Below are 46,354 nucleotides of genomic sequence, written 5' to 3' on the forward strand. Positions count from 1 at the left end.
ACCACGCCGGAGACCTGCTGCTGGAGCAGCAGCGTGACGTAGTCGGCCTCGGAGACCCCGCCCTTGGTCTGGGTGCACAGCACGGGCGTCAGGCCCAGTTGCGCGAGCGCGCCGCCGATCACCTCGGCGAAGGCCGGGAAGATCGGGTTCTGCAGTTCGGGGAGCACCAGGCCGACGAGCCGGGCCCGTTCGCCGCGCAGCTGGGTCGGCCGTTCGTAGCCGAGGACGTCCAGGGCGGAGAGCACCGCCTGCCGGGTGGCCTCGGAGACTCCGGGCTTGTCGTTGAGGACCCGGCTGACCGTGGCCTCGCTGACCCCGACCTTCTTCGCCACTTCAGCAAGTCGTCGCGTCATACGCGCAAGAATAGCGCAAGAAACGCAAACCGTTTGCGCTGCCGGTCGATCGCGCCTCAGCGATCCCGACGGGCGGCCCACAGGCCGCGGACATGTCCCAGATGCCGGGTCATGACCTCGCGCACGGCGGCCTCGTCGCGGGCGACGAGCGCGTCGAGGAGTTCGAGGTGCTCCTCGGCGGACGCCAGCAGCCGGCCCGCCTCGACGAGGGCGGTCAGCCCGTAGAGGCGGGAGCGCCCGCGCAGGCCGCGTACCACCTCGACCAGATGCGTGTTGCCCGCGAGGGCGAGCAGGCCCAGGTGGAAGCGGGTGTCGGCCTCGACGTACGCGATGAGGTCACCGGCGACGGCGGCGTGCACGATCTCCCGGGCGGCCGGGCGCAGCGCCTCCAGGGAGACCGTGTCGGCGGTCGCGGCCAGCCCCACGACGGTGGGGATCTCGATGAGCGCGCGGATGTGGTTGTACTCGTCGAGCTGCTTCTCGGAGACCGCCGTCACCCTGAAGCCCTTGTTGGGGACGGTGTCGACCAGTCCTTCCTTGGCGAGGTCGAGCATCGCCTCGCGCACCGGGGTCGCCGAGACGCCGAACCGGGCGGCGAGCGCCGGGGCGGAGTGGACCTCCCCGGGGCGCAGTTCACCCGCGATCAGCGCGGCCCGCAGGGCGTCGGCGACCCGCTCCCGGTAGCTGCTGCGCCGGCCGCCCAGGGAGGGCAGCGCGGGAGCGGCGGCGGTGGACGGGGCGCCGGTGCGCTGGGCGGTCATGCGGGCTCTCCTGGCGGGTGCGGTGCGGGCGTGCGGCGGGTGGTCGGTCGGGGCCTCGGCCCGGGGCCGGTGGAGGTGCCGTCCGGCCGGGGTGGCGGGCCGGTCGGGGTGGCGGGCCGTGCCGGGGTGGCGGGCCGTGCCGGTGCAATGTCACGCGCCACCGGGGTCCATTATCCCGGTGCATCCCGGTGGCGCGTGACGCCCGCGTCCTACAGGACGAACCCGGCCGGGAACGGATCGCTCGGGTCCAGCAGGTACTGCGCGGTGCCGGTGATCCACGCCCGGCCCGTGAAGCTGGGCAGCACGGCCGGGCGTCCGCCGACCTCGGTGGTGCCGAGGAGGCGGCCGGTGAAGCGGGTGCCGATGAAGGACTCGTTCACGAACTCGGTGTCCAGCGGGAGTTCGCCGCGCGCGTGGAGCTGCGCCATGCGCGCGCTGGTTCCGGTGCCGCAGGGCGAGCGGTCGAACCAGCCGGGGTGGATCGCCATCGCGTGCCGCGAGTGGCGGGCGGTGGCGCCGGGGGCGATCAGATGGACGTGGTGGCAGCCCCGGATGGACGGGTCCTCGGGATGGACGGGCTCCTCCTCGGCGTTGATCGCCGCCATCAGCGACAGCCCGGCCTTCAGGATGTCGTCCTTGCGGCCGCGGTCGAAGGGCAGCCCGAACCGCTCCAGCGGCAGGATGGCGTAGAAGTTGCCGCCGTACGCCAAGTCGTAGGTCACCGTGCGCCCGTCGGCGAGGGTGATCTCGCGGTCGAGGGCGACGGCGAAGGACGGCACGTTGCGCAGGGTGACGGCCTTCGCCGCGCCGTCCTCCACGGCCACCTCGGCCACGACCGGCCCCGCCGGGGTGTCGAGCCGGATCACGGTGACCGGCTCGACGACCTCGACCATGCCGGTCTCCACCAGCACGGTCGCCACCCCGATCGTGCCGTGCCCGCACATCGGCAGATAGCCGGAGACCTCGATGTAGACCACGCCCCAGTCGCAGTCGGGGCGAGTGGGCGGCTGGAGGACCGCGCCGCTCATCGCCGCGTGGCCGCGCGGCTCGTTCATCAGCAACTGCTTGATGTGGTCGTGGTGTTCACGGAAGTACAGGCGCCGCTCGTTCATGGTGGCGCCGGGGATCGTGCCGATGCCGCCGGTGACGACACGGGTGGGCATGCCCTCGGTGTGCGAGTCGACGGCGTGCAGGACGAGTTTGCTGCGCACTGGCCGGTCTCCTTCCGCGCTTACGCGAGCCCCGCGGCCACGGCCCGTTCGGTCGCGGCGCGGACGGCGGCCTCCTGCTCGGGCAGCAGCGGCACCCGCGGCGGCCGGCAACGTCCCCCGTGGCGGCCGACGATGTCCATGGAGAGCTTGATCGCCTGCACGAACTCGACCTGGGAGTCCCAGCGCAGCAGCGGGTGCAACTGCTCGTAGAGCTTCTTCGCGGTGCCCAGGTCGCCGGCCGCGGCGGCCCGGTACAGCTCCACCGACGCCCGAGGGAGGGCGTTCGGGTACCCGGCGACCCAGCCCTTCGCGCCGGCGACGGCCAGCTCCAGCAGGACGTCGTCCGCGCCGATCAACAGGTCCAGTTCCGGAGCGAGTTCGGCGATCCGGTAGGCGCGGCGGACATCGCCGGAGAACTCCTTGACGGCGTGGATCAAGCCCTCGCCGTGCAGCTTCGCCAGCAGTTCGGGCACCAGGTCGACCTTGGTGTCGATGGGGTTGTTGTACGCGACGACGGGGACCCCGGCCCCGGCCACCTCCTCGTAGTGGGCGAGGACGGAACGCTCGTCGGCGCGGTAGGCGTTGGGCGGCAGCAGCATCACGGACGCGCAGCCGGCGTCGCGGGCCTGCTCGGCCCAGCGCCGGGACTCCGCCGAGCCGTACGCGGCCACCCCGGGCATCACCCGCGCGCCGCCGACGGCCGCCACGGCCGTCTCCACGACCTTCGCCCGCTCGTCGGGGGTGAGCACCTGGTACTCGCCGAGGGAGCCGTTGGGTACGACGCCGTCGCAGCCGTTCTCGACGAGCCACGCGCAGTGCTCGGCGTACCGTCCGTGGTCGACGCGGAGGTCGTCGTCGAAGGGGAGCGCGGTGGCGACGAGGACGCCGCGCCAGGGCCTGATCTCGGTGTCGGTCATGGGAACTCCCTCTTCACAGGATGGTGCGCAGGAGATGGGTCGTGTGCTGCGTGAGATGTGGTGGGTGAGATGCGGTGGGTGAGATGCGGTGGGTGAGATGCGGTGCGCGTGAGTGGTGGCGTGGTGGGACGGGGCGCGGTGAGATGTGGCGCGGCGACCCGGTGAGATGTGACATTGCATCGTTCCGCGCGTCGTGCCCAGGACCGCTCGCCGCCGCCGGGGTGCCGGGTCCCGGCGGGCCGGTGGCGGACCGGCCCGGAGGCCGGCCGCTCAGCCGCCCGCGCCCGCGGCCCGGCCATCGCCCTCCCCCTGGTCTTCGGCCCGGCCACCGTCCCCGCCCGCGTCCTCCCCGGCGCGTGCCAGCACGCCGAGCGGTACGGGACGGGCGAAGGGTCTGCGGGACGGGGTGAACGCGCAGCCGGCGAGCCCCGCGACGGCGGGCGCGCACATCCGGCCCTGGCACCAGCCCATGCCGGCCCGGGTCAGCAGTTTCACGGTCCGGACGTCGCCGGCGCCCAACTCCCGGACGGACGCCCGGATCGCGCCCGCGGTGACCTCCTCGCAGCGGCAGACCACGGTGGCGTCGGTGACGCGTTCGCCCCAGCCGGGCGGCGGTGTGTACACGGCGTCGAGCACGGCGGAGAAGGCGCGCAGCCGGGCGCGGGTCCGCGCGGCTTCCGGCCACGCGTCCGGGCCGGGCGGGGCGCCGAGCAGCCGGGCGGCGGCCGAGCGGCCCGCGATGTGGCCCTCGGCGAGCGAGAGGGCCGCGCCGCCGACGCCGGTGCACTCCCCCGCGGCCCAGACGCCGGGCACGTCGGTGCGCTGCTCGTCGTCGGCGTGCACGGCCGGGCCCGCCAGCCGGCAGCCGAGGGCGTCGGCGAGATCGGTGTGCGGGAGCATGCCGTGGCCGACGGCCAGGGTCGCGCAGGCGATGCGGCGCGCGGTGCCGGGCCTGGTCCGGCCGCCCGCGTCGAGCGCGGCGACGGTGACGGCCTCCAGGCGCTCGGTGCCGTGCGCCTCGACGACGGTGTGCCGGGTGAGGACCCTGACACGGTGGCGGAGCAACTGCCCCGCGTACAGGGCCCCTTCGGCGAGTTTTCCGGGCTGGGCCGCGAGCGCGCGGGCCTGGCGCGGCAGCGCCCCGGGGTCGGCCGACTCGACCAGCGCGCGCACGTCGACCCCGGCCGCGGCGAGCCCGGTGGCCACGGGGAGCAGCAGCGGGCCGGTGCCCGCGACGACGGCGGTGTTCCCGGAGGTCACGAGTCCCGCCTTGAGCATGGCCTGGGCGCCGCCCGCCGTGACGACCCCGGGCAGGGTCCAGCCGGGGAACGGCAGCACCGTCTCGTGGCCGCCGGTCGCGAGGAGTACGGCGTCGGCGCGCACCTCGGCCGGGTCGCCGCGTCCGGGGCCGGTCAGGGCGTGCACGGTGAAGCCGCCGTCCGGCGCGCGCTCGGCGAACCAGACGTGGTGCTCCCTCGCGTGGCGGACGCGGCCCGCCGCGATGTGCCGGGCGAGCCCGTGCCGCAGGCGTGCGAAGGTGCGCCACTGGTGGTGCAGGGCCTGGGGCCGGCGGGCGCGCAGTGCGGCGGCGGGCTGCCGGTAGAACTGGCCGCCCGCCTCGGGCTCCGCGTCCAGCAGGGTGACGCGGACGCCGCGGGCGGCCGCGGCGAGGGCGGCGGCGAGTCCGGCGGGCCCGGCGCCGATCACGGCGAGGTGCGGGGCGTCGCGCCCGGGGCAGCGGTCAGTCATCGTGGCCCGTCCCCCGCTGGGTGCGGATGGCGTCGCCCGGGTGCAGCGGCGCCAGGCAAGCCCGCTGGTTGGGGCGGTCGTTGAGGGTGACCAGGCAGTCGAAGCAGACTCCGATGCCGCAGAAGACGCCGCGTGGGCGGTCCTCGCCCCGGGTGCCGCGCCAGGAGGTGATCCCGGCGCTCCACAGCGCGGCGGCGACGGTCTGTCCGGGGAGGGCCTCGATCTCCCGGCCGTCGAGGGTGACCGTGAACGCCGGACCCGGTCGGGCGTCGGCGAGTTCCAGCGGGGTCCTCATGCGCTCTCCTCGGTGAAGCGGTCCGGGCGGAAGGGCGCCAGGTCCAGGTCGGGCGGGTGCCCCGTCAGCACCTGGGCGATCAAGTGGCCGGTGGCGGTGGCGAGTCCGATGCCGGCCCCCTCGTGGCCGCAGGCGTGGTGGAGGCCGGGGACGCGCGGGTCGGGGCCGATCGCAGGCAGGTGGTCGGGCAGGTACGGGCGGAAGCCCAGGTAGGCGCGGAGGGCGTGGACGTCCGCGAGGAACGGGAACAGCCGGGTCGCGCCCGCCGCCAGGGCGCGCAGGGCGGGCAGCGAGTACGTCCGGTCGAAGCCGACGCGTTCGCGGCTGGCGCCGATCAGGACGGGGCCCGCGGCCGTGCCCTCGACGACCGGGGAGGTCTGCAGGGCGGCGGAGTCGCTGGCGACGTCTGCCACGTAGTCGGCGGCGTAGACCTTGTGGCGGACCCTGCGCGGCAGGGGCTCGGTGACGAGGACGAAGCCCCGGCGCGGGAGGACGGGGAGGTGGGTGCCGGCCAGTGCGGCCAGGTCGCCGCCCCAGGTGCCGGCCGCGTTGACGACGGCCGGCGCGAGGAGGTCGCCGCGGTCGGTGCGCACGCCGCGCACCGCGCCGCCCGGGGTGCGCAGGACGGCGGTGACGGTGTGCCCGGTGAGCAGCCGGGCGCCCGAACCGCGGATCAGGTGGGCGGCGGCGAGCGCGGGCATGACCTGGCTGTCCTGGGGGTAGTGGACGCCGCCCGGGAGTCCGGGCGCGAGATGGGGTTCGAGGTCGTACAGGGCGTGCGGGGCGAGCGGTTCGGCGAGGACCCCGGCGGCGCGCTGTCCTTGGGCGAACTCCTCCAGCGCGGTGAGTCCCCCGGTGGAGGACGCGACGACGACGCCGCCCTTGGCCTCGTACTCGACGGCCGTGCCGAACTCCTCGGCCAGCCCGGCCCACAGGCCGGTGGACAGCAGGGCGAGAGCGAGTTCGGGGCCGGGTTCCTTGTCGGAGACGAGGAGGTTGCCCTCGCCCGCGCCGGTGGTGCCGCCGGCCACCGGTCCGCGGTCGACGAGGATCACGTCCAGGCCCGCGCGGGACGCGTACAGGGCGCAGGCGGCGCCCACCATCCCGGCTCCGACCACCACGACGTCGCAGGTCAGTCCCTTGCTCACGACAGTACTATGTCACACACCACTCGGGGACGGAACGGTCCGACGCCATGGCGCACGAGAGAGCCGCCCACGCTCCACCGCGCACACGGGGCGGACGGCCCGAGCCCCGACCGCCCCGCGCACGGGGCGGACACCCCGGCCCACCCTTCGCCCCGCGCACGGCGACGGACGGCACGACGGCCGCTCGCGCGCGGTGTCCCCCGGTGTACGGGCACACCGCGCGCGAGCGGCCGTCGTGAGGAAGCGCGGGTCTCCCGCCGCGTCCTGACGGGGCGCCGTCGGCGACCTGAACGCCGACGGTGCCCCGTTCAGTCCTCGGAGGCGGGGACCACGCGCAGGTGTGAGGCGGGACGGCGGGGCCCGCCGGTCCTGGGCCGGTCGCGGCGTGCCTCGCGCGGCACCAGCGTCAGCCGGGTGTACCCCAGCTCCTGGAGGGATCTCGGTGTCTCGTCCACGATCCGGCACTCGGTGGGACCGCGGCGCGGGTCGGGGTGCAGCAGCGGGAGCACCGCGCCGTCCTGCGCCACAGCACGTTCGCCTACCGCGCGGATCCAGTGCGGCAGGCCCTGCCGGTAGGCCGCCTCCATGATCGGGTCCTGGGCGATCTCCCGGCGGATGGCCTGGAGCCCGCGGTCGTGGCCGCGGTGCTCCAGGGCGGTCGCGAACTGGGCCAGCATCGGCAGGCACCAGTTGGACTCGTGCTCACCGAGGACGGTGCCGGCGTCCGGGTGGAAGAGCACGAAGCGCAGGAAGTTGTCGCCGGGCATGGCCGTCGGATGCGGGCCCACGCCGCGGAAGAGCGACGCGAACGCGGCGTTCGACAGGACGACGTCCCAGCGGTGGTCAAGGACCACCGAGGGGAAGGGCACGGCCTCCACCAGCGCGGCGTAGTCCCGCAGATAGGCGCGGGCCTCGGGACTCTCGGGGACGGGCCGCGGTACGGACCGCTGCCCACCTGCCTGATATGCCATCGGGAGGTCACCCCTCTTGCCTATGCGGCCTTCTCGCGGCGCCTTGATCCTGGTGCCCCCGCCCGAGTCGTGTCAACTATCGTGGCATTCCACGACGGTTGACGGCTGAAATTGGCCACAGTTGTGGCGAGACCTGGATGTGCGTTCGAACTACCCGGTAATCTTCCCTGAGTTCACGGCAACCGCTTGTGAGAAGCCTGTGAGAGACGTAGGAGATCTGTCGGTGACGGATGGCTTCGAGGGTCCGGGCACCACGGTGACGGCTGCGCTGCCGGCCGTCGTCGCCCGCGTCACCGCGCTCGCCGACCGGCTCGGTGTACCGCACGCGGAGGTCTTCGAGCCCGGCAGGCTGTCCGTGGCCTCGGGCGTCCCGGAGTCCGTGGTGAAGGCGCTGCTGAGCGGTCGCCCCGCGGGTGAACCCGATGTGCAGGCCCGCTTCCTCCAGCGGCTGGACCTGCTGCGGCGCACCCGCCTCAAGCCCAACGGCCGCAAGTACACCCAGCAGGAGATCGCCGACGGCGCGGGGATGTCGCGCCAGCAGGCGGGCGCCCTCATCAACGGCGACCGGCGTCCCACGATGGAGCACTGCGACGCCGTCCAGCGCTTCTTCCGCGTGCACGCCGGATTCCTCACGGCCGAGGACCCCGAGGCGCTGGAGGGCGCCCTCCAGCGCGCGGAGCAGGATCTGCTGCAGCGCCTCGCGGAGCGCGAGGCCGCCCAGGCGGCGGAGGACCCGCTGGAGCGGCTGCTCCAGGACCACGGAGTGCGCGGTATCGCCTGGCGGGCCGCCCAACTGCCCACCGACCAGCACCGCGACAAGGTCGCGGAGTGGCTGGACATGCTCCTGGAGAGCGTCAGGCGGCCCGAGTCGTGAACCGGGGAGAACGGGAGACCAGTGGGCATCGGTAGGGAAATGCGCCGCCTGTGCGGCGAGTTGGTCGCGGAGCTGACGCTCGCCGCCCCCGCGGCGCCGGAGAAGCTGTACGGCGCCCTGTGCGACGCGATGAGCAGACGCCGCGGCCGTCCCGTCCACTTCCGTACGGCCGCCTTCCCGCCGGGTACCGCGAGCGGACTGTGGCTCGACATGGCCGACCAGGACCTGGTGGTCATCGAGGAACGCACCGCTCCCGACCACCAGCTGGTGATCCTCGGCCACGAGCTGTGGCACATGAAGGCCGGGCACTGCACCCACAGCATCGAGGGCGCCACGGTGGCCGCCCGGCTGCTGGACGACGAGGCGGACCTGCGCTCCGCGGTCCTGAAGGTCGCCGCGCGCGACCACTTCGACCGGGCCGAGGAGCGCGAGGCGGAGAGCTTCGGCCTGCTGCTGGCCAGCAAGTGCCGTACCTGGCTCGCGGTTTCCGCCGCGCGGGGGCAGCGCGACCACCTGGCCGGACGCATCGAGGCGTCCCTCGGGTACCTGGGGCCCCAGGGCTGATCCGGCACCGCGGCGCGGCGGCGGGACCCGATTGTCAGTGGGGGACGGCAAGCTGGTGGTGCGCCCTGCCTGCGGGGCGTGACGCGACGACGCCGAGCACCCGGGGAGAGCCGACCGATGCCCACCGCCGTACTGACCGACCGCGAGCGCACCGCCGTCCGGGCCTACCTGCGCCTGATGCACACCGTACGGGCCGCCTTCGACGCCCCCGCGGGACCGGACCGGCCGCCCGTGGTGCCGCCCGCCGTGCTCGCCGAGGCCGAACAGGCCCTGGCGGAAGCGGGGTTGACGGGAAACGAGGAGTCGTTCTTCCGGCTGCTGTCGAGCTGGTGCCCCGCGCGGCCGTGACGCGCGGGCGCCGGGCGCGGCAGGCCGCCCGCAGGACACGCCCGGCGGGGGCCCTCAGCCGTGCGGCACGCTCACCGCGGTCGCCACCAGCCCCCGGGCCACCGTCCAGCGCCCCTCGAAGACGTCGAGCCGGCGGCCGCCGACGAGCGGGCCGGGCACGAGGAGCCGGGCCCGCAGCGCGCCGCCGAGTCCGGGTCCGGGGTCGGCCCGCACGTCGATGTCGGCCTCGGAGAAGTCCAGCCACTTCCCGGTGAGGGGGAACCACGCCTTGTAGACGGACTCCTTGGCGCTGAACAGCAGCCGGTCCCAGTGGACGCCGGGGCGCGCGTCGGCCAGGGCACGCAGCCGCAGCGCCTCGGCGGGCAGCGAGACGGCGGCCAGGACGCCGTCCGGCAGGGGCTGGTGGGGTTCGGCGTCGATGCCGAGGGAGGCCAGCTCGGTGGCGCGGACGAGCGCGGCGGCGGCGTAGCCCTCGCAGTGGGTCATGCTGCCGGCCAGCCCCTCGGGCCAGCCGGGGGCGCCGCGTTCGCCGGGGAGCACGGGCCGGGGCGGCACGCCGAGCTTCTCCATGGCGCGGCGGGCACAGCCGCGGACCGCGGTGAACTCGCGGCGGCGCTTGTCGACCGCCCGCGCCACGACCGCCTCCTCCTCCGGGTAGAGGACCGTGTGCTCCGGTTCCCCGTCGCCGAAGGTCTCCACGGCGACGACCGGGTCCGGCAGCAGTTCCGCGATCACCTGGACCCGTCCTCCCGGGGCAGGATGCGGCGCAGTCGGCCGGGCGGGCCGGGGCGCTTGCGCCACTCCCTGGGGTAGCCCACGGAGACCTCCTCGAAGCGCACGCCCTCGTGCCAGGTGGTGCGGGGGATGTGGAGGTGGCCGTACACCATCGCCTCGACGCGGAAGCGGCGGTGCCAGTCCGCGGTCAGCCGGGTGCCGCACCACATGGCGAACTCGGGGTGCCACAGCACGTCGGTGGGGTGCCGGTCCAGCGGATAGTGGTTGACCAGGACGGTCGGCAGGTCCTCGGGCAGCGCGGCGAGCCGTCGCTCGGTGGCGGCGACCCGGGCCTCGCACCACGCCTCGCGGGACGGGTGGGGGTCGGGGTGCAGCAGGTACTCGTCGTTGCACACGATCCCGGTCCCGTGGGCGTACTCCAGGCCCTGCGCCTTGGTCGTGCAGCCGGCGGGCAGGAAGGAGTAGTCGTACAGCAGGAACAGCGGTGCGACGGCGACCGGGCCGCCGGGGCCGTCCCACACGGGGTAGGGGTCCTCGGGGGTGAGCACGCCCAGCTCACGGCACTTCTCGACCAGGTGTTCGTAACGGGCGGCGCCGCGCAGCGTCACGGGGTCCTTGGGGTGGGTCCACAGCTCGTGGTTGCCCGGTGCCCAGACGACCTTGCGGAAGCGGCCCGCGAGGGTCTTCAGGGCCCAGTCGATGTCGGCCACGGTCTCCGCGACGTCCCCGGCGACGAGCAGCCAGTCCTCGTCCGTGCCGGGGCGCATCCGCTCGACGAGGGCGCGGTTCTCCTCGTAGCCGATGTGCAGATCGCTGATGGCCAGCAGCTGTGCGGTACCACCGACCGTCGACGCCACGCCGTGCCCCTTTCCGCATCCGCGGACCCGGTCCGGTCGGATCCGATCACCGGAACGACACCACGAGAACACAGGTCGCGTTCACCGTACAAGGTGTCGCGTCGCCGCGGGCGGAGCCGGTCGGGAACGGTCCACCATTCCGTAACACCGACGTTGCACGGGGCACCCCTCGCACGCCGTATGATCGCCCCAACACCGCTGGGAAACCCCTTTCGCAAGGGGCGGTTCGGTGACCCTTCCTCCTCCCTGTCCGGGCTCGGGCGCGCTCCGCCCTGCCCGCGTACCCCGAAAGGACGGCCCTGCATGGTCTCTCGCGTACGCGTCTGGCTCAACCGCACGTACGCGGAGAACGTGTTCTTCATGGAACAGCTGCGGAGAAATCCCAGCGACCGGGCCGTCGAGATCCACGCCACGCACGCGGACCCCGACTCCCCCGTGCTGGCCGCCGCCGACACCGCCGAACCGGAGCCCGAGGGGCTCTCGCCCGCCGCGTACGTCGAGTACGCCCTCGCGCAGTGCCGGCGCCGCGGGATCGACGTGTTCGTGCCCCGGCTGCACCAGGCCGCGATCGTCGCCCACCGCGCGGAGTTCGAGGCCGTGGGGACGGCGCTGCTGGCACCCCCGCCGCAGGCCGTGGCGGTCTTCCAGGACAAGGTGATCGCCTACGAGGCCGTACAGGCGATCGGGGTGCCGGTGCCGCCGTGGCGGCGGGTGCGTGACGCGGACGAACTCATCGCCGCGGTCGAGGAGTTGGAGGCGGGCGGCCATCGGGCGTGCTTCAAACCGGCGTCCGGCGCGGGCGGTGTGGGTTTCCGGGTGATCACCCGTTCGCCCTACTCGCTGACGCATCTGAGCGGCTTCCCCACGCCGTACGTGCAGCTGGACCTGGTCGTGGACGCGCTGCGGCGGGCCGACGAGCCGGTGGACTGGATGGTGATGCCGCGGCTGGAGCAGCCGGAGGTGTCGGTGGACTGCCTGACCGGTCCCGACAACCGGGTGCGGCTGGCGATCGGGCGGGTCAAGAACGGCCGCAGGCGCGCGTTCACCCTCCAGGAGCAGTGGCTGGAGCCTGCCCGGCGGATCGCGGAGGGGTTCGGGCTGCACCATCTGTCCAACATCCAGTTCCGGATGTTCGGCGGGACGCCGGTGCTGATGGACGTGAACACCCGGCCGGCGGGCGGGCTGCACCAGCTGTCGCTGTGCGGGGTCAACGTGCCGTGGCTGGCCGTCCAGCTCGCGCTGGGCGAGGACCCGGGCGAGGTGGTCCCGCCGTTCCTGGGCCAGGACTACACGGTGGTCTCGGGGCCCCGCCCGCTGCGGCCCGCGTCCCTCGCGCAGGAACACCGGCAGGAGCACCCGCAGGAGACGCAGCCGCTGCTGCCGGCCGTACCGGTCCCCGCGCCCGTCCGGACGGTCGAGGCCGGGGCGGCGCAGGCCCTGCCGCTCTAGAAGCGTCCCCCCGGGGCTTCCCGTCATCGGTATGGACCAATCCGTGCGTCAGAACTTGACAGCGGAATTGGTCCATACCAATTTGGTCCGCGCGCCTCTCAGCACCTGTGCACTCCCGAACACCCCGCTTTTCCGGGGGAGATCACGTGCGCGACCAACCTCTCGGGCGTCTCGGACGCCGGTTCCTCGCCCTGCTCGGCACCACTGCTCTCGCGCACGGCGGGGCCGTCGCCCTGCCGGGCACCGCCCACGCGGCCGACATCCTCGCCACCCCCGGTTTCGAGTCGGGCGGACTCGCTCCGTGGTGCTGCGCGGGCGGCCTCGGCTCCGTCGTCTCCTCCTCCGTGCGGGCGGCGGCACCAAAGCCCTTGCGGGGGCGGCGAGTTCGAGTGGCAACGCCCGCTGCTCCCAGACCGTGGCGGTGCAGCCCGGCACCGCCTACGCCGGTCGGTCAACTGCGACCGGCCGTGCGCGGGCGGCGGCGTGACGAGCAACTGCTCGGGCATCGACCGGAGCACCCGGCAGTTCACGTCCATCATCGCCGGGTTCACCGGCTGATCCGGCCGCGGCATCCCTCGTACACCCTTCCGGGAGATTTTTTCCGGGAGGGTGTATCAAGGTGCCCGCCGCGCGCTCTAACGGAGGGAAGGGCACGGGGGAAGCACCCGGGGGTGGGGGAACAACGGGGGAACCACGGGGGAGCACGGGGGATTTCGGGCCGGTCGGCCGCCGTCGGGGGGACGGCGGCCGGCCGGCCCGAAGTGCGTCCGGGGCGGCGCTCAGGAGCGGCCCGCGCCCCGGTAGACGGCCAACTCCCCCGCCAGTTCGACGGCGAGGACCGTGGCGTGCGGGTCGAGGTCGTCCGGGCCGGGCGGATCGATCCACAGCACACCGGGCGTGTCGTGCAGGCCGCCGGTGATCCGGTGCGCCAGCTCCCTGCCGCTGCCCAGCACCGTGACCCGGCGCACCCCGCCGAGCAGCCCGCGGACGTTGATCTGCGCGCGCGGGGCGTCGAAGAGGATCAGGTACAGGGTGCGGCCGTCCTTCGAGAGGGTGCTCGGGCCGTGGTGGTGGCCGGGCGGCAGGCCGCGCCGTGTGCCGTACACCGCCTCGGCGTGCCGGGCGATCCAGTCGCCCAGCCCCTCCAGCCGCGCCACGTGTTCCGCCGGGATCGTGCCGTCCTCTCGCGGGCCCACGCTCAGCAGCAGGTTGCCGCCGCCCGCGATGGTCTCCGTGAAGTAGCGGATCAGCTGGTCGACGGACTTGTGGTTGCGGTCGTGGTGCTGGTGCCCCCAGGAGTCGTTGACCGTCAGGCACAGCTCCCACGGGCCCTCGGGCGGCACGACGGGGGCGCCCTGCTCGGGGGTCGCGTAGTCGCCCTCGCCGAGCATACGGGCGTTGAGTACGACGTCCGGCACCTCGGAGCGGATCAGCGCGGCCAGTTCGGGGATGCGCCACTGCTCCTCGCTGCGCTCCCACTCTCCGTCGAACCACAGCAGGTCGGGCCGGTAGCGGGTGGCCAACTCCCTTACCTGGCCGTCCCGGTGGGTGAGGTAGCGGGCCCAGGCCGCGGGGTCCTCGTGTCCGGGCGCCGGCTCCGAGTACGGGTTGTCCGTGAGCTCCGGCGGACGGTCGGGGCGGCGCGCGGAGGCGTAGTCGGGGTGGTTCCAGTCCGAGTGGGAGTAGTAGAGGCCGACCTTGAGCCCCTGCTCGCGCAGGGCGTCGGCATAGCCCGCGATCAGGTCCCGGCCCACGTGCAGTTCGCCGTGGGCCGTGTCCCACAGGGCCACGCCGTCGTGGTGGCGGCTGGTGAGGACGGCGTACCGGGCGCCGGCCCGTGCGAAGAGCCGTGCCCAGGCGCGTGGTTCGTACCGGGCGGCGGTGAAGCGGTCGAGCTGGGACATGTACCGGTCGTGGGGGACGACGCCGTCGTAGAACGACCAGGACTCCGCGACGCCGTCCACGGCGTAGATGCCCCAGTGGACGAATATCCCGAGCTTGGCGTCGGTGAACCAGGGCTGCATCGGCATCTGTTCAGCTCCCGTCGGCGCGGCGCAGGCGCAGGCGCAGGGTGAGGATCTGGAACGGACGCAGGGTGATGCCGACGGCGCCGTCGGCGGTGAGCGGGGTGTCCTGCCCCAGGGGGCGCTCCAGCAGGTCGGTCGCCTGGGCGCCCGCGAGCGCGAAGCCGGTGCGCAGCACGCCGGTCGCGCGGCCGCCGCCGCACTCGTAGAGGCGGACGACGACGTCGCCGGAGCGGTCGTCGGCGAGCTTGACGGCCTCGACGGTGATCCCGGCCCCGGTCACGGAGACCACCGGCTCGGGGGCGCCGGCCGCGTCCGCCACCCGCAGCGGCAGGTTGAGGGCGTATCCCTCGGCGACGGCGTCCTCGATGGTGGCGCCCGGCAGCAGGGCGTAGGTGAAGCGGTGCCCGCCCTGGTCGGCCTCGGGGTCGGGGATGCGCGGGGCGCGCACGAGGCTGAGGCTGACGCGGGTCGTCGTGCCGCCGTCCTCGCGGACGGTGCGGGTCACGTCGTGGCCGTAGGTCGCGTCGTTGAGGACGGCGACGCCGTAGCCGGGTTCCGCGACATGCACCCAGCGGTGGCCGGAGACCTCGAAACGGGCCGCCTCCCAGCTGGTGTTGGTGTGGGTGGGCCGCTGGACGTGGCCGAACTGGATCTCGGCGGAGGAGTGCGGGGCGCGCACGTCGACCGGGAAGCCCGCCTTGAGGATCTTCTCGGTCTCGTGCCAGTCGATCTCGGTCTCGAAGTCGATCCGCGGGCTGCCGGCCCGCAGCGTGATGGTCTGGGTGAGCGTGGAGCCCTTGCCGAAGGCGCGGGTGACCCGGATCGCGCCGATCAGCGGGTCCTGCTCGACCACGGTCACCGACCGGGCCTCCAGCAGGTCGCGGTAGCGGTTGCGGTAGTGCTTGTCGATGTCCCAGGCGTCCCAGTAGTTGGGCAGGTCGGTGTGGAGCCGGAGCAGGTTGCCCGGTTCGGCGAGGACCTCGCGGCCGGCCCGCAGGTCGAACACGGAGGACAGGGTGCCGTCCTCGGCGACCTCGACCCGGACCAGTCCGTTGTCGAGGACCCGCCCGGAGACCGTCACGGGGTGTTCGGGGTGCAGCGGGGTGAGCGGCGCGCTGCCGCCGGCGGGGACCGCGACGTACGCGGGGGCTCCGCCGGCGGTGCGGACCACCTCGGCGCGGGGATACGGGCTGGTGTTGAAGACCCGGGGCGCTCCCGTCCCCAGGGCCGCGACGGCCTCGGCGGTCAGCGCCTCCAGCTCCTCGGCCACGCGGGCGTATTCGGCCTCGGCCTCGCGGTGCACCCAGGCGATCGAGGAGCCGGGCAGGATGTCGTGGAACTGGTGCAGCAGGACCGTCTTCCACAGCCGGTCCAGCCGCTCGTACGGGTAGCTGTGGCCCGGCGCGTGCAGTGCGGCGGTCGTCGCCCACAACTCGGCCTCGCGCAGCCGGTGTTCGCTGCGCCGGTTGCCCTGCTTGGTGCGGGCCTGGGAGGTGTAGGTGGCGCGGTGCAGCTCCAGGTAGAGCTCGCCGTTCCACACGGGGGCGTCCTCGTACTCGGCGCGGGCCTTGGCGAAGAACGCGTCGGGATGCTCGACGACGACCTTGGGCGAGCCCTCCAGGTCGGCGAGGCGGCGCGCGCGTTCCATGATCTCGCGGGTGGGACCGCCGCCGCCGTCGCCCCAGCCGAAGGGGGCGAGGGAGCGCGTACCGCCGCCCTTCTCGCGGTAGTTGCGGACGGCGAGGGCCATCTCCTCGCCGCTGAAGCGGGCGTTGTAGGTGTCGATCGGCGGGAAGTGGGTGAAGATGCGGGTGCCGTCGATGCCCTCCCACCAGAAGGTGTGGTGGGGGAACTTGTTGGTCTGGTTCCAGGAGATCTTCTGGGTGAGGAACCACTCGTTGCCCGCGAGCTTGGCGAGCTGCGGGTAGGCGGCGGTGTAGCCGAAGGAGTCGGGCAGCCAGACGCCCTTGGTCTCGACGCCGAAGTGCTCGATGAAGAAGCGCTTGCCGTGGATCAGCTGGCGGGCCATGGCCTCGCCGCCGGGCAGGTTGCCGTCGGCCTCCACCCACATGCCGCCGACCGGCACCCACTGCCCCTTCTCGACGGACTCCTTGATGCGGGCCCACACGTGGGGGTAGCTGTCGCGCACCCATTCGTACTGCTGGGCCTGGGAGCAGGCGAAGACGAAGTCGTCGTACTCGTCGGCCAGCGCGGTGACGTTGGAGAAGGTGCGCGAGGTCTTGCGCTTGGTCTCGCGGACGGGCCACAGCCAGGCGGAGTCGATGTGCGCGTGGCCGACGCCGGAGACGGTGTGCGCGCTGGCGTGCGCGGGGCGGGCGAGCACCGGGGCCAGCACCGCGCGCACGGCGCTCGCGCTGGCGGAGACGTCGTCCAGGTCGAGGACGTCCATGGCCCGGTCCAGGGCGTGCAGGATCTCGTGGCGGCGCGGCTCGTGCTCGCCGAGGTGGACCATGAGTTCGCGCAGCACCTGGAGGTCGAGGTCGAGGTGCCAGACCTCCTCGTCCAGGACGGCGAGGTCGGCGCCGCGGAAGGTGTAGAGGGGCGCGTCGCCGGCCGTGAGGATGTCGCCGAGCGGGGTCGGGGCCGCGAAGTCACCGGCCAGGATGTCGGGGTTGGAGGCGGCCTCGACGAGGTAGTGGACCTCCTCGCCGCCCGCGACGGGGTTGCCGACGGGCACGTACTGGTTGAGCGGGTTGACCGCCTTCAGGGGCCTGCCGTCGGGCAGGTGCACCAGGGCCTCGGCCTGGTTGCCGGGCCAGTCCCCCACGAAGCCGAGGTCGATGACGGCCTCGACGCGCCGTCCGGCCCACGCGGCGGGCACCCGGCCGCGCATCCGGAACCAGGTGGTGCCCCAGGGCGGGCCCCACGGGGTGTTCATCGCGAACGGCTCGTAGCGGGCGGCGGCCGCCTCCTCGAAGGGGACCGGCTCGCCCGGCGCCTGCCAGGCCGCGACCTCGAAGGGGACGGTGGCCGCGTAGACGGCGGGCTTGACGCGCTGGTGGTGGACGCGCTCGACGCGTTCCTCGATGCGGCGGCGTTCGTCGTGCATCACGGTCTCCAGGAAGGGCGCGGAAGGGAGGGAGGGAGCGGGGGCGGGGACGGGAGCGGGGCAGGAGCTAGCCGAGGTAGGCGAGGCCGGGGTGGACCCCGGTGTAGCCCTCGACCAGCCTGCGGGCGACGTGCACGGAGTCGACCAGCGGGTGCAGCGCGAAGGCGCGCACCGCGGCGGCCCGGGAGCCGGACTCGGCGGCCGTGAGCACCTCGCGCTCGACCGCCTTCACGGAGCAGACGAGTCCGGTGGCGTGGCCGGGCAGCGGGGACACGGCGAGCGGGTGGGCGCCGTTGGCGTCGACGAGGCAGGGCACCTCGATGACCGCGTCGGTGTCGAGGACGGACAGGGTGGCGCGGTTGCGGACGTTGAGGATCAGCGTGGCGCGCTCGTCGCGGGCGATGGCCCGCATCAGCGCCAGCGCCACCTTCTCGTAGCCGCCGGAGAGGTCGTCGGCCTCCCGCTCGCCCGCGCCCGCGCTCTGCCGGTTCTCGGACATGTAGGTGGCCTCGCGCTCGGCGCGGGTGCGGTCCCAGGCGGCCAGGGCGGAGGCGTCGCCGCGGCCGGCCTCCGCGTAGAAGCGGGCCTGCTGGTCGCGCAGGAAGGCGCCGCGGGTCCGCTCGGCCTCCTGGTAGGCGCGCACGGTCTCGCGGTTGAAGTAGTAGTAGTGCAGGTACTCGTTGGGGACCGCGCCCAGCGAGCGCAGCCAGTCGGCGCCGAAGAGCCTGCCCTCCTCGAAGGAGCCGAGCAGGGCGGGATCGGCGAGCAGCCGCGGGAGTTCGTCGCGGCCGGCGACGTGCAGGCCGCGCACCCAGCCGAGGTGGTTGAGGCCGACGTAGTCGATCCACGCCCCGGCCGGGTCCTGCACGCCGAGCACGCGGGCGATGCGGCGGCCGAGGCCGACCGGTGAGTCGCAGATGCCGATGACGCGGTCGCCCAGGTGGCGGGACATGGCCTCGGTGACCAGTCCGGCGGGGTTGGTGAAGTTGATGACCCAGGCGTCCGGCGCGAGGCGGGCGACCCGCCGGGCGATGTCGACGGCGACGGGGACGGTGCGCAGGCCGTAGGCGATGCCGCCGGCGCCGACCGTCTCCTGGCCGAGGACCCCCTCGGCCAGGGCGATCCGCTCGTCGTCGGCCCGGCCCCGCAGGCCGCCGACGCGGATGGCCGAGAAGACGAAGTCGGCTCCGGTGAGCGCGGTGTCGAGGTCGGTGGTGGCGGTGACCTCGGGGGCGTCGGGCACCCCGGCGGCCTGTTCGGCGAGTACGCGCGTCACCGCGGCGAGCCGGCCGGCGTCGAGGTCGTGCAGCACGACCCGGGTGACGCGGCCCTCGGCGCGGTCGGCGAGCAGGGCCCCGTACACCAGCGGGACGCGGAATCCGCCGCCGCCCAGAATCGTCAGTCTCACGTCTGCACCTCTCCCGCCACCACGACCTCGACGCCCGCCTCCCGCAGGGAGGTCCGCGTCGCGTTCTCGACCGGTTCGTTCGTCACCAGCACGTCCAGTTCCTCGGGACCGCACACCCTGGCCATGCCGTGCCCGGGGAACTTGGCCGCGTCGGCGAGCAGGACGACCCGGTCACCGGCCTTGATCATGGCCCGTTTGACCGGCACCTCCACGACGGTGGTGTCCATGACCTGCCCGCCGGAGCGCACTCCGCTGGTCCCGAGGAAGAGCCAGTCGGCGTGCAGCTGGCGCAGGTTGTCCTCGGTGAGGAAGCCGACCAGGGAGCGGTACTCGCGGCGCACCATGCCGCCGAGCAGCACCAGTTCGATGCCCTCGTCGTCGGCCAGTTCCTCGTAGACGACGAGGTTGCTGGTGATGACGGTGAGGCGGCGGCCGTGCAGCTGGCGGGCCAGCCGGAAGGCGGTGGTGCCGATGTCGAGCAGCACCGACTGCCCGTCCGCGATCAGGCCGGCGGCGTGCGCGGCTATGGCGTCCTTCTCGGGTACGCGCATCTCGGCGACCTCGGCGAAGGGCTGGTCGCCCTCGTCGGCGACGGCGCCGCCGTGCACCCGGGTGAGCAGACCGTCCTCCGCCAGTTTGACCAGGTCGCGCCTGATCGTGGCCGGGCTCACGCCCAGTTGCTCGGAGAGGTCGGTCACGGCCGCGGGGCCACCGGAGCGCAGGGCCCGCAGGATGAGGTGGTGTCGTCGTTCTGCCAGCACGGCGCGAACACTACTCGTCATCTTCAATCATCGCCATGCTCATTTCTGCTCGGGTATTGACCAATCTCGTTTGGGCAGCGCACGATTCCGGTCACCGAAATGAAGAGTTCTGACGAGCCCGCCCAGGCGCCGGGGACCGCCGCGCCCCGCGGGCCCGGGTGCTCCCGAGGAGAGGACGGCGCCGTGGACGACGACCGGCCCGACGTGCTGCTGACCGGGCTGCTCTTCTACGACCTCGTCCTGACGGGGCTCGGGAGGCCGCCCGCGCCGGGTGAGGAGATCTGGACGGGCGGCATGGGCTGCGGCCCCGGCGGCATCGCCAACCTCGCGGTGGCCGCCGCCCGCTTCGGCCTGCGCACCTCGCTGGCCACGGTGTTCGGCGACGACCTGTACGGCGCGTACCTCCGGGACGTGCTCGGCCGCCAGGAGGGCCTGGACCTCACGCGCTCGCGCACCGGGGACGGCTGGCCCACCCCCGTCACCGTCTCCCTCGCGTACGGCTCCGACCGGGCCCTGGTCACCCACGGCCAGGAACCGCCGTACTCGCAGGACGCGCTGATGGCCGACCCGCCCGCGGCGCGCACCGCCCTCGTGCACCTGGAGGCCGAGCCGCGCGCGTGGCTCGCCGGGGCCGCGGCGGGCGGCACCCTGGTCTACGCCGACGTCGGCTGGGACCCCACCCGGCGCTGGTCGACCGATCTGCTGGAGCAGCTGTCCCTGTGCCACGCCTTCCTGCCCAACGAGGCGGAGGCGATGGCGTACACCCGCACCGCGGACGCGCACGCCGCGCTCGGCGCCCTGGCCGAACTGGTGCCGGTCGCCGTCGTCACCCGGGGCGGCGACGGGGCCGTCGCCGTCGACCAGACCACGGGCGAGTACGCCGACGTGCCCGCCCTCGACATCGATGTCCTCGACGCGACCGGCGCCGGCGACGTGTTCGGGGCGAGCTTCGTCGCGGCCTCGCTCGGCGGCTGGCCCCTGGAGGAACGGCTCAGGTTCGCCGTCCTGGCCGCCGGACTGTCCGTACGGCACCACGGCGGCGCCCTGGCCGCGCCCGGCTGGTACGGCGTCGACGCCTGGTGGCGCTCGCTGACCGACCCCGGACTCAGACGCGCGTACGGCTTCCTGGCAGACCGGCTCCCCGCCCGGGTGGGCCCCCCGGTGGCGCATGCCCCCGTGACCCCGCCCGCGTGGCGGAACTGACCTCCCCCACACCCCTGATGCGACGTCCCGAAAAGATCCGAAAGGCGGTGGGGGCTGTGCGGCTCTCACGAAGAGGTGTGCTGCGCGCGGGCCTGGCCGGTACGGCCGCCACGGCGCTCGGCGGCCTGACGACCGGCTGTGCCGTTCCGACCGGCTCGACCGGCCGGAACATGGTCCTGTGGTACTGGAGCGGCGGACTGGGCGACTCGGTCGTCAAGAGCGCCGCGGCACGCTACGAGGACTCGGTGCGGCTGAAGGCCGTCCAGATCGGCGGCTACTACCGCTCCAAGCTGATCACCACGATGGCGGGCAACGCCAACATCCCCGACATCGCCGGGCTCAAGGGCGAGGACATGGCGTCCTACCTGCCGAACTCCGACCAGTTCGTGGACCTCAGGACGCTCGGCGCCGACCGGCTCAAGAGCCGGTACCTGGACTGGAAATGGCAGCAGGCCGTCGCGCCGGACGGCAGTCTCATCGGCTTCCCGATCGACGTCGGACCGGTCGTGCACTACTACCAGCCCGCCGTGTTCGAGCGGGCCGGCCTCGCCTCCGAACCCGCGGACGTCTCCCGTGAACTGAACACCTGGGAGAAGTTCTTCGCGGCGGGCGAGCAGTTGAGGAAGCGGGTACCGGGCACCCGCATCCTGACCGACGTCAACAGCGTCTTCGAGATGTCGATCGGCCAGGGCACCACCCGGTTCGTCGACGAGGACCGCACCTTCATCGGCGACGGCCCGCGGGTGCGCGCCTGCTGGGACCGGGCCGTGGAGGCGAAGCGGCGCGGGATCGTGTCCAACATCGTGACGGGCACGCCCGACTCGATCGCGGCCACCGAGAAGGGCACGCTGCCCAGCCAGCTCAACGCCTCCTGGGCCGCGGGCGACCTCAAGCTCGCCTACCCGAGGACCAAGGGCAGGTGGCGGGTGGCGGCCTGTCCGGGCGGCCCGTCCAACGTCGGCGGCTCCTTCCTGGCGATCACCAGGGCGTGCCGCGAACCGGAACGCGCCTTCGAGATCATCACCTGGATGCTCGACGCGGACAACCAGGCCCGGGGCTTCACCGAGGCGGGCCTGTTCCCCTCGACCCCGGCGTCGTACCGCGCGAAGAGGCTGCGCCAGCCGGACCCGTTCTTCGGCGGCCAGATCACCATGGACGTCTTCGGACCGGCCGCCCAGCAGATCCCGGTCGCCTTCAACAGCCCCTACGACGTCGCCCTCGGGCAGCCGATCAGGGACGAGATCAAGAACGTCGGCGTCCTCGGCAAGGATCCGAAGACCGCCTGGGAGGACGCCATGAAGTCGTGCCGGCGCATCGCCAAGCACCTGGGGGTGAACCTGTGATGGCCGTCGTCGAGCGCACCGCGCCCCCCGCCGCGCGGCAGGTCCCGGCCGGGCCCCGCAAGGGCTGGCGTGCCCACTGGCACCTGTACGCCGCGATCTCGCCCTTCTATCTGCTCTTCCTCGCCTTCGGCCTGATCCCCGTCGGCTTCTCGCTCTACCTCTCCTTCCACCGCTGGGACGGCCTCGGCGCGATGGAGTGGGCGGGTCTGACGCAGTATCAGTACCTGCTGAGCGACAGCGACTTCTGGCAGTCGATCGGGACCACGCTCGTCATCTGGGCGCTGGCCACCTTCCCCATGATCTTCCTGGCCATGGTGACCGCCGTGCTGCTGAACTCGGCGGTGCGCTTCAAGAACGCCTACCGGTTCGCGTACTTCCTTCCCAGCGTCACCTCGGTGGTGGCGGTCGCGATCGTCTTCGGATCGATCTTCTCCACCGACTTCGGGATGGTGAACGCCCTGTTGCAGGCCGTCGGCCTGGACCAGGTGGCCTGGCTCAACACCCCCTGGGGCATCAAGATCGCCATCGCGACCCTGATGACCTGGCAGTGGACCGGCTACAACGCGATCATCTTCCTCGCCGGGCTCCAGACCGTCCCCGGCGACCTGTACGAGGCGGCCCGCATCGACGGCGCCGGCCCCGTGCAGACCTTCTTCCGGGTCACCCTGCCCCTGCTGCGCCCGACGCTGCTGTTCGTGCTCGTCGTCTCCACCGTCACCGGACTCCAGAGCTTCTCCGAGCCGCAGGTGCTGCTCCAGACCACCGCCAACGAGTCGACGTTCGCGGGCGGCCCGGACCGCGCGGGCCAGACCATGGTCCTCTACTTCTTCCAGCAGACCTTCGACAACAACGACTTCGGGTACGGCGCCGCCGTCGCATGGGGCATCTTCCTGGTCGTCGTCCTCTTCTCGATCATCAACTGGCGGCTGGTGCAGCGCCGGGGCGAACAGTAGGAAGGCCGCGGCATGGCATCCATCAAGGGCTCCGGACGCCGGGGCGCGGCCCTGCACGCGTCCCTGATCATCGGCGTACTGCTGTCGGCCTTCCCCTTCTACTGGGCCGTCGTCATGTCGACCCACACCTCCTCGGAGATCTTCTCCTACCCGCCGAAGCTGCTGCCGGGCTCGCACTTCCTCCAGAACGTCCGCAACCTCTTCGACACGATCGACTTCTTCGGGTCGATGGGGAACTCGCTGCTGGTCGCGACGGTCGTGACCGTCCTGGTCCTCTTCTTCGACTCGCTCGCCGCGTTCGTCTTCGCGAAGTTCCCCTTCCCGGGCCGCCGTGTGCTGTTCGGCCTGCTCATGCTGATCTTCATGGTCCCGGCGCAGCTCGCCGCCATCCCGCAGTTCGTGATCATGTCGAAGATCGGCTGGATCGGCTCGATGACCGCGCTGATCGTGCCGGCCGCCGCCAACGCCTTCGGCATCTTCTGGATGCGCCAGTACATGCGCAGCGCCATCCACGACGAACTGCTCGACGCGGCACGGCTGGACGGCGCCCGCTTCCTGCGGCAGTACTGGCACGTGGCGCTGCCGGTCGTCCGGCCCGGTCTCGCCTTCCTCGGCATCTTCACCTTCATGGGCCAGTGGAACGACTACGCCTGGCCGCTGATCGCCCTCACCAACCCCGACAACGTCACCCTCCAGGTCGCGCTGTCGCAGCTCAACGGCACCCGGGGCACCACCGACTACGGCATGGTGATGACCGGCGCCCTCCTCGCGCTGATCCCGCTGCTGATCGTCTTCGCCGTCGGCGCCCGCCAGATCATCGGCGACCTCGCGAAGGGAGCCGTCCGCGGATGACCACCGACCCGCTGCTCGCCCTGCGCCCCTGGGAGGCACCCGAGGTGACCTCCTGGGAGCGGCTGCCCATGAACGCCGTCGACCGGCGCGCCGGGGCACTCCCCCTGGACGGCGACTGGCGCTTCCAGTTGCTGCCCGCTCCGCAGGCGCCGCCCGGCGCCGCCTGGTCCACGGCGTACGTCCCCGGCGCCTGGACCATGCAGGACACCGACGACCTCCCGGCCTACACCAACGTCACGATGCCGTTCCCGGACTTCCCGCCCCGCGCGCCCGCCGCCAACCCGACCGGCGTGTACGAGCGCGAGGTGGAGGTGCCCGCCGACTGGGCCGGGCGCCGGATCGTGCTCCAGGTGGGGGCCGCCGAGAGCGTGCTGCTGGTCCATGTGGACGGGCGGCCGGCCGGCGTCTCCAAGGACTCGCACCTGGCCGCCGAGTTCGACCTGACCGGCCGGGTGCGCCCCGGCTCGCCCGCGACCGTGCGCCTCACGGTCGTGAAGTGGTCGGACGCCTCCCACATCGAGGACCAGGACCAGTGGTGGCACGGCGGGATCACCCGCTCGGTGCTGCTGTACGCGACGGACCCGCTGCATCTCGCGGACGTGAGCGTGCGGGCGGGCCGCGACGGGCGGCTGCGGGTGGACTGCCGGGTCCGGGACGCGGGCGGGGCCCTGCCGGAGGGCTGGTACGTCACCGGCGACCTGGACGGCCTGGCGATCGCCCAGGACACGGACTTCGACCGGGCGAACGCCGAGGACGAGCGCGTCTCCGACTTCCTCGGCGAGGCCCGGCTCGCGGCCACCGTGCCCGGGGTGCGCACGTGGAGCGCGGAGACGCCCGACCTGTACGCCCTGACCGTGCGCCTGCACCGCGCCGACGGCACCGTCGCCGACCTCTCCCGCCACCGCGTCGGCTTCCGGGACGTCGAGGTGGCGGGCCGGGACCTGCTGGTCAACGGGGAGCGGGTGTTCGTGCGGGGCGTGAACCGGCACGACTTCCATCCGCTGACGGGGCGGACGGTGTCCTACGACGACCTGCGCGCCGACCTGGTCCTGCTCAAGCGGTTCGGCTTCAACGCCGTGCGCACCTCCCACTATCCGGCCGACCCGGCGCTGTACGACCTCACCGACGAACTCGGCCTGTACGTCGTCGACGAGGCCGACGTCGAGTCCCACGACCACGCGCACGAGATCGCCGACGACCCGCGCTATCTGAACGCCTTCGTGGACCGCGTCTCGCGCATGGTGCTGCGCGACAAGAACCACCCGTCGGTGCTGATCTGGTCGCTCGGCAACGAGTCCGACTACGGCGCGAACCACGACGCGGCGGCGGGCTGGGTGCGCCGGCACGACCCGACCCGGCCCCTGCAGTACGAGGGCGCGGCCCGCCTCGGCTGGGCCGACCCGGACGTGGCCTCCGACATCGCCTGCCCGATGTACGCGCCGCTGGAGGACTGCGTGGCCCACGCGCGCTCCGGCCGGCAGACGAAGCCGCTCATCCAGTGCGAGTACTCGCACGCCATGGGCAACAGCAACGGCACGCTCGCCGAGCACTGGGCCGCCATCGAGGCCACGCCGGGCCTTCAGGGCGGATTCATCTGGGAGTTCGCCGACCACGGCATCCTCCAGCGGGTGAGCGACGGACGACCGGCCGGGCGCGCGGGCGCCGGGCGCCACGACCGCGGGGTGGCCGCGCCCGGCTACCGGTGGGCGTACGGCGGGGACTTCGGCGAGGCGGTCCACGACGGCGCCTTCATCGCCGACGGCGTGGTGTTCCCCGACCGCACCCCGAAGCCGGTGATGTACGAGCACCGGGAGATCGCGGCGCCGCTGCGCATCGAGAGCCGCCGCCACGAGGGCATCGTGCTCGGCAACCACCAGCATTTCAGGGACCTTTCGTGGCTGGCCGGCGAGTGGCGGCTAGAACTCGCCGACGGCACCGTGCTCACCGCCCCGGCCGAACTGCCCGACCTGCGCCCGGGGGCGACGGCCGCCGTGCCGCTGCCCTTCGAGGTGCCCCGCTCCGGCGGCGAGGCGTGGCTGACGCTGCGGGTGACGGTGGCCGAGGACCAGCCGTGGGCGCCGCGCGGCACGGAGGTGTGTCTGCCGCAGGTGCGGCTGCGCGGGCCGGCCCCGGCCGCGGCGGCGCTCAGGACGGCCGAACGCGTCGAGGTGGACGCCGAAGGTCTGCTGGTGCATCCGCTGCTGACGGCCGCCCCGGTGCTGTCGCTGTGGCGGGCGCCCACCGACAACGACGAACTGGGCGGGATGGCCGGCCGCTGGCGCGGCTGGGGCCTGGACGCACCGGTCCGCACGGTGGTGTCGGTGCGGGAGGAGGCGGGGCGGGTGACGGTGGTGGCCGCGTACACGGCCGCGGCCGGCGTCGTACGGCACCGGCAGGTGCTCACCCCGGTCGAGGGCGGCGTGCGGATCGAGGAGGAGGCCGAACTGCCGGACGTGTTCGACGACGTGGCCCGGGTCGGCACGGTCTTCGAGACGACGGCGGGCCTCGACGTGCTGGACTGGTTCGGTCAGGGCCCCTGGGAGTCGTACCCCGACCGCAGCGCGGGCGCGCCGGTGGGCCACCACCGCGTCGCCGTGGACGCGCTGTTCACCCCGTACCTGCGGCCCCAGGAGAGCGGCGGCCGCTACGGCGTACGGCGGTTCACCCTGTCGGGGAGGGACGCCCCGGGGCTCACGGTGGCCCTGGACGAGCCGCGCCAGGTCTCCGTCACCCGCCACCGCGCCGAGGACCTGACCGCCGCCGCGCACCACGACGCCCTGGTGCCCCGCCCCACCTGCGTGATCCACCTGGACGCGGCCCACCGCGGCCTGGGCACGGCCTCCTGCGGCCCGGACACGTCGGCGGGGTACCTGGTGGGGGCGGGGGTCCACCGGTGGGGGTGGACGCTGGGGGTGGTGTGAGCAGCGGCCCGCTCAGGACCTGTGGGCGGGCGGCAGGCAGGTGTACGCGCGCGCCCGCCGGCATCAGCCGGGCCGGAGGATGAGGCGCCCGGGTGGCACGACTGCTCCTAGTCCGCGGCGAGTTCAAGGGCTCGGGTACCCAGAGCGGTGAAGGACATCCGGGCGTGGGCACCGCGCGACGGCCCGGACTCCCCCGTCCGCAGGGGCCGTTCGGTGCGTTCACGGCCTACGCCGTCACTGACGCGGGTGGCCGGGGCGTGGTGCACGGGTGGGTGCAGCGAGGAGTCGCCAAGCCATCGTCGACGCGATGTCCGTGGCCGCCGCGGGCGTCGCCGGGTCGATACCTCACAGGCGCCTTTCCGCCGCAACCTAGCGCCTGTGGAAGCTTATTGACACTACGTCAGGTTGTTGTGCTGCGTTCCGGGTGCGCCGCCGGTGGGGCGTGGTGGTTGTGCAGGAGTGCCACGTCCAGCAGGAGCCGCACGTGGGCGTCGCCGAGGCTGTAGTAGGCCATGCGCCCTTCGCGGCGGACCCGCACGGCCCGGTGGGCGCGCAACAGCCGCAGGTGGTGCGAGACGGCCGACTCGCCCTGGTGGCAGCGGGCGGCCAGGTCGCGGACGCACAGCTCCTGCTCCCGGAGCACGATGAGGAGCTTCAGCCGGGCCGGGTCGGCCAGCAGTCCGAACACGTCCGCCACATCGGCGATCTCGGCGTCCTCGGGAAGGGATTCGGCCACGGGGCCCGGCGGGTTGGCGCGCGCTGCGTCTTCGGGAATCGCCATGTCGAACACTCCAGTCGAACACTCCGTCAAGTGTGTACTCGTTCAGCTATAGCAGACCCCGTCAGGCCACTGAGCGGCCTTGCGGGTTTCGCCGCACCCCCTGCACACCTGTGTTAAGTCGCCCGGCCGAGGCGGGGAGCGCAAACGGGTTCACCTCCGGATCACCTCAATGAGCTAAACGTCTGAGCAGCTGTTTAGGTGTTGGCGTGACCGAGCAGTCACTTTGCGTGAGATCGAGACTCCGAACGGGGGTCCCGGCTCGGCAACGCGAAGGAGTTCCGCATGAAGCGTCGGATGCCCATCACCCTGGTCACGGCGGCGGCTCTGGCGGCCCTGGCGGCCCCCTCGGCGGCCGTCGCCGCCGACGGCGGCACGGCGGCCGTCCCCCGCCGTGCCGCGGCGACCGACCCGCACAAGGTGAGCGACTGCAAGGCACCGTCGTCCTCCGGCAAGCGCACCCCCGCGAAGCGCACTCCGGCCAAGCACACCCCGGCCACGCACACCCCGGCGAAGCACTCCCCCACGAAGAAGGTCGCCCACATTCCGGCCCGGATCACCTCGCGGGCCGCGCTCAACGTCCGCTCCGGTCCCGGCACCGCCTACAAGGTGATCGCCCACAAGCGCGCGGGCACCTCCCTCGACGTGTCCCGCGCCGTCAACGGCAGCAGCGTCCGCGGCAACAAGCAGTGGTACAAGCTGTCCGACTCGGCCGGCTACGTCTCCGCCCGCTACGTGGCCGCCACCAAGCCGGTGCCGTGGCGGTAGCACGCCCTGCACGACCCGTCCGACGGTGACTGGCCTCCCCTTCCGCCTCCGGCCGGCGGAAGGGGTGACCGTGACCCTGTGAGTTTTCCCCGAAGCAATGGCGTTCAGTCCTGGGCCGGCCCGGTGTGGCCGGGCCGGCCCGGCCAGTGCCCGGGTCACCGGCATCCAGATCCGAGCCGTGGTGCCCCCTCCCCGCGGGCGCCGGCTGATCCGCACAGAAAGGCACGCAGTGGTGCACACGAGCCTGGCGAACCATCCATCACGCAGGGCGCTCCTGACGCTCGCCACCGCCGCTCTCACCGCCGGCGCCACCCCGGCGTGGGCGAGGAGCGGACCCGAGGCGGCCATGTCGGCCGCGTCGCTCGCGGCCCCGGGCAAGCCCTGGCTGGTCGGTGGACGGCTGCTGCACAGCACGGTGTTGCAGTCGTTCGCGTTCGACGAGGAAAACGGCCTGCTGTACGCCCTCCAGGTCGTGCAGGGCGGGGTGCGGCTGAAGGGGGAGCAGCGCACCTACACGCACGCCGAGCGGGTGCGGCGGGGCGACCTGTGTCTGAACCGTCTGACGACGGACGGGCGGCTGACGGGCGCGATGCATCTGCTCGGGTTCGGGCACGGCACGGCGATGGGGGTCGAGGAGACCTCGCGCGCGGCGATGCTCTGGACGGAGTGGGACGCCTCCTCCTCCGGGACCGGCCGCGGTCTGTGCCGCTTCCCCTTCGCGGACGGGCAGGTACTGAGGCGGGACAGCGGCCGGCTCAGCGTGTACCGGCCCGTCCCGGGCTCCAGCGGCAACGCAGTGTCGGTCGATCCGGCGGCCGGCACCCTGCTGCTGCGCTACCGCAAGGCGGGCAGATCGCGCTACCGGCTCTACGACCTGCGGCGGTTCAAGTCCGGTGACTTCACGCCGCGCACCGACTTCGCCCAGCCGGGTACCGAACTCGGGCTGCCGTACCAGGGGTTGGCCCTGCACGGCACCGACGCCTACCAACTGCTGGGCACCGCCTACGGCAACGGCAACACCCCGGCTTCCGGGGGCAACGCCCGCCTGTACCGGATCGACGCGAAGCGGCCGAGCACCGTGCGCCGCGTGCGCGAGACGACGGCGCCGACGCTGCGGCCCCGCGAACCGGAGGGCCTGGCCGTCCTGCGCGGCACGGGCCCGTGGCTGTACCTCGGCTACACCCAGGGCCCGGCCGGCAACCGGGCGTTCTCCCTCTACCGCAAGCCGATCCAGTGAACGGGCACCCGCACGGCGCCCGCCACGCGCCGGTGGACCGACCCCCGCACCGCGCCCGCCGCACGTCGGTGGACCGAAGCCCGCGCCACACCCGCCGCACGGCGGTCGACGGGAGCCCCCGCCGCGCCCCCCGTCCGTCAACGGCCAGGATTCCCCACCCGGTCACCGGTCCGCCGGTGACCGCGACCCCGCGCCCCGTCCCCGGTCCGTCGTCGTCCTGGAGGACCCCGTGACCAACAAGCACAGCGAAGCGCACGCGCCCCTCGCCGGACACCGGCACGCCGGACACCACCACGGTGTGCAGGCCGACGCGGACCGGCGCTACCTCAGCGCGGCGCTGGTCCTCATCACCGCCTTCATGGCCGTCGAAGTGACGGTCGGCCTGCTCGCCCGCTCCCTCGCGCTGATCTCCGACGCCGGTCACATGCTCACCGACGCCGCGGCCATCGTGCTCGCGCTCATCGCGATGCGGCTGGCCGCGCTGCCGCCCCGGGGCGGATACACCTTCGGACTGAAGCGGGCCGAGATCATCTCCGCCCTGGTCAACGGAGTCACCCTGCTGCTGCTCGCCGGGTACTTCGTCGTCGAGGGCGTACGCCGCTTCGTCAGCCCGCCCGAGGTGAACGGCCTGTTCGTGGTCGTCACCGGCGCCATCGGCATCGTGGTCAACGTGATCGCCACCTGGCTGGTGAGCAAGGCCAACCGCGGCAGCCTGAACGTGGAGGGCGCCTTCCAGCATCTGCTCAACGACCTCTACGCCTTCATCTCCACCACCGTCGCCGGGCTGGTCGTCTGGCTCACCGGCTGGACCCGCGCCGACGCGGTGGCCGCCCTGATCGTCGCGGCGCTGATGCTCAAGGCGGGCTGGGGCCTCGTACGCGCTTCCGGCCGGGTCTTCCTGGAGTCCGCGCCGCACGGCCTGGACCCCGAGTCCGCCGGAGCCGAACTCGCCCGCCTGGACGGGGTCGTGGAGGTCCACGACGTCCACGTCTGGGAGATCACCTCGGGGTACGTCGCCGCCTCCGCCCACATCCTGGTCGCCCCGGGCACCTCGCGCGGCGCCGTGCAGTCGGCGGCCCAGCGGCTGCTGCACGACCGCTACGAGATCGCGCACGCCACGCTCCAGATCGAGCGCGTCCCCCCGGTGCCCGGACCGCACTGCGCCGATCCGCACGGCCGCACCTATCCGGGCGCCGCCCTGTCCTGGCCCTGACCACGGTCCGCCCTCGGCGCTGCCGTCCGCGGGCGCCGTCCGCCGCGCCGCGGGGCGGGTGGCCGCGGACCCCGCCCCTCCGTCTGTCACGAGTGTCCTGAAGGAAAGGTTGCAGATGTCCGACTCGGCATCCGCCTGGCTCGCCGCCCTGCCGTCGGCCGGCGGTGTGTGGAGCGCGCTCGCCCTCATGGCCGCCGCCACCGCGGCGGGTGCGCTGCTCGCCCGGCGCAGCAGCGGCCACGCCGCCCTCATCCTGATCCTCTCGGCCGGGATGATGCTGATCACGTCCTTCGTCGATCTCCTGCCGGAGGCCTGGGCGGAGAGCCGCACGGCCGGGATCGCCCCCTGGGTGGTCCTCCTGGTGGCTCCGGCCGGCTATCTGGTCATGACCCTGTTCACGCGCGACGGCTGCGGCTGCGACGGCGAGACGGCGCGCGCCGTACGGGCCCACGCGCCCGGCCGCCACCGCCGGCTGAAGGAGAGCGCGGGAGCGGCCTCGATCGGGTTCGGTGCCGCCACCGCGCTGACCACCCACCGGCTGTTCGAGGGCACGGCGGTGGCGCTCGCCCTGTCACTGCCCGTCGTCCTCACGCTGGCCGTGGCGTCCGCCAGCGACGGCCTGGCCCTGGCCTCCCTGCTCCGCGAGACCAGGCAGCGGCTGGCCCCCTGGCTGGCCGTCGCCTGTGTCAGCCCGGCCGTGGGAGCGCTGATCGCCTCCGTGAGCCCGCTGCCCGCCGCCGTGCTGCCCCTGGCCCTGGCCGCCGTCGCCGGAGTGATCGTCCGTATCGCCGTCATCGGCATCCGACTCGCCGCCCGCAAGCGCCGGAAGGGCCAGCTGACCTCCTGGCACATGGTCACGGCCGCCGCCGCGACCCTCACCATGGGCGCCCTGCTGCTCAGCGCTGCCTGATCCCGCCCCACCACGAGCAACGAGAAAGGCCCGACCCTCATGGGCGACGCGTGCTGCGACGACGACCCCTCTCCCACCGACCCGGTCCCGGTCGACCGCCACCCCCTCGCCGCGGGCGAGGGCAGGCGCCTGCTGACCCCCGACGACGTGCACCACCAGTGGTTCGCCACGGTGCGGCTGCGCGAGGGCTACGACATGGGCGCGGTCGACACCTTCCTGCGCGAGGTGGAGTACACCATCGACCAGTTGTTCAAGCAGACCTCGTCGCTGCGTGAGCAACTCGCAGCCCGGCCCGCGCAGCCGGCAGGCCCGTCGAGCGACAGCGCGGCGATGATCATCACCCACGCGGAGCGCACCGCCCACGAGGCACTGACGGACGCCCGCGCCGAACGGGAACGCATGGTGAAGCAGGCGCGTGCCGAGGCCGAGCGCATCACCCGCGACGCCCAGCTCCAGGCCGAGCGGATCGAGCACGGCGCCCTGAGCCGGTCGCAGGAGCTGCACCAGCACATGAGCGAACGCCATGCCGACCTCCAGGAGCTCAACCGCTCCCGGATGGCGCTCGCCCAGCAACTGGCAGACCTGCGACGCCTGGTGGACGAGTACCGCTCGCAGCTGACCGGCAGCCTGGAGAACCGGCTCGACGACATCGAGCGCCGCGCCGACGAGTACCTGGACCAGGAGGCCGCGCCGCAGCCGTGGTCGAAGCGGCGGCCGCTGGAGACACCGGGCCGCGACGGCACCCAGGTGCCCACCCAGCAGCAGCGGGCCGGATAGTCACGCGCCACCGGACGCCGTCCGGCAGCGGGCCGCACGGCTCTCCGCCCTCGCCTCACCCCGCGGCGGGCCGCACGGCCCCACCCGCGGCCCACCCGGCGGCGGGCCGCACGAGCCCGCCGTCCCGCGCTCCCGCCGAGGGGGCGCCCCGAGACTCCCGCACCGTGCGGGGAACACCACGACACCGAGGAGGACCCATGTCCGAGTCCATCGCCGACTGCCAGGACGGCGACCACACCGGCCACGCTCACCCCGCGGCGACCGGGGACGGGCACCACCACCACACGGACGCGCACGACGAACCCGGCTGCGCCGGCGACGAGGACGCCGGAGCCTGCGCGGACGACGCCTGCGCCTCCTGACCCACGCCCGTGGCGCGGCCCCGCCGACACGGCGGGGCCGCGCCCACGCACGCCCGCCCGCGAGCCGTCGAGGGCCGCGTCCTGCTTCTCCCGCCGCGCCCATGCACGCCCACGCCCGCACGCCCACGCCCCCCCCATCGCCCGCACGCGCGCGGCAAGCCCCCTGCGCAGGCCGGGGCACCGCCCCCGCTCCGGACATCCGGCGCGCTCGGCACATTCCCGTGTTCAAGGGCTGAACTCGCCCGTGGCGCAAGGTAATTCACTGCTTCACCTCTTGACGGCCGCAGTGCCGGGGAGCACATTGGCGACACCCTGAGAGCGCTCTCAGAACGCTCTCGATCCCGTGTCACAGCCGCCCCCACGTTCCCCGACCCCGTTCACCGAGAGGCAGCACCCCCATGAGCGACCCCTCCGGCACCCCCCGCAGACGACACCGCTCCGTCAGACGCGTCCTCGTCGCCGCGCTCGGCACCCTCGGACTGGCGGCGGTCACCGCCCTCGCCTCCGTCCCGGCCGCGGACGCCGCCGCGCCCACGCCCCCCACGGGCTGGACCCAGATCTTCGCCGACGACTTCAACGGCTCCGCGGGCGCCGGTGTGAACACCGCCAACTGGCAGTACGCCACCGGCAAGGGCTACCCCGGCGGCCCCGCCAACTGGGGCACCGGCGAGATCGAGACGATGACGAACAGCACCGACAACGTCTCGCTCGACGGCAACGGCAACCTGCGGATCACCCCGCGCCGGGACGCCTCCGGCAACTGGACCTCCGGCCGCATCGAGACCAACCGCACCGACTTCCAGCCCCCGGCGGGCGGCAAGCTGCGCGTCGAGGCGCGCATCCAGGTCCCCGACGTGACCGGTGCCGCGGCCAAGGGCTACTGGCCGGCGTTCTGGATGCTGGGCGCGCCGTTCCGCGGCAACTACTGGAACTGGCCCGGCGTCGGCGAGCTCGACATCATGGAGAACACCCAGGGCATGAACACGGTGTTCTCGACCATGCACTGCGGCACCTCACCGGGCGGCCCGTGCAACGAGACCAGCGGCATCAGCGGGAACACCACCTGTTCCGGCACGACCTGCCAGGCCGGCTTCCACACCTACCGCATGGAGTGGGACCGCTCCACGAGCGTCGAGGAGATCCGCTTCTACCTCGACGGCAACAACTTCCACACCGTACGCGCGAACCAGGTGGACGCCACGACCTGGGCGAACGCCACCAAGCACGGCTACTTCATCATCCTCAACGTGGCGATGGGCGGCGGCTTCCCGGACGCGTTCGGCGGCGGACCGGACGGCGGGACGCAGCCCGGCCGCTCGATGCTCGTGGACTACGTCCAGGTGCTGACCTCCGGCGGCGGCACCACCCCTCCCCCGACGGGCAGCCGTGACGCCTACAGGGCCATCCAGGCCGAGTCGTTCGACGCCCAGGGCGGGGTGGCCACCGAGTCCACCTCGGACTCGGGCGGTGGACAGAACATCGCGGCCCTGGCCAACGGGGACTGGGCGCAGTACAAGGGCGTCGACTTCGGCTCCTCCACGGCCACGCAGTTCGTCGCCCGGGTGGCGAGCGGCGCGGGGAGTGCCGTCAGCGGCCTGGTCGAGGTGCGCCTGGACAGCCGCAGCAACGCCCCGGTCGGCAGTTTCGCCCTCGGCAACACCGGGGGATGGCAGTCGTGGCGGACGGTCCCGGCGAACATCAGCGGGGTGACCGGCACCCACGACGTCTATCTCACGTTCACCAGCGGCCAGCCGTCCGACTTCGTGAACGTGAACTGGTTCAACTTCGGCCGCTGAGCGGCGCGCGGGAGCAGCGGACAGCGCCCGCGGGGAGGCGGAGGTCTCCCCGCGGGCGTACGGCGTCCCCGCGCGGACGCCCGGCCGAGGGGCCGCTCAGCGGAGCTCGGCGCGGAACACCGCCGGGGTCGTCCCGGTGTGCTGGTGGAAGAACTTGGAGAAGTTCGCGGCGTCCGGGAAGCCGACGGCCGCCCCGACCCGGCCGATGGGCAGATCGGTGTGCGCCAGCAGCCGCTTGGCCTCCAGGACCACCCGCCGGTCGATGAACCCCTTGGGCGTCTGCCCGGTCGCCGCCCGTACCGCGCGCACCAGGGTGCGCCGGGAGTAGCCGAGCTGGTCGGCGTAGGCGCTGACGCTGTGGTTGGCGGCGAATCCCCGCTCCACGGCGTCGCGGAAGAGGGTGAACGCGGTGTCGCCCGGACCGCCCGCCGCCGCCTGGGAGCTGGCGGCGAGATGGGCGAGGCGCAGCAGGAACGCCGTCAGCGAGTGCCGCAGCACCGCGGTGTGCAGGGTCAGCGGGAGGGTGGTGGTGTCCTCGTACTCGCGCCGCAGCTGCCCGAGGGCCGCGCGCAGGGCGGCGAGCTGCGCCCGGTCGGGTCTGAGCAGGGGCGGCAGGTCGTAGCGGTACAGGCCGGTGGACTCGACCGTGGCGCGGGGCAGGAAGCCGGGCTGCATGGTCAGGACGGTGCCGCGGTGGGCGGCGGTGCCGGCGAAGCGGTGGACCTGGCCGGGGCGGATCCACAGCAGCTCGCCCGCGTGCGCCTCGTACTCGGCGAAGTCGATCATGTGGCGTACGGGGCCGTCGCTGAAGAGCATCACGAGGTGGAAGTCGATGCGGTGCACCCGTCCCAGGGGGGCGCCGGAGTACCAGGCGCGGCCGGGGCCCATCGGGCCGACCCGCATGCCGACGCCGAGGACGCTCAGATCCACCGGGAAGGGGAAGGTCCTGATCGCGTCGCCCGCGCCGGGGCCGTCCGCCCCGGACCCGGTGCCGCCCCCGGTGCCGGGTCCTCCTTCGGGCCCGCCGTCCGGGCCCGTTCCGTGCGGGACCCTTGTGTCCGCCATGTCCGTCTCATGCCGCCTCAGTCGTGCGGGGCCGCCGCTCAGCCGTGCGCCGCGTCCGCCGCGGTGTCCCACTTTCACCACAGCGTGACACACGGCGACCTTCCCTCAGAAAAGTCTGACTTTTACTTTTGTACACGTCGGACCAGCAGCTTCGCCGCGATCGAGGACTTCTGAAGATGGGTACGCAGCCACCGGACGGTTTCGGACGGACCGGCCGCGGGGGTCACGCCGGGGCCGGCGCCGATCTGTCCGCCGTGGCGGCGCCGGGGATCTCGTACGACGGGGTCGTCACCCGATCGGAGGACCAGGGCGTCGCCGAGTCCGCGGCGGCGTGGCAGGACCTGGTGGACGCCGTCAAGAAGTCGCCCGGCAGCAAGGGAGCTGACACGCAATGACCTCCGAGACCACCGGCTGGGACAACCCCCTGCGCGATCCCCGCGACCGCCGTCTGCCCCGGATCGCGGGCCCGTCCGGGCTCGTGATCTTCGGGGTCACCGGGGACCTGTCCCGCAAGAAGCTGATGCCGGCCGTGTACGACCTCGCCAACCGCGGGCTGCTGCCGCCGGGGTTCTCGCTGGTGGGCTTCGCCCGCCGGGACTGGGCGGACCAGGACTTCGCGCAGGTCGTGCACGACGCGGTGCGCGAGCACGCCCGTACGGAGTTCCGCGAGGAGGTGTGGCAGCAGCTGTCCGAGGGGATGCGGTTCATCCCGGGCGACTTCGACGACGACACGGCGTTCGAGCAGTTGCGCGAGACCGTGGACGAGCTCGACACGGCCCGGGGCACCAGCGGCAACTACGCCTTCTACCTGTCCGTGCCGCCGGGCATGTTCCCGAAGGTCGTGCGGCAGTTGAAGAAGCACGGTCTGGCGGACGCGCCCGAGGGGTCGTGGCGGCGGGCGGTCATCGAGAAGCCGTTCGGCCGCGACCTGGCGAGCGCGCGTGAGCTGAACGCCGTCGTGCACGACGTGTTCGACCCGGAACAGGTCTTCCGTATCGACCACTACCTGGGCAAGGAGACCGTCCAGAACATCCTGGCACTGCGCTTCGCCAACACCATGTTCGAGCCGATCTGGAACCGGTCCTTCGTGGACCACGTGCAGATCACGATGGCCGAGGACATCGGCATCGGCGGCCGGGCGGGCTACTACGACGGCATCGGCTCGGCCCGCGACGTCATCCAGAACCACCTGCTCCAGCTCATGGCGCTGACGGCGATGGAGGAGCCGGCCGCGTTCGACGCCGCGTCCCTGCTCACCGAGAAGCTGAAGGTGCTGAAGGCGGTCAAGCTGCCCGGGGACCTCGGCCGGCACACCGTGCGCGGGCAGTACGCGGCGGCCTGGCAGGGCGGCGAGCGGGTGCCCGGCTATCTCGACGAGGACGGCATCGACCCGGAGTCGAGGACCGACACCTACGCGGCCGTCCGGCTGAACGTCGACAACCGCCGCTGGGCGGGGGTCCCGTTCTACCTGCGCACCGGCAAGCGGCTCGGCCGGCGCGTCACCGAGATCGCGGTCGTCCTCCAGCGGGCCCCGCACTCCCCGTTCGACTCCACCGCGACAAAGGAGCTGGGCGAGAACGCGATCGTGATCCGCGTCCAGCCCGACGAGGGCGTCACCGTCCGCTTCGGCTCGAAGGTGCCGGGCACCTCCATGGAGATCCGGGACGTGTCGATGGACTTCGCCTACGGGGAGTCCTTCACCGAGTCGTCCCCGGAGGCGTACGAGAGGCTGATCCTGGACGTTCTCCTCGGGGACGCCAACCTGTTCCCGCGCCCTCAGGAGGTGGAAGAGTCCTGGAGGATCCTCGACCCCGTCGAGGAGCACTGGGACAGGCACGGCAGGCCGGCGCGGTACGCGTCCGGGAGCTGGGGACCCGAGGAGGCGGACGAGATGCTCGCACGAGACGGACGGAGCTGGCGCAGGCCATGAAGATCGACCTGACCGACACCACGGCAAGCAAGATCAACAAGGCGCTGGTGCAGGGCCGCCGCGCGGTCGGCACACCGGCCGTGGGCATGGTCCTGACGATGGTCATCGTCACGGACGAGGAGAACGCCTACGACTCGATCAGGGCGGCGGAGGAGGCTTCCCACGAGCACCCCTCCCGCACCCTGGTCGTCATCAAGCGGCACGCCCGCACCCCGCGCGACCGCACCCGGTCCCACCTCGACGCCGAGGTCCGGGTGGGCGCCGACGCCGGCACCGGTGAGACGGTCGTGCTGCGCACGTACGGCGAGGTGTCCGACCACGCCGACTCGGTGGTGCTGCCGCTGCTGCTGCCGGACGCGCCGGTCGTCGTCTGGTGGCCGGTGGACGCCCCGGACAATCCGGCGAGGGACCCGCTGGGCGCCCTGGCCCAGCGCCGGATCACCGACCTCTACACCTCCGAGACCCCGCAGGCGGACCTGGAGGCGCGGGCCCGCTCCTACGCACCCGGCGACACCGACCTCGCCTGGACCCGGCTGACGCCGTGGCGCTCGATGCTCGCCGCGGCGCTGGACCAGGCCCGGGTGCCGATCGTCTCCGCGGTCGTGGAGGCCGAGGCCGACAACCCGGCCGCCGAGCTGCTGGCCCGCTGGCTGGAGGCACGCCTGCACGTCACCGCCGAGCGGGTGGAGAGCGCCGGGCCGGTCGTCACGGGCGTACGCCTGGGCACCGGCGACGGCGAGATCGTCATCGACCGGCCGGAGGGCCCGCTGGCCACGCTCAGCCTGCCCGACCAGCCCTCGCGCACCCTCGCGCTGAAGGTGCGCACCACCTCCGAACTGATCGCCGAGGAGCTGCGGCGCCTCGACGCCGACGAGATGTACGCCGTCGCCCTGCGGGGCGAGGCCACCAAGGAGAAGTCCTCCCATGTCTGAGACCCCCCGGCTCAACCGCCGTCCCGAGTGGGCCGCGCTGGCCGACCACCGCGAGGACGCGATGCAGCGGCCCCGGCTGCGCGAGCTGTTCGCGGCCGACCCCTCCCGCGCCGAGCGGTACGTCGTGCGCGTCGGCGATCTGCGCGTCGACTACTCCAAGCACCTCGTCACCGACGAGACGCTGGCCCTGCTGCGCGAACTGGCCGCCGTCACCGGGGTGACGGCCCTGCGCGACGCCATGTTCCGCGGTGAGCGGATCAACGTCACCGAGGACCGCGCGGTACTGCACACCGCGCTGCGGGCGCCGCGCGAGGCGGTGATCGAGGTGGACGGCGAGAACGTGGTGCCCGGTGTGCACGCCGTGCTGGACCGGATGGGCGCGTTCGCCGAGCGGGTCCGCTCCGGGGAGTGGACGGGCCACACCGGCCGGCCCATCAGGAACGTCGTGAACATCGGCATCGGCGGCTCGGACCTCGGCCCCGCGATGGCCTACGAGGCGCTGCGCCCCTTCACCGCACGGGAGTTGGCCTTCCGGTTCGTCTCCAACGTGGACGGCTCCGACCTGCACGAGGCGGTGCGCGACCTGGACCCGGCCGAGACCCTGTTCATCGTCGCGTCCAAGACCTTCACCACGATCGAGACGATCACCAACGCCACCTCCGCGCGCTCCTGGCTGCTGGCCGGGCTGGGCGGCGACGAGAAGGCGGTCGCCCGGCACTTCGTCGCGCTGTCCACGAACGCGGAGAAGGTCACCGGCTTCGGTGTCGACGCGGACAACATGTTCGAGTTCTGGGACTGGGTCGGCGGCCGCTACTCCTACGATTCCGCGATCGGCCTGTCCCTGATGATCGCCATCGGACCGGACCGCTTCCGCGAGATGCTGGACGGCTTCCACACCGTCGACGAGCACTTCAGGAACGCGCCCGTCGAGGCCAACGCCCCGCTGCTCATGGGCCTGTTGGGGGTCTGGTACGGCAACTTCTTCGGTGCCGAGTCGCACGCCGTGCTGCCGTACTCGCACTACCTGTCGAAGTTCACGGCCTACCTCCAGCAGCTCGACATGGAGTCCAACGGCAAGTCCGTGGACCGGCTGGGCCGTCCGGTGGGCTGGGCGACCGGACCGGTCGTGTGGGGCACGCCCGGCACCAACGGGCAGCACGCCTACTACCAGTTGATCCACCAGGGCACCCGGCTGATCCCGGCCGACCTGATCGGCTTCGCCCGCCCGGTCGCCGAGCTGAGCGACGAACTCAAGGCACAGCACGACCTGTTGATGGCGAACCTGTTCGCGCAGGGGCAGGCGCTGGCCTTCGGCAGGACCGCGGAGGAGGTGCGCGCCGAAGGGGTGCCCGAGGAGCAGGTCGCGCACCGCACCTTCCCGGGCAACCACCCCACGACGACGATCCTCGCCCCGGAGCTGACCCCGTCGGTCCTCGGCCAGCTGGTCGCGCTGTACGAGCACAAGGTGTTCGTGCAGGGCGCCGTGTGGGACATCGACTCCTTCGACCAGTGGGGTGTGGAACTCGGCAAGGTCCTCGCCCGGAGCATCGGGCCGGCCCTGACCGAGGGCGCCGAGGTCCCCGGCCTGGACGCCTCCACCAGCGCCCTCGTGGCCGCCTACCGCGCACTCAAGGAAGTGAAGTGACATGACAGCGATGCAGTTGGGCCTCGTCGGTCTCGGCAGGATGGGCGGCAACATGCGCGAGCGGATCCGCCGCGCGGGCCACACCGTCGTCGGCTACGACCGCAACCCCGAGGTCTCCGACGTGGGCAGCCTGGAGGAGCTGGTGGGGCGGCTCGACGCGCCGCGCACGGTGTGGGTGATGGTCCCGGCCGGCACCGCCACCCAGACGGTCGTCGACGAGCTGAAGGACCTGCTGTCCGCGGGCGACACGGTGGTCGACGGCGGCAACTCCCGCTGGACGGACGACGAGAAGCACGCCGCCGAACTCGGCGTCAAGGGCATCGGCTTCGTCGACGCGGGCGTCTCGGGCGGGGTGTGGGGCCTGGAGAACGGCTACGCCCTGATGGTCGGCGGCGACGAGAAGCACGTGAAGCCGCTGAAGCCGATCTTCGAGGCGCTCAAGCCCGAGGGCCCCTACGGCTACGTCCACGCCGGCCGGGTGGGCGCCGGGCACTTCTCCAAGATGGTCCACAACGGCATCGAGTACGCGATGATGCAGGCGTACGCCGAGGGCTGGGAGCTGCTGGAGAAGGTCAACTCCGTGGACAACGTCCGCGAGGTGTTCCGCTCCTGGCAGGAGGGCACCGTCATCCGGTCCTGGCTGCTGGACCTCGCGGTCAACGCCCTGGACGACGACGAGCACCTCCAGAAGCTGAAGGGCTTCGCGCAGGACTCCGGCGAGGGGCGGTGGACCGTGGAGGCCGCGATCGACCACGCGGTGCCGCTGCCCGCGATCACCGCTTCCCTGTTCGCCCGGTTCGCCTCCCGCCAGGACGACTCCCCGCAGATGAAGATGATCGCGGCGCTGCGCAACCAGTTCGGCGGCCACGCCGTCGAGTCGAAGGAGTAGGCGCAGGAGCAGGCGCAGGAGCAGGGAAAGGAGCACAGGGCGCGGGGAGCCGCCGAGAGGGCGCTCCCCGCTGCCGGTTGACACCGTGGGAGAGGGCCCGCCGGTCTCGTGGCCGACGGATATCACCGATCTGACCGCGGCCGAACGACGTGTCCGGCGGGCCTTCGCCAGCGGGGCGGCCGTCGGCCTGCGTCCGGACGGCGAGGGGGACGGCCCCGAACGCGCGCTCCGCGCCGCGGTGTTGCAGACGCCGCTCCCCAACGTCCTCGCGGAAGGCGGGGAGGACCGTCCGCGCGGGCCGCGCTCGCCGGGCCGCGGCCCGCGCGGACCCGGGACACTCGCTTGCGGGGCCGTGTCCCGCGAGGGACGATCATGGCCGTTCGGCGGACCGGCCCCCTCTCTCTGCGCGACGATGAGAGCGGAGGGCGCCCCGGCCGGGACAGGCCGGGGCGCGCCTCGTCGCACGCACGCGGAGGAGAGCGATGGCACTGCTGACACGCGAAGTCGATCCGGACGAGGCCGGGTTGGACCCGAAGGCGCTGGACCGCCTCGACCGGCATCTCGCCCGGTGTGTCACCGAGGGGCGGCTGCCCGGGTATCTGGTCTCCGTCGCCCGGGGCGGACGCGTCGCCCACCTCACCACCCACGGCAGGCGCGACGTCGCGGCCGGGCTCCCCGTCGAGGCCGACACGCTGTGGCGGATCTACTCCATGACCAAACCGGTCACCTCGGTCGCCGCCCTGCTGCTGGTGGAGGAGGGGCGGCTGTCGCTCGACGACCCGGTGGCCCGGCACCTGCCCGGCTTCGCACGGCCGCGGGTGCATGTGAGCGGTTCCGGCGACACCCTGGTGACCCGCCCCGCCGACGGGCCGATGACCGTACGGCACCTGATGACCCACACCGCCGGGCTGACCTTCGCCTCCTACCACGCGCACCCCGTGGACGCCCTCTACCGCGACGCCGGGCTGGACTCGGCGGTGCTGCCCGGCTCGGACCTGGCCGGGACGGTCGACGCGTACGCGCGGCTCCCGCTGCAGTTCGAGCCCGGCACGCAGTGGAACTACTCGGTGGCGGCCAACGTCCTGGGCCGGATCGTCGAGGTGGTGTCCGGGCAGCCGCTCGACACGTTCTTCGCCGAGCGGATCCTCGGGCCGCTCGGGATGACCGACGCCGGGTTCCAGGTGAGCGACCGGCAGGCGGACCGGCTGGCGGAGCTGTACGGGGAGAACGAGGACGGCGGCATCGCACCGGTCGCGGGCCTCCCGCTGCGCGGCCGTCCCCGGCTGCTGTCCGGCAGCGGCGGGCTCGTGGCCTCCGCGCACGACGTGCACCGCTTCATGGAGATGCTGCGCCGCCGGGGCGAACTCGACGGGGTGCGGCTGCTGTCCCCCGCGACGGTGGACCTCATGACCTCCAACAGGCTTCCGGGCGGCGCCGATCTGCGCGCCTTCGGCAGCCGCCCGGCGCACGACGAGCCCGGCAACGACGGGACGGGCTTCGGCCTCGGCGTGTCCGTGGTGATCGACCCCGCGCGCACCAGGGTCCCGACGGTGCTCGGCGCCTACGGCTGGAGCGGCGTCGCCACGACCACGTTCTGGGTCGACCCGCGCAACGACCTGACGGTGCAGTTCATGACGCAGGTGCGGCCCAGGGGGTCGCACACGGTATACCAGGACCTCAAGCGGCTGGTGAACGCGGCCGTCGGCCCGGTCTGAGCCGCCGGGGGCCGGGGGCCCCTCCACCGGCCCGGAGAGGAGGAGGGCGCGGCTCGCTCCCTCCTCCTGTCCGGGCCGGCCGCGCGGCCGTCAGGACAGGTGGGCCACCGCGTCCAGATGGGGCAGGTGGTGGTCCAGCCGCTCCCGCTTGGTGCGCAGGTAGGTGATGTTGTTCTCGCACGGCGGGATGAGCAGCGGGACCTGCTCGGCCACCTCGATGCCGTGCCGCACCAACGCCTCGCGCTTGCGCGGGTTGTTCGACATCAGGCGGACGCTGCGCACCTCCAGGTCGTGCAGGATCGCGGCGGCGACGCCGTAGTCGCGGGCGTCCACGGGCAGGCCGAGCGCCAGGTTGGCCTCGACCGTGTCCAGGCCCTCCGCCTGAAGGGCCATCGCGCGCAGCTTGCCGAGCAGGCCGATGCCCCGGCCCTCGTGGCCGCGCAGGTAGACGACGATGCCGCTGCCCTCGGCGACGACCGCGCGCAGCGCGGCGGCCAGTTGGTCACCGCACTCGCAGTGCTGGGAGCCGAACGCGTCACCGGTCAGGCATTCGGAGTGCAGCCGGGTCAGGACGCCGCCGGTGCCGATCTCCCCGTACACGAGGGCGACCTGCTCGTCACCGCGGTCGTGGTCGAGGTAGCCGATCGCACGGAATTCCCCGTACACGGTGGGCAGGGGCGCATTCACGACGCGTTCCACTCCGGAACGCTGCGTCCGGGGAGCGGACTTCTTGCCGAGGACGCCAATGTTGTCTGTCATGATTCTTCAGTTCCTAAGCAGAGACGAAAGGCCGTGAAAACATGAGCGGTTCACCCTTGCGGCCGGCGGCACACCCACTGGTACCGGCGGACACCACGGAGGACGTAAGGGCACGGGGGGCGGGCGTCTCACGGCAGGTCGCGGTCCTTCCCGTCGGCAGTTTCGAGCAGCACGGTCCGTACCTTCCGCTGGCCACCGACACCCTCGTGGCCTGCGCCATCGCGCGGGAGGTGGCCGCCGCGCACCCGGTGCGCCTCCTTCCGCCGGTGACGGTCTCCTGCTCGCACGAGCACGCGGCGTGGCCGGGGACCGTCAGCATCTCCTCGGTGACCCTTCATGCGGTGGTGCGGGACATGGCGGCTTCGCTCCGCCGGTCGGGCGTCGACGCGTTGGTGCTGGTCAACGGACACGGCGGAAACTACGTACTGGGCAACGTCGTTCAGGAGTCCTCCGCGCGGGGTGAGCGGATGGCGCTGTTCCCCGCCGCGGAGGACTGGGAGACGGCGCGGGAGCGGGCGGGGGTGGAGACCTCGCTGCTCACCGACATGCACGCGGGGGAAATCGAGACCTCCATCCTTCTGCACACGCATCCCGAATTGGTCCGGCCCGGTTATGAGACGTCCGACGTCGTGGCGGACGACCGGCGTCATCTGCTCACCGTGGGAATGTCCGCCTATACCGATTCGGGTGTCATCGGGCGTCCTTCACTCGGTTCCGCGGAAAAGGGGAAGCGGCTGCTGGCGAGCCTCGCTGATTCCTTCGGCGCGTATGTGTCACTGCTGACCTCCGCGGACGATTCCGTACCGGACTCGGGAGACGCACGAAAATAGCGCCCGGCTCCCGGATCCGCCACGGTGGCGGCGGATCCGGCCCGCGCGCGCGGGCCCGCGCCCCGGCGGGCGAGCAGGACGGCGAGGCCGGGCAGGGCGGCGGCGAAGCTGAGGACGCCGTAGACGACGGCGACGGCCAGACCGTTGCCCGCGCCGAGTCCCGCGGCGGCGAACGCCCAGGCGGTGACGCCCTCGCGGGGGCCCCAGCCGCCGACGTTCAGCGGCACTCCCATGGCGAGCAGGGCCAGCACGGCGATCGGCAGCAGGACGGCGACCGGGGCGGTGGTCCCGGCGACCCGCGCGGCCAGCACGAACATCGCGAGGTGGCCGGCGAGGACGACGAGCGAGGACAGGGCGACGCCGGGGGCGTTGCGGCGCGACAGCAGGCTCTCCCCGGCCTCGGCGATGGCCGTGCGCAGGGCCGTGGTCCGGGTGCGCGCGCGGTGGGAGGGCGCGCGGTTCCTCCGTACGGCGACGACGGCGGCGGCGGCGCCCGCGGCCGTGAACAGGACGACCGGCGTGAGGTCGCGGGCGCGTTGCAGCACCGGGGACGGCATGGTCAGCAGGACGGCGGCGCCGACGGCGGCGAGGGCCAGCTGGCCGGCGGTGCGCTCCAGCACCACGGCCCGTACCCCGCGCCCGAGGTCGCCCGCGCCGCGGCCGTGCCGCACCGCGCGGTGCACGTCGCCGAGGACGCCGCCCGGCAGGGCCGCGTTGAGGAACAGGGAGCGGTAGTAGTCGGCGACGGCGGCCCCGAGGGGGAGCGCGAGGCGCAGCCCGCGCGCCACCAACTGCCAGCGCCAGGCGCTGCACACCGTGGTGACGGCGCCGAGGGCGAGGGCGCCGAGCAGCGCGGGCGCGTCGATCCGCCGCAGGCCGTCGAGGAAGGCCCCGGTCCCCAGCCGCCAGAACAGCACCCCGAGGACGGCGGCCCCGGCGAGGGTGCCCAGGCGGCTGCGGACCTGCCGGGCGGCCGGCCGGGACAGCAGGGCGCGGACCCGCCCCGGAGCAGGGACACGCCCCGGAGCGGGGACGGCGGCCCGCGCGGTGGCGGCCCCGTCGCCGGCCGTGGCGGAGACGGGGGGCGTGCGCGCCGGGGGCACGTCCTGGGCGCGCGGTCCGGCCACCGTCGGAACGCTCATGACGCCCCGCCCGCCGGCCGGCACAGGGCCAGCAGGTCGCTGTGGTGGACCACGACCCGCAGTTCACCGGCCTCGCACGCCTCAAGGCGTTCGCTCAGACAGCTCTCGGCCGCCTCGGCGAGGTCCGGGCGCTGCTCCACCGCGGCGCCGACCCAGCCGCGCAGCCACGGGGCGGTGAGCGCCCGCTCGCCGGGGCCGAGCCGCCAGGGGCTCGGCTGGACCTGGACGGTCGCGCCCCGCTCGGAGAACGCCTCGGCCGCCGCGCCGACCGCGTCCGGCCCGAGCAGGCCGGAGCGCCGCTGGTGGGCGTTGAACGCCTCGGCGATCTCCTCGTCCAGCGGGTGGGACGGGGTGAGGTCGACCCGGCCCGCGACGGAGAGGGTCAGCAGCGCCGGGCAGCCGGCGTCGGAGCAGGCCGCGGCGAGGGTGTCGAGTTCCTCGCGGGTGAGGACGTCGAGCAGGGCGGACGCGGTGACCAGGGAGGCGCCCCGGAGGGCGTCCGGGGTGAGCCGGGCGATGTCGCCGCGGCGGGTCTCGACCGTGACGCGGCTGCCGTCGGCGGCCGAGCGCGGGGAGGCGACGGCGGCGAAGTGCAGCAGATAGGGGTCGCGGTCGTGGAGCACCCAGTGCTGGGCGCCGTCGAGACGGGGCGCGAGCCAGCGGCCCATGGAGCCGGTGCCGCAGCCGACGTCGTGGATGACGGCGCCGCCGGGCCGGCCGGGCAGGTCGGCGAGCCGGACGCGCAGCGGGTCGAGCAGGCCGTGGGCGCGCGCGGCGGCGTCGGCGCCCTCGCGCAGCTCCAGCCACTCGGGGGCGTAGCGGGGCGGTTCGCCGTC

41 protein-coding genes and 2 pseudogenes are annotated in these 46,354 nt (G+C 73.3%); 24 read left to right on the top strand and 19 right to left on the bottom strand.

Annotated elements, in window-relative coordinates:
• The 8 genes from SZN_RS14535 to SZN_RS14570 form a co-directional block, all read right to left on the bottom strand.
• Nucleotides 1–353, bottom strand: a 353-nt coding sequence (locus SZN_RS14535) for a LacI family DNA-binding transcriptional regulator (RefSeq protein WP_043730671.1), incomplete at its 3' end; no start/stop codon positions are given.
• Nucleotides 354–409: 56 nt separating this feature from the next.
• Nucleotides 410–1,114 (bottom strand): GntR family transcriptional regulator, encoded by a 705-nt coding sequence (locus tag SZN_RS14540; protein ID WP_007495632.1) that lies wholly within the window; start codon nt 1,112–1,114, stop codon nt 410–412.
• A gap of 209 nt (nt 1,115–1,323) precedes the next feature.
• Nucleotides 1,324–2,325 carry a proline racemase family protein gene (locus tag SZN_RS14545; RefSeq protein ID WP_007495634.1) on the bottom strand — a complete coding sequence of 334 codons (1,002 nt, stop codon included), beginning with the start codon at nt 2,323–2,325 and terminating at the stop codon, nt 1,324–1,326.
• A 20-nt stretch (nt 2,326–2,345) separates the two neighbouring features.
• The gene (locus SZN_RS14550; protein WP_007495637.1) at nt 2,346–3,242 is read right to left on the bottom strand and encodes a dihydrodipicolinate synthase family protein; all 897 of its coding nucleotides are present in this window, start codon (nt 3,240–3,242) and stop codon (nt 2,346–2,348) included.
• A gap of 270 nt (nt 3,243–3,512) precedes the next feature.
• A complete protein-coding gene (locus SZN_RS14555; RefSeq protein ID WP_007495638.1) occupies nt 3,513–4,991 on the bottom strand; it encodes an FAD/NAD(P)-dependent oxidoreductase in 1,479 nt (492 codons plus the stop codon).
• Entirely contained in the window at nt 4,984–5,286 is a 303-nt protein-coding gene (locus SZN_RS14560; RefSeq protein WP_007495639.1) for a (2Fe-2S)-binding protein, read from the bottom strand. Before SZN_RS14560 ends, SZN_RS14555 begins: the two co-directional genes overlap by 8 nt.
• Complete coding sequence (locus SZN_RS14565) at nt 5,283–6,434, bottom strand: NAD(P)/FAD-dependent oxidoreductase (RefSeq protein WP_007495640.1); 1,152 nt, start codon at nt 6,432–6,434, stop codon at nt 5,283–5,285. Before SZN_RS14565 ends, SZN_RS14560 begins: the two co-directional genes overlap by 4 nt.
• A 308-nt stretch (nt 6,435–6,742) precedes the next feature.
• Nucleotides 6,743–7,405, bottom strand: a complete 663-nt coding sequence (locus SZN_RS14570; RefSeq protein ID WP_007495641.1) for an MmyB family transcriptional regulator — start codon at nt 7,403–7,405, stop codon at nt 6,743–6,745.
• Between the two features lie 223 nt (nt 7,406–7,628).
• Between SZN_RS14570 and SZN_RS14575 the strand changes: the two genes are divergently transcribed.
• The 3 genes from SZN_RS14575 to SZN_RS14585 all read left to right on the top strand — a co-directional run bounded on the left by SZN_RS14575 (nt 7,629) and on the right by SZN_RS14585 (nt 9,191).
• Nucleotides 7,629–8,279 (top strand): helix-turn-helix domain-containing protein, encoded by a 651-nt coding sequence (locus SZN_RS14575; RefSeq protein WP_007495642.1) that lies wholly within the window; start codon nt 7,629–7,631, stop codon nt 8,277–8,279.
• A gap of 39 nt (nt 8,280–8,318) precedes the next feature.
• Nucleotides 8,319–8,843, top strand: coding sequence for a hypothetical protein (locus SZN_RS14580; protein ID WP_007495643.1), 525 nt, complete (start codon nt 8,319–8,321; stop codon nt 8,841–8,843).
• Nucleotides 8,844–8,960: 117 nt separating this feature from the next.
• Entirely contained in the window at nt 8,961–9,191 is a 231-nt protein-coding gene (locus SZN_RS14585) for a hypothetical protein (RefSeq protein WP_007495644.1), read from the top strand.
• A gap of 54 nt (nt 9,192–9,245) precedes the next feature.
• On the opposite strand, the gene SZN_RS14590 is transcribed toward SZN_RS14585, so the two are convergent.
• Both SZN_RS14590 and SZN_RS14595 read right to left on the bottom strand, forming a co-directional pair.
• Complete coding sequence (locus tag SZN_RS14590; RefSeq protein WP_007495646.1) at nt 9,246–9,926, bottom strand: 4'-phosphopantetheinyl transferase family protein; 681 nt, start codon at nt 9,924–9,926, stop codon at nt 9,246–9,248.
• The gene (locus tag SZN_RS14595) at nt 9,923–10,783 is read right to left on the bottom strand and encodes a metallophosphoesterase family protein (RefSeq protein WP_007495647.1); all 861 of its coding nucleotides are present in this window, start codon (nt 10,781–10,783) and stop codon (nt 9,923–9,925) included. The genes SZN_RS14590 and SZN_RS14595 overlap by 4 nt, the downstream gene beginning before the upstream one ends.
• Nucleotides 10,784–11,086: 303 nt before the next feature.
• Here SZN_RS14595 and SZN_RS14600 point away from each other — a divergent pair, with 303 nt between their 5' ends.
• Together SZN_RS14600 and SZN_RS42545 are read left to right on the top strand one after the other, a co-directional pair.
• Nucleotides 11,087–12,232, top strand: coding sequence for an ATP-grasp domain-containing protein (locus SZN_RS14600; protein WP_007495648.1), 1,146 nt, complete (start codon nt 11,087–11,089; stop codon nt 12,230–12,232).
• A gap of 146 nt (nt 12,233–12,378) precedes the next feature.
• Nucleotides 12,379–12,677: pseudogene (locus SZN_RS42545) on the top strand (carbohydrate binding domain-containing protein); the annotation flags it as partial.
• Between the two features lie 334 nt (nt 12,678–13,011).
• Here SZN_RS42545 and SZN_RS14605 read toward each other — a convergent pair.
• From SZN_RS14605 to SZN_RS14620, 4 genes are all read right to left on the bottom strand, one after another.
• The gene (locus SZN_RS14605; protein ID WP_007495649.1) at nt 13,012–14,262 is read right to left on the bottom strand and encodes an alpha-L-fucosidase; all 1,251 of its coding nucleotides are present in this window, start codon (nt 14,260–14,262) and stop codon (nt 13,012–13,014) included.
• A 4-nt stretch (nt 14,263–14,266) separates the two neighbouring features.
• Nucleotides 14,267–17,329, bottom strand: coding sequence for an alpha-mannosidase (locus tag SZN_RS14610; RefSeq protein WP_007495650.1), 3,063 nt, complete (start codon nt 17,327–17,329; stop codon nt 14,267–14,269).
• A 67-nt stretch (nt 17,330–17,396) separates the two neighbouring features.
• Nucleotides 17,397–18,737, bottom strand: a complete 1,341-nt coding sequence (locus SZN_RS14615; RefSeq protein WP_007495651.1) for a 6-phospho-beta-glucosidase — start codon at nt 18,735–18,737, stop codon at nt 17,397–17,399.
• Nucleotides 18,734–19,498: a DeoR/GlpR family DNA-binding transcription regulator gene (locus SZN_RS14620; RefSeq protein WP_007495652.1), complete on the bottom strand. Its 765-nt coding sequence runs from the start codon at nt 19,496–19,498 to the stop codon at nt 18,734–18,736. The genes SZN_RS14615 and SZN_RS14620 overlap by 4 nt, the downstream gene beginning before the upstream one ends.
• 183 nt (nt 19,499–19,681) lie before the next feature.
• Between SZN_RS14620 and SZN_RS14625 the strand changes: the two genes are divergently transcribed.
• From SZN_RS14625 to SZN_RS14645, 5 genes are read left to right on the top strand one after another with little or no spacing between them, the layout of a single operon-like run.
• Entirely contained in the window at nt 19,682–20,701 is a 1,020-nt protein-coding gene (locus SZN_RS14625) for a carbohydrate kinase family protein (protein WP_007495658.1), read from the top strand.
• Nucleotides 20,702–20,757: 56 nt separating this feature from the next.
• Nucleotides 20,758–22,044 carry an extracellular solute-binding protein gene (locus SZN_RS14630; RefSeq protein WP_043730660.1) on the top strand — a complete coding sequence of 429 codons (1,287 nt, stop codon included), beginning with the start codon at nt 20,758–20,760 and terminating at the stop codon, nt 22,042–22,044.
• The gene (locus SZN_RS14635) at nt 22,044–22,997 is read left to right on the top strand and encodes a carbohydrate ABC transporter permease (protein WP_007495661.1); all 954 of its coding nucleotides are present in this window, start codon (nt 22,044–22,046) and stop codon (nt 22,995–22,997) included. Before SZN_RS14630 ends, SZN_RS14635 begins: the two co-directional genes overlap by 1 nt.
• A 12-nt stretch (nt 22,998–23,009) precedes the next feature.
• Nucleotides 23,010–23,849, top strand: coding sequence for a carbohydrate ABC transporter permease (locus SZN_RS14640; RefSeq protein ID WP_007495664.1), 840 nt, complete (start codon nt 23,010–23,012; stop codon nt 23,847–23,849).
• Complete coding sequence (locus tag SZN_RS14645; protein WP_007495666.1) at nt 23,846–26,770, top strand: glycoside hydrolase family 2 TIM barrel-domain containing protein; 2,925 nt, start codon at nt 23,846–23,848, stop codon at nt 26,768–26,770. Before SZN_RS14640 ends, SZN_RS14645 begins: the two co-directional genes overlap by 4 nt.
• Nucleotides 26,771–27,170: 400 nt before the next feature.
• On the opposite strand, the gene SZN_RS14650 is transcribed toward SZN_RS14645, so the two are convergent.
• Nucleotides 27,171–27,551 (bottom strand): ArsR/SmtB family transcription factor, encoded by a 381-nt coding sequence (locus SZN_RS14650; protein ID WP_043730678.1) that lies wholly within the window; start codon nt 27,549–27,551, stop codon nt 27,171–27,173.
• Nucleotides 27,552–27,833: 282 nt separating this feature from the next.
• Between SZN_RS14650 and SZN_RS37660 the strand changes: the two genes are divergently transcribed.
• From SZN_RS37660 to SZN_RS14680, 7 genes are all read left to right on the top strand, one after another.
• Complete coding sequence (locus SZN_RS37660; RefSeq protein ID WP_007495671.1) at nt 27,834–28,316, top strand: SH3 domain-containing protein; 483 nt, start codon at nt 27,834–27,836, stop codon at nt 28,314–28,316.
• Nucleotides 28,317–28,545: 229 nt separating this feature from the next.
• A complete protein-coding gene (locus SZN_RS14660; RefSeq protein ID WP_007495673.1) occupies nt 28,546–29,553 on the top strand; it encodes a phage baseplate protein in 1,008 nt (335 codons plus the stop codon).
• Between the two features lie 229 nt (nt 29,554–29,782).
• Nucleotides 29,783–30,766: a cation diffusion facilitator family transporter gene (locus SZN_RS14665; protein ID WP_007495675.1), complete on the top strand. Its 984-nt coding sequence runs from the start codon at nt 29,783–29,785 to the stop codon at nt 30,764–30,766.
• Between the two features lie 115 nt (nt 30,767–30,881).
• A complete protein-coding gene (locus SZN_RS14670) occupies nt 30,882–31,676 on the top strand; it encodes a ZIP family metal transporter (protein WP_007495677.1) in 795 nt (264 codons plus the stop codon).
• A gap of 39 nt (nt 31,677–31,715) precedes the next feature.
• The gene (locus SZN_RS14675; RefSeq protein ID WP_007495686.1) at nt 31,716–32,453 is read left to right on the top strand and encodes a DivIVA domain-containing protein; all 738 of its coding nucleotides are present in this window, start codon (nt 31,716–31,718) and stop codon (nt 32,451–32,453) included.
• 197 nt (nt 32,454–32,650) lie between these two features.
• A complete protein-coding gene (locus SZN_RS41380) occupies nt 32,651–32,815 on the top strand; it encodes a hypothetical protein (protein ID WP_007495687.1) in 165 nt (54 codons plus the stop codon).
• Nucleotides 32,816–33,213: 398 nt separating this feature from the next.
• Nucleotides 33,214–34,611: a glycoside hydrolase family 16 protein gene (locus SZN_RS14680; RefSeq protein ID WP_007495688.1), complete on the top strand. Its 1,398-nt coding sequence runs from the start codon at nt 33,214–33,216 to the stop codon at nt 34,609–34,611.
• 96 nt (nt 34,612–34,707) lie between these two features.
• Here SZN_RS14680 and SZN_RS14685 read toward each other — a convergent pair whose 3' ends face one another.
• Nucleotides 34,708–35,676, bottom strand: coding sequence for a helix-turn-helix domain-containing protein (locus tag SZN_RS14685; RefSeq protein WP_007495689.1), 969 nt, complete (start codon nt 35,674–35,676; stop codon nt 34,708–34,710).
• Between the two features lie 176 nt (nt 35,677–35,852).
• Between SZN_RS14685 and SZN_RS14690 the strand changes: the two genes are divergently transcribed.
• The 6 genes from SZN_RS14690 (at nt 35,853) to SZN_RS14715 (ending at nt 42,787) form a co-directional block, all read left to right on the top strand.
• Nucleotides 35,853–36,071, top strand: a complete 219-nt coding sequence (locus SZN_RS14690; protein ID WP_007495690.1) for a hypothetical protein — start codon at nt 35,853–35,855, stop codon at nt 36,069–36,071.
• Entirely contained in the window at nt 36,068–37,606 is a 1,539-nt protein-coding gene (gene zwf, locus SZN_RS14695) for a glucose-6-phosphate dehydrogenase (RefSeq protein ID WP_007495692.1), read from the top strand. The genes SZN_RS14690 and zwf overlap by 4 nt, the downstream gene beginning before the upstream one ends.
• Nucleotides 37,603–38,538 (top strand): glucose-6-phosphate dehydrogenase assembly protein OpcA, encoded by a 936-nt coding sequence (gene opcA / locus SZN_RS14700; RefSeq protein ID WP_007495694.1) that lies wholly within the window; start codon nt 37,603–37,605, stop codon nt 38,536–38,538. The genes zwf and opcA overlap by 4 nt, the downstream gene beginning before the upstream one ends.
• Entirely contained in the window at nt 38,531–40,183 is a 1,653-nt protein-coding gene (gene pgi / locus SZN_RS14705) for a glucose-6-phosphate isomerase (RefSeq protein ID WP_007495696.1), read from the top strand. Before opcA ends, pgi begins: the two co-directional genes overlap by 8 nt.
• Before the next feature lie 10 nt (nt 40,184–40,193).
• Nucleotides 40,194–41,072: a phosphogluconate dehydrogenase (NAD(+)-dependent, decarboxylating) gene (gene gnd, locus SZN_RS14710; protein ID WP_007495698.1), complete on the top strand. Its 879-nt coding sequence runs from the start codon at nt 40,194–40,196 to the stop codon at nt 41,070–41,072.
• Nucleotides 41,073–41,554: 482 nt separating this feature from the next.
• Nucleotides 41,555–42,787 carry a serine hydrolase domain-containing protein gene (locus SZN_RS14715; RefSeq protein WP_007495700.1) on the top strand — a complete coding sequence of 411 codons (1,233 nt, stop codon included), beginning with the start codon at nt 41,555–41,557 and terminating at the stop codon, nt 42,785–42,787.
• Nucleotides 42,788–42,877: 90 nt separating this feature from the next.
• On the opposite strand, the gene ribA is transcribed toward SZN_RS14715, so the two are convergent.
• Entirely contained in the window at nt 42,878–43,546 is a 669-nt protein-coding gene (ribA, locus tag SZN_RS14720; RefSeq protein ID WP_007495702.1) for a GTP cyclohydrolase II, read from the bottom strand.
• A 41-nt stretch (nt 43,547–43,587) separates the two neighbouring features.
• On the opposite strand from ribA, the gene SZN_RS38610 reads away from it, so the two are divergent.
• Nucleotides 43,588–44,376: a creatininase family protein gene (locus SZN_RS38610; protein WP_078508601.1), complete on the top strand. Its 789-nt coding sequence runs from the start codon at nt 43,588–43,590 to the stop codon at nt 44,374–44,376.
• Nucleotides 44,377–44,534: 158 nt separating this feature from the next.
• Here the strand turns inward: SZN_RS38610 and SZN_RS42555 are convergent.
• Both SZN_RS42555 and SZN_RS14730 read right to left on the bottom strand, forming a co-directional pair.
• Nucleotides 44,535–45,518: pseudogene (locus tag SZN_RS42555) on the bottom strand (lysylphosphatidylglycerol synthase transmembrane domain-containing protein); the annotation flags it as partial.
• Nucleotides 45,515–46,354, bottom strand: an 840-nt coding sequence (locus SZN_RS14730) for a class I SAM-dependent methyltransferase (protein ID WP_007495710.1), incomplete at its 5' end; no start/stop codon positions are given. The pseudogene SZN_RS42555 and the gene SZN_RS14730, both read right to left, overlap by 4 nt.

The sequence above is a fragment of the Streptomyces zinciresistens K42 genome (genome assembly GCF_000225525.1).
GTDB lineage: Bacteria > Actinomycetota > Actinomycetes > Streptomycetales > Streptomycetaceae > Streptomyces > Streptomyces zinciresistens.

What these genes read in the sequence shown, in the direction of transcription:
- SZN_RS14540 (WP_007495632.1), bottom strand. Translation starts at nt 1,114, where the DNA reads ATGACCGCCCAGCGCACCGGCGCCCCGTCCACCGCCGCCGCTCCCGCG.
- SZN_RS14550 (WP_007495637.1), bottom strand. Translation starts at nt 3,242, where the DNA reads ATGACCGACACCGAGATCAGGCCCTGGCGCGGCGTCCTCGTCGCCACC.
- SZN_RS14555 (WP_007495638.1), bottom strand. Translation starts at nt 4,991, where the DNA reads ATGACTGACCGCTGCCCCGGGCGCGACGCCCCGCACCTCGCCGTGATC.
- SZN_RS14560 (WP_007495639.1), bottom strand. Translation starts at nt 5,286, where the DNA reads ATGAGGACCCCGCTGGAACTCGCCGACGCCCGACCGGGTCCGGCGTTC.
- SZN_RS14570 (WP_007495641.1), bottom strand. Translation starts at nt 7,405, where the DNA reads ATGGCATATCAGGCAGGTGGGCAGCGGTCCGTACCGCGGCCCGTCCCC.
- SZN_RS14580 (WP_007495643.1), top strand. Translation starts at nt 8,319, where the DNA reads ATGCGCCGCCTGTGCGGCGAGTTGGTCGCGGAGCTGACGCTCGCCGCC.
- SZN_RS14585 (WP_007495644.1), top strand. Translation starts at nt 8,961, where the DNA reads ATGCCCACCGCCGTACTGACCGACCGCGAGCGCACCGCCGTCCGGGCC.
- SZN_RS14600 (WP_007495648.1), top strand. Translation starts at nt 11,087, where the DNA reads ATGGTCTCTCGCGTACGCGTCTGGCTCAACCGCACGTACGCGGAGAAC.
- SZN_RS14605 (WP_007495649.1), bottom strand. Translation starts at nt 14,262, where the DNA reads ATGCCGATGCAGCCCTGGTTCACCGACGCCAAGCTCGGGATATTCGTC.
- SZN_RS14610 (WP_007495650.1), bottom strand. Translation starts at nt 17,329, where the DNA reads ATGCACGACGAACGCCGCCGCATCGAGGAACGCGTCGAGCGCGTCCAC.
- SZN_RS14635 (WP_007495661.1), top strand. Translation starts at nt 22,044, where the DNA reads ATGGCCGTCGTCGAGCGCACCGCGCCCCCCGCCGCGCGGCAGGTCCCG.
- SZN_RS14640 (WP_007495664.1), top strand. Translation starts at nt 23,010, where the DNA reads ATGGCATCCATCAAGGGCTCCGGACGCCGGGGCGCGGCCCTGCACGCG.
- SZN_RS14645 (WP_007495666.1), top strand. Translation starts at nt 23,846, where the DNA reads ATGACCACCGACCCGCTGCTCGCCCTGCGCCCCTGGGAGGCACCCGAG.
- SZN_RS14650 (WP_043730678.1), bottom strand. Translation starts at nt 27,551, where the DNA reads ATGGCGATTCCCGAAGACGCAGCGCGCGCCAACCCGCCGGGCCCCGTG.
- SZN_RS37660 (WP_007495671.1), top strand. Translation starts at nt 27,834, where the DNA reads ATGAAGCGTCGGATGCCCATCACCCTGGTCACGGCGGCGGCTCTGGCG.
- SZN_RS14670 (WP_007495677.1), top strand. Translation starts at nt 30,882, where the DNA reads ATGTCCGACTCGGCATCCGCCTGGCTCGCCGCCCTGCCGTCGGCCGGC.
- SZN_RS14675 (WP_007495686.1), top strand. Translation starts at nt 31,716, where the DNA reads ATGGGCGACGCGTGCTGCGACGACGACCCCTCTCCCACCGACCCGGTC.
- SZN_RS41380 (WP_007495687.1), top strand. Translation starts at nt 32,651, where the DNA reads ATGTCCGAGTCCATCGCCGACTGCCAGGACGGCGACCACACCGGCCAC.
- SZN_RS14680 (WP_007495688.1), top strand. Translation starts at nt 33,214, where the DNA reads ATGAGCGACCCCTCCGGCACCCCCCGCAGACGACACCGCTCCGTCAGA.
- SZN_RS14685 (WP_007495689.1), bottom strand. Translation starts at nt 35,676, where the DNA reads ATGGCGGACACAAGGGTCCCGCACGGAACGGGCCCGGACGGCGGGCCC.
- SZN_RS14690 (WP_007495690.1), top strand. Translation starts at nt 35,853, where the DNA reads ATGGGTACGCAGCCACCGGACGGTTTCGGACGGACCGGCCGCGGGGGT.
- zwf (WP_007495692.1), top strand. Translation starts at nt 36,068, where the DNA reads ATGACCTCCGAGACCACCGGCTGGGACAACCCCCTGCGCGATCCCCGC.
- opcA (WP_007495694.1), top strand. Translation starts at nt 37,603, where the DNA reads ATGAAGATCGACCTGACCGACACCACGGCAAGCAAGATCAACAAGGCG.
- pgi (WP_007495696.1), top strand. Translation starts at nt 38,531, where the DNA reads ATGTCTGAGACCCCCCGGCTCAACCGCCGTCCCGAGTGGGCCGCGCTG.
- gnd (WP_007495698.1), top strand. Translation starts at nt 40,194, where the DNA reads ATGCAGTTGGGCCTCGTCGGTCTCGGCAGGATGGGCGGCAACATGCGC.
- SZN_RS14715 (WP_007495700.1), top strand. Translation starts at nt 41,555, where the DNA reads ATGGCACTGCTGACACGCGAAGTCGATCCGGACGAGGCCGGGTTGGAC.
- ribA (WP_007495702.1), bottom strand. Translation starts at nt 43,546, where the DNA reads ATGACAGACAACATTGGCGTCCTCGGCAAGAAGTCCGCTCCCCGGACG.
- SZN_RS38610 (WP_078508601.1), top strand. Translation starts at nt 43,588, where the DNA reads ATGAGCGGTTCACCCTTGCGGCCGGCGGCACACCCACTGGTACCGGCG.